Annotated in this window: 56 protein-coding genes (1 of these 56 only partly in view); 40 read left to right on the forward strand and 16 right to left on the reverse strand. The window is 59.3% G+C overall.

Annotated features, from left to right (window positions below; all coding sequences use genetic code 11):
- The first annotated feature begins 256 nt into the window (after positions 1–256).
- The 4 genes from C4N22_RS11810 to C4N22_RS13190 are packed head-to-tail and all read left to right on the forward strand — an operon-like array spanning position 257 to position 3,150.
- Complete coding sequence (locus C4N22_RS11810; protein ID WP_112149116.1) at positions 257–1,120, forward strand: TraX family protein; 864 nt, start codon at positions 257–259, stop codon at positions 1,118–1,120.
- Between the two features lie 4 nt (positions 1,121–1,124).
- Complete coding sequence (locus C4N22_RS11815) at positions 1,125–1,805, forward strand: response regulator transcription factor (RefSeq protein WP_112115992.1); 681 nt, start codon at positions 1,125–1,127, stop codon at positions 1,803–1,805.
- On the forward strand, positions 1,787–2,734 hold the full coding sequence (locus tag C4N22_RS11820; RefSeq protein ID WP_112149117.1) for a histidine kinase dimerization/phospho-acceptor domain-containing protein: 948 nt from the start codon (positions 1,787–1,789) through the stop codon (positions 2,732–2,734). Before C4N22_RS11815 ends, C4N22_RS11820 begins: the two co-directional genes overlap by 19 nt.
- Positions 2,731–3,150, forward strand: a complete 420-nt coding sequence (locus tag C4N22_RS13190) for a hypothetical protein (protein WP_347476113.1) — start codon at positions 2,731–2,733, stop codon at positions 3,148–3,150. The genes C4N22_RS11820 and C4N22_RS13190 overlap by 4 nt, the downstream gene beginning before the upstream one ends.
- A 67-nt stretch (positions 3,151–3,217) precedes the next feature.
- Here the strand turns inward: C4N22_RS13190 and C4N22_RS11830 are convergent, their stop codons facing one another.
- Positions 3,218–4,063 carry a DegV family protein gene (locus C4N22_RS11830; protein ID WP_112115990.1) on the reverse strand — a complete coding sequence of 282 codons (846 nt, stop codon included), beginning with the start codon at positions 4,061–4,063 and terminating at the stop codon, positions 3,218–3,220.
- Between the two features lie 316 nt (positions 4,064–4,379).
- Here C4N22_RS11830 and murC point away from each other — a divergent pair, with 316 nt between their 5' ends.
- On the forward strand, positions 4,380–5,759 hold the full coding sequence (gene murC / locus C4N22_RS11835) for a UDP-N-acetylmuramate--L-alanine ligase (RefSeq protein ID WP_112149118.1): 1,380 nt from the start codon (positions 4,380–4,382) through the stop codon (positions 5,757–5,759).
- Positions 5,760–5,812: 53 nt separating this feature from the next.
- Here the strand turns inward: murC and coaBC are convergent, their stop codons facing one another.
- Positions 5,813–7,009, reverse strand: a complete 1,197-nt coding sequence (gene coaBC, locus C4N22_RS11840; protein WP_112149119.1) for a bifunctional phosphopantothenoylcysteine decarboxylase/phosphopantothenate--cysteine ligase CoaBC — start codon at positions 7,007–7,009, stop codon at positions 5,813–5,815.
- A gap of 150 nt (positions 7,010–7,159) precedes the next feature.
- Here coaBC and C4N22_RS11845 point away from each other — a divergent pair, with 150 nt between their 5' ends.
- The 13 genes from C4N22_RS11845 (at position 7,160) to C4N22_RS11905 (ending at position 19,249) form a co-directional block, all read left to right on the forward strand.
- Positions 7,160–8,038: a type III pantothenate kinase gene (locus C4N22_RS11845; RefSeq protein ID WP_112149120.1), complete on the forward strand. Its 879-nt coding sequence runs from the start codon at positions 7,160–7,162 to the stop codon at positions 8,036–8,038.
- 30 nt (positions 8,039–8,068) lie between these two features.
- Positions 8,069–9,064: a Gfo/Idh/MocA family protein gene (locus C4N22_RS11850; protein ID WP_278320323.1), complete on the forward strand. Its 996-nt coding sequence runs from the start codon at positions 8,069–8,071 to the stop codon at positions 9,062–9,064.
- A gap of 133 nt (positions 9,065–9,197) precedes the next feature.
- Complete coding sequence (locus tag C4N22_RS11855; RefSeq protein ID WP_112149121.1) at positions 9,198–9,800, forward strand: ECF transporter S component; 603 nt, start codon at positions 9,198–9,200, stop codon at positions 9,798–9,800.
- A gap of 308 nt (positions 9,801–10,108) precedes the next feature.
- A complete protein-coding gene (locus C4N22_RS11860) occupies positions 10,109–10,543 on the forward strand; it encodes a hypothetical protein (RefSeq protein ID WP_112149122.1) in 435 nt (144 codons plus the stop codon).
- Between the two features lie 135 nt (positions 10,544–10,678).
- Entirely contained in the window at positions 10,679–11,473 is a 795-nt protein-coding gene (locus C4N22_RS11865; RefSeq protein WP_112149123.1) for an NAD(P)-dependent oxidoreductase, read from the forward strand.
- Complete coding sequence (locus C4N22_RS11870) at positions 11,470–12,096, forward strand: dipicolinate synthase subunit B (RefSeq protein ID WP_112115986.1); 627 nt, start codon at positions 11,470–11,472, stop codon at positions 12,094–12,096. The genes C4N22_RS11865 and C4N22_RS11870 overlap by 4 nt, the downstream gene beginning before the upstream one ends.
- A gap of 256 nt (positions 12,097–12,352) precedes the next feature.
- A complete protein-coding gene (locus C4N22_RS11875) occupies positions 12,353–13,660 on the forward strand; it encodes a D-alanyl-D-alanine carboxypeptidase family protein (RefSeq protein WP_112149124.1) in 1,308 nt (435 codons plus the stop codon).
- A 254-nt stretch (positions 13,661–13,914) separates the two neighbouring features.
- Entirely contained in the window at positions 13,915–14,481 is a 567-nt protein-coding gene (rfbC, locus tag C4N22_RS11880; protein WP_022256325.1) for a dTDP-4-dehydrorhamnose 3,5-epimerase, read from the forward strand.
- Positions 14,482–14,487: 6 nt separating this feature from the next.
- Positions 14,488–15,297 carry an ABC transporter permease gene (locus C4N22_RS11885; protein ID WP_022256326.1) on the forward strand — a complete coding sequence of 270 codons (810 nt, stop codon included), beginning with the start codon at positions 14,488–14,490 and terminating at the stop codon, positions 15,295–15,297.
- A gap of 12 nt (positions 15,298–15,309) precedes the next feature.
- Positions 15,310–16,053: an ABC transporter ATP-binding protein gene (locus tag C4N22_RS11890; RefSeq protein WP_022256327.1), complete on the forward strand. Its 744-nt coding sequence runs from the start codon at positions 15,310–15,312 to the stop codon at positions 16,051–16,053.
- Positions 16,054–16,056: 3 nt separating this feature from the next.
- Positions 16,057–17,934, forward strand: a complete 1,878-nt coding sequence (locus C4N22_RS11895) for a glycosyltransferase family 2 protein (protein ID WP_112149125.1) — start codon at positions 16,057–16,059, stop codon at positions 17,932–17,934.
- A 4-nt stretch (positions 17,935–17,938) separates the two neighbouring features.
- Complete coding sequence (locus C4N22_RS11900; RefSeq protein ID WP_022256329.1) at positions 17,939–18,475, forward strand: DUF5662 family protein; 537 nt, start codon at positions 17,939–17,941, stop codon at positions 18,473–18,475.
- Positions 18,476–18,766: 291 nt separating this feature from the next.
- Complete coding sequence (locus tag C4N22_RS11905) at positions 18,767–19,249, forward strand: hypothetical protein (protein WP_112149126.1); 483 nt, start codon at positions 18,767–18,769, stop codon at positions 19,247–19,249.
- A 74-nt stretch (positions 19,250–19,323) separates the two neighbouring features.
- On the opposite strand, the gene C4N22_RS13160 is transcribed toward C4N22_RS11905, so the two are convergent.
- Positions 19,324–19,449 carry a hypothetical protein gene (locus C4N22_RS13160; RefSeq protein WP_022256331.1) on the reverse strand — a complete coding sequence of 42 codons (126 nt, stop codon included), beginning with the start codon at positions 19,447–19,449 and terminating at the stop codon, positions 19,324–19,326.
- A gap of 321 nt (positions 19,450–19,770) precedes the next feature.
- Here C4N22_RS13160 and C4N22_RS11910 point away from each other — a divergent pair, with 321 nt between their 5' ends.
- The 7 genes from C4N22_RS11910 to C4N22_RS11940 all read left to right on the forward strand — a co-directional run bounded on the left by C4N22_RS11910 (position 19,771) and on the right by C4N22_RS11940 (position 26,211).
- A complete protein-coding gene (locus C4N22_RS11910; protein WP_022256332.1) occupies positions 19,771–21,093 on the forward strand; it encodes an RnfABCDGE type electron transport complex subunit C in 1,323 nt (440 codons plus the stop codon).
- Positions 21,093–22,052 (forward strand): RnfABCDGE type electron transport complex subunit D, encoded by a 960-nt coding sequence (locus C4N22_RS11915; protein WP_022256333.1) that lies wholly within the window; start codon positions 21,093–21,095, stop codon positions 22,050–22,052. The genes C4N22_RS11910 and C4N22_RS11915 overlap by 1 nt, the downstream gene beginning before the upstream one ends.
- Positions 22,049–22,594: an FMN-binding protein gene (locus tag C4N22_RS11920; protein WP_112115980.1), complete on the forward strand. Its 546-nt coding sequence runs from the start codon at positions 22,049–22,051 to the stop codon at positions 22,592–22,594. Before C4N22_RS11915 ends, C4N22_RS11920 begins: the two co-directional genes overlap by 4 nt.
- Before the next feature lie 16 nt (positions 22,595–22,610).
- The gene (gene rsxE, locus C4N22_RS11925; RefSeq protein WP_022256335.1) at positions 22,611–23,276 is read left to right on the forward strand and encodes an electron transport complex subunit RsxE; all 666 of its coding nucleotides are present in this window, start codon (positions 22,611–22,613) and stop codon (positions 23,274–23,276) included.
- A gap of 1 nt (position 23,277) precedes the next feature.
- Positions 23,278–23,910, forward strand: coding sequence for an electron transport complex protein RnfA (locus tag C4N22_RS11930; protein ID WP_022256336.1), 633 nt, complete (start codon positions 23,278–23,280; stop codon positions 23,908–23,910).
- A gap of 16 nt (positions 23,911–23,926) precedes the next feature.
- Positions 23,927–24,838 carry an RnfABCDGE type electron transport complex subunit B gene (locus tag C4N22_RS11935; RefSeq protein WP_022256337.1) on the forward strand — a complete coding sequence of 304 codons (912 nt, stop codon included), beginning with the start codon at positions 23,927–23,929 and terminating at the stop codon, positions 24,836–24,838.
- Positions 24,839–25,059: 221 nt separating this feature from the next.
- Positions 25,060–26,211 carry an MFS transporter gene (locus C4N22_RS11940; protein WP_112149127.1) on the forward strand — a complete coding sequence of 384 codons (1,152 nt, stop codon included), beginning with the start codon at positions 25,060–25,062 and terminating at the stop codon, positions 26,209–26,211.
- Positions 26,212–26,255: 44 nt separating this feature from the next.
- On the opposite strand, the gene C4N22_RS11945 is transcribed toward C4N22_RS11940, so the two are convergent.
- The gene (locus C4N22_RS11945; RefSeq protein ID WP_112149128.1) at positions 26,256–26,879 is read right to left on the reverse strand and encodes an epoxyqueuosine reductase QueH; all 624 of its coding nucleotides are present in this window, start codon (positions 26,877–26,879) and stop codon (positions 26,256–26,258) included.
- Between the two features lie 99 nt (positions 26,880–26,978).
- Between C4N22_RS11945 and C4N22_RS11950 the strand changes: the two genes are divergently transcribed.
- The 3 genes from C4N22_RS11950 to C4N22_RS11960 all read left to right on the forward strand — a co-directional run bounded on the left by C4N22_RS11950 (position 26,979) and on the right by C4N22_RS11960 (position 29,766).
- The gene (locus C4N22_RS11950; RefSeq protein WP_022256820.1) at positions 26,979–27,182 is read left to right on the forward strand and encodes a DUF896 domain-containing protein; all 204 of its coding nucleotides are present in this window, start codon (positions 26,979–26,981) and stop codon (positions 27,180–27,182) included.
- 348 nt (positions 27,183–27,530) lie between these two features.
- Positions 27,531–28,826: an adenylosuccinate synthase gene (locus C4N22_RS11955; RefSeq protein ID WP_112115976.1), complete on the forward strand. Its 1,296-nt coding sequence runs from the start codon at positions 27,531–27,533 to the stop codon at positions 28,824–28,826.
- 40 nt (positions 28,827–28,866) lie between these two features.
- Entirely contained in the window at positions 28,867–29,766 is a 900-nt protein-coding gene (locus C4N22_RS11960; RefSeq protein WP_022256818.1) for a DegV family protein, read from the forward strand.
- 62 nt (positions 29,767–29,828) lie between these two features.
- Here C4N22_RS11960 and C4N22_RS11965 read toward each other — a convergent pair whose 3' ends face one another.
- From C4N22_RS11965 to tig, 3 genes are all read right to left on the reverse strand, one after another.
- A complete protein-coding gene (locus C4N22_RS11965) occupies positions 29,829–31,145 on the reverse strand; it encodes an HlyC/CorC family transporter (protein ID WP_112149129.1) in 1,317 nt (438 codons plus the stop codon).
- Positions 31,146–31,401: 256 nt separating this feature from the next.
- Positions 31,402–34,014 (reverse strand): ATP-dependent chaperone ClpB, encoded by a 2,613-nt coding sequence (clpB, locus tag C4N22_RS11970; protein WP_112149130.1) that lies wholly within the window; start codon positions 34,012–34,014, stop codon positions 31,402–31,404.
- Between the two features lie 239 nt (positions 34,015–34,253).
- Positions 34,254–35,396: a trigger factor gene (gene tig, locus C4N22_RS11975; RefSeq protein WP_242981019.1), complete on the reverse strand. Its 1,143-nt coding sequence runs from the start codon at positions 35,394–35,396 to the stop codon at positions 34,254–34,256.
- 239 nt (positions 35,397–35,635) lie between these two features.
- Here tig and C4N22_RS11980 point away from each other — a divergent pair, with 239 nt between their 5' ends.
- The 4 genes from C4N22_RS11980 to C4N22_RS11995 all read left to right on the forward strand — a co-directional run bounded on the left by C4N22_RS11980 (position 35,636) and on the right by C4N22_RS11995 (position 38,786).
- Complete coding sequence (locus C4N22_RS11980; protein ID WP_112149131.1) at positions 35,636–36,808, forward strand: NAD(P)-dependent malic enzyme; 1,173 nt, start codon at positions 35,636–35,638, stop codon at positions 36,806–36,808.
- A 15-nt stretch (positions 36,809–36,823) separates the two neighbouring features.
- Complete coding sequence (locus tag C4N22_RS11985; RefSeq protein ID WP_112149132.1) at positions 36,824–37,663, forward strand: fumarate hydratase; 840 nt, start codon at positions 36,824–36,826, stop codon at positions 37,661–37,663.
- Entirely contained in the window at positions 37,632–38,237 is a 606-nt protein-coding gene (locus C4N22_RS11990; protein WP_347476114.1) for a Fe-S-containing hydro-lyase, read from the forward strand. The genes C4N22_RS11985 and C4N22_RS11990 overlap by 32 nt, the downstream gene beginning before the upstream one ends.
- Before the next feature lie 156 nt (positions 38,238–38,393).
- Positions 38,394–38,786 carry a metal-dependent transcriptional regulator gene (locus C4N22_RS11995; RefSeq protein ID WP_022256520.1) on the forward strand — a complete coding sequence of 131 codons (393 nt, stop codon included), beginning with the start codon at positions 38,394–38,396 and terminating at the stop codon, positions 38,784–38,786.
- Positions 38,787–38,873: 87 nt separating this feature from the next.
- Here C4N22_RS11995 and C4N22_RS12000 read toward each other — a convergent pair whose 3' ends face one another.
- Together C4N22_RS12000 and C4N22_RS12005 are read right to left on the reverse strand one after the other, a co-directional pair.
- Positions 38,874–39,224 (reverse strand): type II toxin-antitoxin system PemK/MazF family toxin, encoded by a 351-nt coding sequence (locus C4N22_RS12000; RefSeq protein ID WP_022256519.1) that lies wholly within the window; start codon positions 39,222–39,224, stop codon positions 38,874–38,876.
- A gap of 136 nt (positions 39,225–39,360) precedes the next feature.
- A complete protein-coding gene (locus C4N22_RS12005) occupies positions 39,361–39,789 on the reverse strand; it encodes a holo-ACP synthase (protein ID WP_112115970.1) in 429 nt (142 codons plus the stop codon).
- A 151-nt stretch (positions 39,790–39,940) separates the two neighbouring features.
- Here C4N22_RS12005 and C4N22_RS12010 point away from each other — a divergent pair, with 151 nt between their 5' ends.
- Positions 39,941–40,186: an IreB family regulatory phosphoprotein gene (locus C4N22_RS12010; RefSeq protein WP_022256517.1), complete on the forward strand. Its 246-nt coding sequence runs from the start codon at positions 39,941–39,943 to the stop codon at positions 40,184–40,186.
- A 49-nt stretch (positions 40,187–40,235) separates the two neighbouring features.
- Here the strand turns inward: C4N22_RS12010 and C4N22_RS12015 are convergent, their stop codons facing one another.
- Positions 40,236–41,177: a tRNA dihydrouridine synthase gene (locus C4N22_RS12015; RefSeq protein WP_112149134.1), complete on the reverse strand. Its 942-nt coding sequence runs from the start codon at positions 41,175–41,177 to the stop codon at positions 40,236–40,238.
- 206 nt (positions 41,178–41,383) lie between these two features.
- On the reverse strand, positions 41,384–42,316 hold the full coding sequence (gene cysK, locus C4N22_RS12020; RefSeq protein ID WP_112149135.1) for a cysteine synthase A: 933 nt from the start codon (positions 42,314–42,316) through the stop codon (positions 41,384–41,386).
- A gap of 236 nt (positions 42,317–42,552) precedes the next feature.
- Between cysK and C4N22_RS12025 the strand changes: the two genes are divergently transcribed.
- Positions 42,553–42,984 (forward strand): RrF2 family transcriptional regulator, encoded by a 432-nt coding sequence (locus tag C4N22_RS12025; RefSeq protein WP_112149136.1) that lies wholly within the window; start codon positions 42,553–42,555, stop codon positions 42,982–42,984.
- A 73-nt stretch (positions 42,985–43,057) separates the two neighbouring features.
- Here the strand turns inward: C4N22_RS12025 and C4N22_RS12030 are convergent, their stop codons facing one another.
- The 3 genes from C4N22_RS12030 to C4N22_RS12040 all read right to left on the reverse strand — a co-directional run bounded on the left by C4N22_RS12030 (position 43,058) and on the right by C4N22_RS12040 (position 47,140).
- The gene (locus C4N22_RS12030; protein WP_022256513.1) at positions 43,058–43,939 is read right to left on the reverse strand and encodes a galactose mutarotase; all 882 of its coding nucleotides are present in this window, start codon (positions 43,937–43,939) and stop codon (positions 43,058–43,060) included.
- A gap of 107 nt (positions 43,940–44,046) precedes the next feature.
- The gene (locus C4N22_RS12035; protein WP_112149137.1) at positions 44,047–45,537 is read right to left on the reverse strand and encodes a UxaA family hydrolase; all 1,491 of its coding nucleotides are present in this window, start codon (positions 45,535–45,537) and stop codon (positions 44,047–44,049) included.
- Positions 45,538–45,625: 88 nt separating this feature from the next.
- A complete protein-coding gene (locus C4N22_RS12040; RefSeq protein WP_112149138.1) occupies positions 45,626–47,140 on the reverse strand; it encodes a tagaturonate reductase in 1,515 nt (504 codons plus the stop codon).
- A 320-nt stretch (positions 47,141–47,460) separates the two neighbouring features.
- On the opposite strand from C4N22_RS12040, the gene uxaC reads away from it, so the two are divergent.
- Entirely contained in the window at positions 47,461–48,894 is a 1,434-nt protein-coding gene (gene uxaC / locus C4N22_RS12045; protein WP_112115965.1) for a glucuronate isomerase, read from the forward strand.
- A gap of 145 nt (positions 48,895–49,039) precedes the next feature.
- Here uxaC and eno read toward each other — a convergent pair whose 3' ends face one another.
- The gene (gene eno / locus C4N22_RS12050) at positions 49,040–50,338 is read right to left on the reverse strand and encodes a phosphopyruvate hydratase (RefSeq protein ID WP_112115964.1); all 1,299 of its coding nucleotides are present in this window, start codon (positions 50,336–50,338) and stop codon (positions 49,040–49,042) included.
- 413 nt (positions 50,339–50,751) lie between these two features.
- Here eno and C4N22_RS12055 point away from each other — a divergent pair, with 413 nt between their 5' ends.
- From C4N22_RS12055 to C4N22_RS12075, 5 genes are all read left to right on the forward strand, one after another.
- Positions 50,752–51,975 carry an ABC transporter substrate-binding protein gene (locus C4N22_RS12055; protein WP_112149139.1) on the forward strand — a complete coding sequence of 408 codons (1,224 nt, stop codon included), beginning with the start codon at positions 50,752–50,754 and terminating at the stop codon, positions 51,973–51,975.
- 138 nt (positions 51,976–52,113) lie between these two features.
- Positions 52,114–52,992 (forward strand): branched-chain amino acid ABC transporter permease, encoded by an 879-nt coding sequence (locus C4N22_RS12060; RefSeq protein ID WP_022256237.1) that lies wholly within the window; start codon positions 52,114–52,116, stop codon positions 52,990–52,992.
- Between the two features lie 15 nt (positions 52,993–53,007).
- Positions 53,008–54,033, forward strand: a complete 1,026-nt coding sequence (locus C4N22_RS12065; protein ID WP_022256238.1) for a branched-chain amino acid ABC transporter permease — start codon at positions 53,008–53,010, stop codon at positions 54,031–54,033.
- Complete coding sequence (locus C4N22_RS12070) at positions 54,026–54,865, forward strand: ABC transporter ATP-binding protein (RefSeq protein WP_112115962.1); 840 nt, start codon at positions 54,026–54,028, stop codon at positions 54,863–54,865. The genes C4N22_RS12065 and C4N22_RS12070 overlap by 8 nt, the downstream gene beginning before the upstream one ends.
- Positions 54,866–54,868: 3 nt before the next feature.
- Entirely contained in the window at positions 54,869–55,582 is a 714-nt protein-coding gene (locus C4N22_RS12075) for an ABC transporter ATP-binding protein (protein WP_181567010.1), read from the forward strand.
- Positions 55,583–55,759: 177 nt separating this feature from the next.
- On the opposite strand, the gene C4N22_RS12080 is transcribed toward C4N22_RS12075, so the two are convergent.
- Positions 55,760–55,800, reverse strand: partial view of a hypothetical protein gene (locus C4N22_RS12080; RefSeq protein WP_112149140.1) — the end only. The gene runs 1,828 nt beyond the window's last position; 41 of the gene's 1,869 nt are visible here — the last part of the coding sequence; its start codon lies off the right edge, out of view — the gene reads right to left on this strand; it ends in the stop codon at positions 55,760–55,762.

Raw genomic sequence — 55,800 nt, forward strand, 5'->3', positions numbered from 1 at the left:
ACACAGAAGTTAAGCTCACTCGTGCCCAAGATAGTTCGCTGGAAACGGCGCGTGAAAATAGGTAGTCGCCGACTTAACAAAGAGCTCTGAGATGAAAGTCTCAGAGCTTTTTTGTTGCGTTTCGGGGCAGAAAGATGAAAGTCTCAGAGCTTTTTTGTTGCGTTTCGGGGCAGAAAATAGTATCATAAAAGGCAGAACCTTATACTTTCTACAGATTTTCCTGTTACACTGAATGCACAAGGAAAGGAGAGTCTGTATGGACAAATTAACGAAAAAAGGGCTGGACGGTACTCAGCTCAAGACCATTGCACTGGCGCTGATGGTACTGGACCACATTCATTATTTCTTCGAGTTCACCGGCTGCATCCCAACGGTGTTCAGTATGCTGGGGCGGCTCAGTGCGCCGCTGTTTCTGTTCTGCACGGTGGAGGGCTTTGCCCACACCCATGACCGCAAGCGGTATTTTATCCGCATCTGGGCTATCGGCACAGCCATGGCAGCGCTGGAATTCCTTATGATCTACGCCAAGGCCTTCCGGCGCGGGGATGGCTTCTATCCGCTGAATGCCATTTTTCAGGACCTGATGCTGCTGTGCATCGTTTGGCAGGGCATCGACTGGCTGCGGGAGAAAAAGCTCGCAGAGGGCATTGCTGCCATTGCCGCCGTCTTGTGCTGGCCGTTTGCGGTGGTAGTATTTCTGCAGCTCTTCCCGCAGGTGCAGGAGATGCCCATTGCTTCAACGATCGTGGCCTTTGTCATCACCAGCCCGCTGCCCATGTGGACGGCCATCACGGATGGCGGATGGAGTTTTTTGCTGGGCGGTGTGCTGCTGTATGCCCTGCGGGGGCATCGCCGCGTACAGCTGACAGTATGGGCACTGGTGATTTTCCTGTGTGACTTTGTGAGGCTCTTTGGAATGCTTTGCAGACAGGCGGATTTTGTGTGGACGCAGATGTTCACCGACTACTACGAGTGGTTCGGGGTGGCGGCGGTGTTGCTGATGCTGCTGTACAACGGGCAGCGCGGTAGCGGACACAAGCAGCTGTTCTACTGGTTCTACCCCGCCCATGTGTATCTGCTGTATGGGGCATCCTGTCTGGTTTATAACGTGTTGAGGTGATCTTGTGGCGAATATTCTGGCCGTGGATGACAATCTGGAGCTCTGCAAACTGATCCGCACCACTTTGGAGCGGGACGGCCACCGGGTAGAAACGCGGCAGGCGGGCAGAGATCTGACCGAGGCGCTCTGCCGCTGGGCAGACTGTATCCTGCTGGACGTGATGATGCCCGGGGAGGACGGCTTTGCGGTCTGTCGGCGCATCCGCAGCCTGACCGAAGTGCCCATCCTGTTTCTGAGTGCCCGCACCGACGAGGCCGCTGTGCTGGAGGGGCTGGGCATCGGGGCAGACGACTTTTTATCGAAGCCTTTCCGGGTGGCAGAGCTGCGGGCGCGGGTGGCGGCACATCTGCGGCGGCAGAGCCGCACCCCGGCGCACCGGATGGTGCGCGGCGGCGTGGCCTTTGACCTGACCGCCCGGAGCGCGGCGGTGGAGGGGAAGGCACTGCCCTTGACCCGCTCGGAGTATGCCATCTGCGAGTATCTGGCGCTGCACGCCGGGCAAACCTTTACCAAGGAGCAAATTTACGAAGCGGTTTTTGGCATTGACGGCACTGCGGACGACACTGCCGTGACACAGCACATCAAAAATATCCGGGCAAAGCTGCGGGCGGCGGGCGTGCCGGAGCCGGAAAAGCTGCTCAATACTGTATGGGGCGTGGGATACCGATGGAAAAGCGAAGACTGACCTCTCTGCGCAGCGTGCTGCTGCAATATCTGGTGCGCACGGCGCTGGCCTGCCTGCTGGTCGCGGTGGGGTGGCTGCTGGTGCTGATGCTGTGGATCCAGAACGGTGGGCCGTTTCTTCCCGCGAATCAAGCTGCACAGGCCTGTCAAAAAGCCGCACAGGACGTTTTGCCGGGCATGACCGCCGCCACCTTTGACGAGACGCAGCTGGACTCCCTGTGCCGCTACGCTCTGTTTGCCGCGCCGGACAGCAGCGAGGTGCTGGCCACCAACATGGATGCCGGGCACTTGCAGCGGGCAATGGAGAACCGGCAGGGGAAAACCCGCTGGCATCTTGGCTACACGCAGTATTATATGACGTCAAAATTGCAGGATGGAACGGTCTGTCTGCTGCAATTTGACTATGCCGTGCCCTACGCCGACCCTGCGCTGCGGGGTGTGCTGCCGGATATGCAGACCGTGCACTGCATTCTGGGCATTCTGCTGCTCGTGGGGGCGGTGGTGTGGAGCACCCACAGGACCGGGCGCTTCCTGACCCGGGAGACCGAAAAGCTGACCGCCGCAGCACAGGCGGTGGCGCGGAAGGATCTGGACAGCGCGGTATTTTCCGGCGCGAAGGTGCGGGAGTACGAGAGCGCTTTGCAGGCGTTGCAGACCATGGGTGACGCCCTGACCGGCAGCTTACAGAAACAGTGGGCCATGGAGCAGCGGCAGCGGGAGCAGATCATTCAGCTGTCCCACAAGCTGAAAACGCCGCTGACCATCATCGAGGGCAACGCGGAGCTGCTGGCAGAGGATGACGGCCTGACCGCAGAACAGAAAGCGCAGGTGGAGTCTATTTTGCAGGGCGCAGAGCAGACCCGCACCTATCTTGGCAAGATCCGCGCCGAGGTGCAGACCCCGCTGCGGTATAAACGGAATGTGGAATGATGACGAAAGCGGAGGATATTTCTAATCGTCCAACGCGAAAGGGCTGCTGCACAAAACGTGCAGCAGCCCTTTGTTTGTTTTTACTGTTTTGTCAGCTGTTTGTCCAGTCATGCGGCAATGTCCGCGAAAACCTCCAGCTTGTTGGTCTCCACCAGCAGCTCGTGGCGGGCACCGGGGTAGAAGATGCTTTCAATGTTCTGCACACCGGCGTCCTTCAGGCTCTGGATGGCGCGGCGCACGCCCTTGCCCTGCTCGCCCACAGGGTCGGCATCGCCGGAGAGGAAGAGCAGCGGCAGAATGACCGTGCGGTGATGGATGCTTACGGCTTTGTAAAGGGCACCGAAGCCCGAACCAGTGAAAGTGCCTGTGTGGCCGAACGGATGAAACTCTATCAGAAGCTGACCGAAACAAAATAAAAACCGGCCCCACAGTATGGAAACTTTTCCACACGGCGGGGCCGGTCCTGTTTAAAACTTTTCTGCTTTAATTCTTGGTGGCAAACACGATGCCGATGGTGCCCGGGCCGGAGTAGCCGCCAATGGTGGTGCCAATGTCCGTCTCGTAGACCTGCTCAAATTTGCCGTATTTTTTCAGGCCGGCTTTCACGGCCTCCATGCAGCCGGGCTTGGGCTGGCAGGAGGAGATGAACACCATGCTGGTGTCGATGTCGTCACGGCCGTCCAGCTGGTCGGTGATGTACTTGCCCACGCAGATGGGCAGGCTGCCGCGGTACTTTTTCATCACTTTCAGTTCACCGCCCACCACGGCCAAGCTGGGCTTGATGCCCAGAATGTTGGCGCCAAAGGCCAGCACGCCGGAGCAGCGGCCGCTCTTGGCCATATAGTCCAGCTGGTTGAGTACAAAGCTCAGCTGCACCCGCTTGGCGAGGTTCTGCAGCCGCATGGTGATATTGCGGGGCAGCAGGCCATCGGCGGCCCACTTGGCGGCCTGCAAGACCAGATAGCCCTGCCCGGTGCAGATGTTCTGGCTGTCAACAACGGAGACGTTTTCAAACTGCTGGGCGGCCAGGCAGGCGTTCTGGTAGCAGGACGAAAGCTTGGAGCTGACCGAGATGTGAATGACAGCGTCATACTCTTTGGCAAAAGGGTCAAAAAAATCCGCATACTCCACCAGATTGGCGGCGGCGGATTTGGGCATTTTGCCGCCGTTCTGCACATGGGCAAATACATCGGCGGGGCGGATGCTCACACCGTCCAGATAGCTCTCCTCGCCCATGAGAATATGCATGGGCATGAGCGAAATGTTCCACTCCTGCAGCAGCGCCCCGGACAAATCACAGGTGCTGTCAGCGGTGATCTTAATATTCAATGGGGTTCTCCTCTTTTCCGGCCGGGGCGCCGCCGCGGCAAAATAGCAAAATATCTTACCCTAGTATAGCACAGATTGCTCAGGATTGTTAGCTAATGAATGTAAATCTTTTATGAAGTGCCGGAAAAAACAGCCCGGTTTTGCGGTTTCTGTACAGTTATCACAAAAGAATGGCCGATTTTATGGTTCTTTCCGAAAATTCGCTCGGAAGTGTTTATTTTGTCTTCTAAAAATTATATAATATGGTATGTACCCTGAATATTAAGATGGATGCGGTCTGCCTTGCGGCCGTTTTATTTATTGGAGGTTGCCTTTTATGTTCATTACCGATTACAACCAGCACCTGCTGGACAATGTAAAAAAGATCCACTTCATCGGCTGCGGCGGCAGCGGCATGTACCCGCTGATCCAGATCCTGGCCGCCAAGGGCTATGAGATCTCGGGCAGCGATGTGCTGGACGGCAGCATCATCCGCTCGGAGCGGGAGATGGGAGTCAAGGTCTCGCTGGGCCACAGTGCGGACAATGTGATCGGCGTGGATATGGTGGTGTACTCCGCCGCCATTGCAAAGGACAACGTGGAGCTGAACGCCGCTGCCTCCTACGGCATCCCCACCATTGAGCGCAGCGTGCTGCTGGGCTACGTGAGCCGCCTGTACAGGGAGAGCATCTGCGTTTCCGGTACCCACGGCAAGACCACGACCACTTCCATGATCACCACGGCGCTGGAGCTGGCGGGCAGGGATCCCTCCGCGGTCATCGGCGGCAAGCTGCCCCTCATCCACGGCTACGGCAAGGCCGGCAAGGGCGACAACATCGTCATTGAGGCCTGCGAGTTTGCAGAGACGTTCCTCAAGCTGACCCCCTACCTCTCTGTGGTGCTGAACATCGACAATGACCACCTGGATTATTACGGCAGCATGGGCGAGCTGAAGTTCGCGTTCAAACGCTTTGCCCTGATGACCCAGTTCATGATCTTCGCCAACGCGGACGACAAGAACACCATGGACGTCATGTACACGCTGGACCGCCGCGTGCGCACCTTTGGCATTGAGAACGATGGCGATTATCAGGCCATCAACGTGCAGGAATACAAGCCCGGCTTCTTTGAGTTCGACCTCAAGGAGTGGAGCAAGGTCACGGGCCATATCCGTCTGGGAGTGCCGGGCCGCCACAACATCTACAACGCGCTGGCCATGTGCGCCGTCTGCCGCTTTGCGGGCCTGACCGTGGAGCAGTGCGCCGAGGCTGCCGCCAGCTTCAAGGGCGCGGGCCGCCGCTTTGAGGTCTACGGCGAGTGCAACGGCGCGGTGGTTGTGGACGATTACGCACATCACCCCACCGAGCTCCGCGCGACCCTGAACACCGCCAAGGAGCTGGGCTACAAGCGGCTCATCGCCGTCCACCAGCCGTTTACATACAGCCGCACCAAGATGCTGTTCAACGACTTTGTGGATGTGCTCAAGATCCCCGATATCGCGGTCATCACCCCCATTATGGGCAGCCGCGAGCCCAACGACCCCACAATCACCAGCGCGAAGCTGGCGGCACAGATCCCCGGTTCCGTGCTGGTCAACAGCCTGGAAGAGGCTGCCGACTGGGTGAAGCAGAACGCCCGCGAGGGAGATCTGGTCATCACGCTGGGCTGCGGTGATATCTATAAGGCCAGCAAGATGATGGTGGCCGGCAACCAGTAAACGGACATAAAAAAATACGTCTTGCAGACGCAAGGCGTATTTTTTTTTATGTCTCAGTGGCCGCGGCGCTTTAAAATTTCGTCCAGGATGGCGTCTGCCACGTCGGCTTTGCTCATCAGGGGCAGCTCCCGGGTGCCGTCCGGTGTGATGAACGTGACCACGTTGGTGTCCACGCCGAACCCGGCACCGGAGACCTTGAGGTTGTTCGCCACCACCATGTCCAGATTCTTCTTTTTCAGCTTGGCGGCGGAATTCTCTACCATGTCACGGGTCTCCATGGAGAAGCCGCAGAGGAACTGCTTGGTCTTCCGGGGGCCGATGGTGCCCAGAATGTCGGCGGTGCGCTCCACGGGGATGGAGAGGTCGCCGTCCTTTTTCTTGATCTTATCGTCGGCCACGGTGGCGGGGCGGTAATCGGCCACGGCAGCGGCCATCACAAGGATGTCCATGTCCGCAAAGCGGCTGGTGACAGCTTCATACATGTCCTGCGCCGTGGTGATGGGCACGTCCTCGGTGAACTTGACCGGGGGCAGGGCCGTGGGGCCGTGGATGAGGGTGACGTCCGCACCCCGCATGGCGGCGGCGCGGGCCACGGCATAGCCCATCTTGCCGGTGGAATGGTTGGTCAGGTAGCGCACGGGGTCCAGCGGCTCCTGGGTGGGGCCGGCGGTCACAGCAATGTGCAGGCCTGCCAGATCTTTGGGCTTGGCGATGGCGTGCAGGATGTGCTCAATGAGCACATCCTCCTTGGGCAGGCGGCCGCTGCCCACATCCTTGCAGGCCAGCAGGCCGCTCTCGGAGGGGATGACCGCAAAGCCGTAGTGCTCCAGCGTCTTGAGGTTGTCCTGGGTGATGGGATTTTCCAGCATCCCGGTGTTCATGGCCGGGGAGACCAGCTTGGGGCACCTGGCGGCCAGCACCACGGTGGTGAGCATGTCGTCGGCAATGCCGTGGGCCATCTTGGCAATGACATTGGCCGTGGCAGGGGCCACGAGGATGACGTCGGCTTTCTTGGCCAGCGAGATGTGGGTGACTTCAAACTTGAAATCGCGGTCAAAGGTGTCCACCATGCACTTGTGGCCCGTCAGGGTCTCAAAGGTGAGGGGCGTGATGAACTGGGTGGCGTTCCGGGTCATGATGACTTCCACGTCGGCCCCCAGCTTTTTGAGTGCGCTGGCCACGTTTGCCATTTTATAGGCGGCAATGCCGCCGCTGACGCCCAAAAGGACGCATTTTCCGTGCAGATCCATCCAAAAAACCTCCTGTGTTTTGGGATTCCTCTCCTTAGTATAATGCAAAAGTTCCGCCAGCACAACAAAATCTTTGCATGGGCTTGTATCTTGCGGGAAAATGCGGTAAAATAACTTGAATTAAAAACCCTTGCTGAATGAGGTTTCAATATGATTCTTGCCATTGATATAGGCAACACCACCGTCGCCCTGGGGGGCATCAAGGACGGACGTGTATGCTTTGTGGCCCACATGGACACGGTACGCACCCGCACGGCGGCGGAGTACCGTGCCGAAATGGAGAAAGTGTTTTCCCACCGCCGCCACCCGGAGCGGCCCGTCCGGTTTGAGGGGGCCGTGCTGACCAGTGTCGTGCCCCAGATCACGGGGGCGCTGGCCGAGTGCGCCCGCCACTACACGGGCAAAAAGCCCGTCATCGTCTCGCCGGAGATCCGCACCGGGCTGACCATGGGGGTGCCCGACCCCCACGCCGTGGGCAAGGACCGCATTGTGGACGCGGCCTACGCGGCGGCCAATTTCCCGCTGCCGGTGATCACTGTCGATCTGGGCACCGCCACCACCTTTAATGTGGTGGACGAGAACCGGGTGTTCCGGGGCGGCGTTATCTGCCCGGGGCTCTCCACGGGCCTGCGGGCACTGGGGGAGCGCTGCGCCCAGCTGCCGCAGGTGCATCTCTCCTCGCCCAAAAACGCCATCGGCACCAACACCGAGAGCTGTATGCTCTCCGGCTCGGTGCTGGGCACGGCGGTGCTGCTGGACGGCATTGCCGCCCGCATTGAGGAGGAGCTGGGCCGCCCGGCCACGCTGGTGGTCACCGGCGGGCTGGCAAAGTATGTCACCCCCCTCTGCCGCCACCCGCTGACCTATGACCCCGAGCTGCTGCTCAAGGGGCTGGCGCTGCTCTACCAGCTCAACGCGCCCCAGCAGCACCATCACCCCGCCGGAGGCCGCAAGCCTCACGGGCAGAACTTCCGCCGCCATCGGCCATTCCGCCGGGAGCGGCACGAGACGGAGGCCAAGGCGGGCTGACACGAGCAAACAGGATAGGAACTAGGAAGAATGGAACAGAAGATGAAGCTTGGCATCCTGGGCACCGGGATGATCGTCAAGGAGTTTTTGCCCTGGCTGGCCGGGGCGGACTCGCCGTTTCAGGTGCAGGCGCTGTGCAGCACCCAGCGGAGCGCGCCGCTGGCGGCGGAGCTCTGCGCCCGGTACCATGTGCCCCAGTGCACCACCAACTACCTGGAGCTGCTGCAGTGGGTGGATGTGGTCTATCTGGCCGTCCCCAATTTGCAGCACACCCGCTATGCCAAAGTGGCGCTGGAAGCGGGCAAGCATGTCATTGTGGAAAAGCCCATGGCCCCCACGGCGGCCCAGACCGAAGAGCTGGCCGCCCTCTCCCGCCACAAACGGGTCTTCCTCTTTGAGGCGCTGACCACCCAGTATCTGGAAAACTATCATAAGATCCGGGAGCTGCTGCCCCGCATTGGCACGGTGAAGCTGGTGCAGTGCAATTTCAGCCAGTATTCCAGCCGGTACGATGCATTCTGCGCGGGGCAGGTGGCCCCGTCGTTTGATCCCAACTGCGCCGGCGGTGCCCTCATGGATCTGAATGTCTACAACATCAGCTACATCGTGGGCCTGTTCGGGGAACCCAACCGGGTGAACTACGCGGCCAACATCGACCACGGCATTGACACCAGCGGCATCCTGACCATGGATTACAGCGGCTTCAAGGCCGTGAGCATGGCGGCAAAAGACTGCGGGGCCCCGGCCCGGTATGTCATTCAGGGCACCAAGGGCTATCTGCTGCAGAAATCCACGGCCAACTACTGCGGCGGCCTGACGCTGCACCTTAACGACGGCAAAGAGGAACACTACAACCTCAACGGCGGCCGCCCCCGGCTGGCCGCGGAGTTTGAGGCCTTTGCCCGTGCCATTGAGGGCGGCGACCAGGAGCTGTGCAGCCGGATGCTGGATACCTCCATTGCCGTCAGCCGGGTGCTGACCGCCGCCCGCCGCTCGGCAGGCATCCGCTTCCCGTGTGATCAATAAGTTATCTCCCTTTGGAACGTTCCCTGACAAAGCATTCCAAAGTAAAATAGAAAAACGGCCCCGCACCTTTTGCGGGCAGGTTTGCGCCGTATCCGACATCTAGGGCGGAACGGCAGCAGGAGGAAATATTTTTATGAAAAAGAATAACGATCTTCGTACTCTCACCCGGCTGGCACTGCTGGTCGCCATTGAGCTGGTCATGAAAGCCGTCGGCCTGGGCAGCGTGCCCATGGGCCCGCTTTACATGAGCTTCCTGACGCTCCCCATCGCCGTGGGTGCCATCACCATGGGCCCGGCGGCTGGTGCCATCCTGGGCGGCGTGTTCGGCGCGGTGAGCTTCTATGACGCTGTCACCGGCGCTTCGGCCATGACGGGCGCCTTGTTCCAGGTGAGCCCTGTCAACACGTTCATCCTCTGCGTGGGGATGCGTGTGCTGATGGGCCTGTGCGTGGGCCTCGTCTTCAACGGCCTCAAGCGGCTCGACAAGCCCGGCACCTGGAGCTACATCGTTTCCGCCATGTGCGCTCCCGGCCTCAACACCCTGTTCTTTATGGGCTACATCGTGCTGGCATTCTACGGCTGCGATTACATCCAGAACATCGTGGCTGCCAAGGGCGCGGCCAACCCGTTCATGTTCGTGGTGCTGCTGGTCGGCGTGCAGGGTGTGATGGAGTTCCTCGTCTCCGGCATTCTGGGCGGCATCGTGGCCCGTGCGGTGGCAAAGTTCCTGAAGTAATCTCCCGGCGTGCGCACAGTCAGGGACGCCCCGAGAGATCAGATAAAAAACCCAATAAAATCGCAGGCTCCTCCGGCGTTTTGCCGGGGGAGCTTTTTGCGTGTGTCCGTGTGGAAAATGCCTTGGAGGCCCCGGGGCGAAACTGGTCATATCGCTGTTTTCTCACCGTACCGATTGGTAAAAATGATGAAAACGCAGTGAAATCTTGACAATTGCCACAAAAAGGGGTATGCTGAATTTAACATAGCAAACTGCCTGCACAAGGCGGGCCGTTGCTGGGGAACTATCTGATTACGGAGGATACAACAATGAAAGCATTTAAGAAACTGATGGCTGCTGCCCTCGTTTGCGTTATGGCTCTGACCATGCTGACTGGCTGTGCAGTGAGCGACAACCTGGTTGAGAAAGCTCTGGTCAACAAGCTGAACGCTGTCAGCGCTGTCTCTTACAAGCACAAGACCGATCTGGACGACGAGGCCAAGAAGGCTTGGGACGAGAACAAGGATAAGAAGGAAAGCAGCGGCATCATCACTATTAGCAATGTCGTTTACAACTATGTGATCGTCAAGAAGCCCAGCGATGCAACCAAGGAAAACAGCTGGGGCGATAAGGCTAAGAAGGCTGATGGCGTTCTGGCTACCTCTGCGAAGAACAGCGACAAGAAGATTGAGATCGGTGTCAAGGTTGTTGGCGACGATTATGTTGCTATTGTTGCTAAGGCAGCTACTAAGGCAGCAAAGTAATCAATCCACCAAAAATTGCATATTTGCCCCGGAGTAAGCCTTGCGGCCCCGCTCCGGGGCTTTTTGTTTGCGTCCGTCACCCTCCTCCCTACCTGTGCATAGAATGGCGCAGGCTTTGGGGAGGAGGGCTTTTGGATGGAACGACAAAAACGCTTTGCGGTGATCGGCAGCGATGCCCGGCAGCTGGCGGCAGGCCGGGCGCTGGCCCGGGCGGGGTATGCGGTGGAGGGGCCGGAAGAGATCGCGCTGGCAGACTATATCCTGCTGCCGTTGCCGCTGGATGCGGCCCGCACCCCGCTGGCGGAGCTGCTGCGGGCGGCACGCCCCGGGGCGCTGGCGCTGGGCGGGATGCTCTCGGAAGAAGCAAAGGCCATTGCGGCGGAAGCCGGGGTGGAGCTGGTGGATTACTTTGCCCGGGAGGAGCTGGCCATCCGCAACGCCATCCCCACGGCGGAGGGGTGCATCGGCGTTTTGCTGGCCCAGCGCAAACGCACCCTGTGGGGCAGCGCGGTCCTGCTGCTGGGATTTGGCCCTGTGGGGCAGGCGGTTGGCACCCGGCTGGCGGCATTGGGGGCGCATGTGACAGTGGCAGCCCGCCGCCCGGCCCAGCGGGCACAGGCGGAAAGCCTGGGGATGCAGGGGGCAGAGCTGGCCCGGCTGGCCCGGCTGGCTCCGGCCTTTGACACGGTGGTGAATACCATCCCGGCGCAGGTGCTCACGGCCCCGGTGCTGGCCCGGCTGCGGCCCGGGAGCCTGATCGTGGATCTGGCTTCCCGCCCCGGTGGGACGGATTTTGACGCCGCCGCCCGCTGCGGCCACAAGGCCATCCATGCATTGAGCCTGCCCGCTGCCTGCGCGCCGGAAACAGCCGGGGAGATCGTGGCCCGGACGGTGTGCGAGATGCTGCGCGAAAGGGAGGGAGCACGATGAACGAGAAACGACGCTGTGCCTTTGCGGTCTGCGGCAGCTTCTGCACGCTGGAGACCGCGCTGGAACAGGCACAGGAACTGACGGCCCGGGGCTGGGAGCTGCTGCCCGTCATGAGCAATACCGCCGCCCGGTGTGATACCCGGTTTGGCCGGGCCGGGAGCTGGCGGCAGCGGCTGGAAGCCCTGACCGGGCACCCGGTGCTGGACAGTTTGCAGGCCGTGGAGCCTCTGGGGCCCAAAAACATGGCCGAGGCGCTGGTGATCGCCCCCTGCACGGGCAGCACGCTGGCCCGGCTGGCGGCGGGCCTCTCGGACACGCCGGTGACGCTGGCGGCCAAGAGCCTGCTGCGGGTGGGGCGGCCGGTAGTCATCGCCGTCTCTACCAACGACGGGCTGGGGGCCTCGGGAGAAAACATTGCCCGGCTGTACCAGCGCAAGCACTATTACTTTGTGCCCTACGGCCAGGATGACCCGCAGGCAAAGCCGCAGAGCCTGAAAGCCCGGTTCGCCCTGCTGCCCGCCGCACTGGACGCGGCGCTGGAGGGGCGGCAGCTGCAGCCCGTTCTTTGCCCCGCCGCCGGGCACGGAATGTCTTTTCAGCAAGGGAAAAGTGTGGTATACTGAACAAGATAATGTATGATAGCGTCCTAGCCCTCTCAGGCCGCTTCGCGTCCAGCTCTCCCAAAGGGAGAGCCATTGGCAAAGAGATGTACTTTGCGTGGACTGCCAAGGCCTCCCACTTTGGGAAAGATTCTCCCCGGTGCGGGGAGAAATGTCACCGTAGATGACAAAGTGGGGAACAGGTGGCATTGCGAAGCAATGACGGAGAGGGCAAGCCCGTGAAAAGGATTATCTAAATCACCAATGGAGAAATGACCAGATGAAAAAACAGATCGCCGTGCTTTGCACGGTGCTGCTCTGGGTCTGCGCGGTGTTTGCACCCATGGCGCGGGCCGCGGGCCCGGCGCTGTCGGCCACGGAGGCGTACTGCATCATCGACGCGGACACCGGCCTTGTGCTGGCCCAGCAGAATATGGACGAAGAGCTGCACCCGGCGTCCATCACCAAGGTGATGACGCTGGGCCTTGCCTGTGAGAAAGCCCAGGGCCAGTGGGACGGTGTGAGCCTGGAAGTGACCCACGAGGATGTCTATTCCCTCGCGGGGACGGATTCCAGCCACATTGCCCTGCAGGAGGGGGAGCATGTGCCCCTGACGGATGCCCTCTATGCCACCATGATGGCCAGCGCCAACGATGGCGCCAACCTGCTGTCCGAATATTTCGGGGATGGCACCATTGCGGGCGGCGTGGCGGCCATGAACGCCCAGGTGGCGGAACTGGGCCTCAAGCACACCCACTTTGCCAACCCCCACGGCATCAGCGATACCGACCACTATACCAGCTGCTATGATATGGCGCAGATCCTGCGCTGGGCCCTGACCCAGCCGGGGTTTGAGACGCTGTTTACCCGCAACGAGATGTATCCCATGAAGCCCACGGACATCCAGCCCAAAGAGCGGTATTTCCACCAGCAGGACAAAATGCGGGTGGGTTCCAGCCGGTATTACATCCCGGCCATTCAAGGCTCCAAGATCGGCTACACCAACATTGCCCGCTACAGCTATGTCTGCCTGGCGGAGCAGAACGGTGTCCGGCTCATCTGCGTCACCATGCAGAGCAACATCAAGACCGACAAGTACAACGATGTCCGCACCCTGCTGGATTACGCCTTTGCCCACTACACAAACTATACCGACATCCCGGCCCAGGGCCTGACCCGGGAGCTGACGGTGGCGGGAGGCGGTGCCCCGCTGGGCATGGTCACGGTGACCGACCCCGGCACCCGGCTGCTGTTGGCTGACGGCCTGACGGCAGGGGATGTGTCCGTGACGCTGGAGCTGCCGGAACAGTATGTCTTGGGCACCAGCCCGGCGGTGTACGCCGTGTATACCGTCAACGGGCAGGACAAGCAGGAGTCCGCCAGCGTCCGGGTGCCGGCCACGATTACGGGACTGGAGGAGCTATTGGAGCGGAGCACCGGTGTCCAGCTGGGCAGCGGCACCCGCAGCCCCGGCAAGACCGCGGGCCTGCTCATCGGCATCTCGCTGGGGTGCACGGTGCTGGCGGCGGGAGTTGCATTTGTTGTGGTAAGGCTCCGCTCGAAAGCGAAGAAAAAATCGAGGCACTGACCCTCTTTGCCAAGGGCTCCCCTACAAGGGGAGCTGTCGCGTAAGCGACTGAGAGGTTGTATGACATCCGGGACAAGGCGGTGCTCTGTCCAACCTCTCCGTCATTGCTTCGCAATGCCACCTCTCCTAGTAGGAGAGGCTTTGGCAATCCACGCAACGTCTTTTCTAACACTGCGCAAAAGCCATTCCGGCTTTTCCAAATAAAAAACAAAATGTCAAAAACAATAACGAAAAAACAGAGAGGAAAATGAAAAATGGGTAAATTTACGTTTACGGAAACTGAGATCCCCGGTGTTGTGGTCATTGAGCCCCAGGTGTTTGGCGATGACCGCGGTTATTTTATGGAGACCTACCAGAAAGACCAGTTTGCTGCTGCCGGGATTGATAAGGAGTTTGTGCAGGACAACCAGAGCCGCTCTACCCGCGGCGTGCTGCGCGGCCTGCATTTCCAGAAGAACCACACCCAGGGCAAGCTGGTCCGCGTGACCAAGGGCGAAGTGTACGACGTGGCCGTGGACTGCCGCCCCCACAGCGCGACCTTTGGCAAGTGGGTGGGCGTGACCCTGAGTGAGGAGAACAAGAAGATGTTCTATATCCCGGAGGGCTTTGCCCACGGCTTCCTCGTGCTGAGCGACGTGGCGGAGTTCTGCTATAAGTGCACCGATGTCTACGACCCCACCAGCGAGGGCGGCATCCCCTACGACGACCCCACCGTCAACGTGCAGTGGCCGGACTGCGGCTGCGAGCACAAGACCAGCGCGAAGGACAAGCTGCATGAGTCCTTTGCCTCCCAGAAGTTTGAATTCTTTGAAAAGTGGTGATCGCCCGTGGCAAAAATCAAGGGAATGTTCAACGGCTTCTGGCGCTACCGCTATCTGCTGTGGAATCTGGTCAGCCGTGATTTTAAGCTCAAGTACCGCCGCAGCGTGCTGGGCGTGGTGTGGAGCGTGCTCAACCCGCTGCTCATGTGCCTGGTGTACTGGGCCGTGTTCAGCAGCCTGATGGATATGCGCGGCAGCGGCATCGACAACTTCCCCGTTTTCCTGATGTGCGGCCAGCTGCTCTTCAACTTCTTCAACGAGGCCACCTCCTCCAGCATGTCCAGCGTGCTGTCGGCGGCCCCGCTGCTCAAAAAGGTGTATATCCCAAAGTATATCTTCCCGCTGGAAAAATGCTGCTTTGCCATGGTCAACTGCGTGTTCAGCTTTGTGGCGCTGGCACTGGTTATGGTGTTTACGGGCAGCCCCCTCCACTGGACCATTCTGGAGGTGCTTTACCCGCTGGTGACGCTCTTCTTCTTCAGCCTGGGCGTGGGCCTGTTCCTGGCGGCGGCCACCGTCTTCTTCCGGGATATCATGCACATCTGGAGCGTGTTCATCACGGCGCTGCTCTACTTCTCCGCCATCTTCTATGACCCCACCCAGATGACGTTCTCCATCGGCGGGTTCAATATGCAGCAGATCATCAAGCTCAACCCCATGTACTGGTATATCACGGGCTTCCGCCGCACCCTGATGTGGGGCATCCCACTGGATTTCAACATGCTGGCGGTGTGCGGCGTGTGCGCGCTGCTTTCCATGCTGGTGGGCGTGCAGATGTTCCGCAAAACGCAGGACCGCTTTGTGCTGCACATTTAAGGAGGGGAGAAAATGGAACCAATTATTAAAGTGGACAATGTTTCCATGTGCTTCAACCTCTCCACCGAAAAGCACGAGAGCCTGAAAGAGTATCTTCTGGCCATGGTGCAGGGGCGGCTGCAGTACGATGAATTTTATGCCCTGAAAGACGTCAGCCTGGACATCATGCCCGGCGATTTTTACGGCTTGGTGGGCCTGAACGGCTCGGGCAAATCCACCCTGCTCAAGACCATTGCCGGCGTGTACAAGCCCAGCAAGGGCAAAGTGACGGTCAACGGCACCATTGCCCCCCTCATTGAGCTGGGCGCGGGCTTTGATATGGACCTGACCGCCCGGGAGAACATCTACCTCAACGGTACGGTGCTGGGCTTCTCGCCCAAGTATCTGGACGAAAAGTTTGATGAGATTGTGGAGTTCAGCGAGCTGCAGAACTTTCTGGATGTGCCGCTCAAGAACTACTCCTCCGGCATGGTGGCCCGCATCGGCTTTGCCATTGCCACCATCACCAAACCCGACATCCTGATCGCGGACGAGGTGCTCTCGGTGGGCGATTTCCTCTTCCAGCAGAAATGCGAGAAGCGGATGAAAGAGCTGATGGCCGGCGGCACCACCGTCATTCTGGTGTCCCACTCCATTGAGCAGATCGAGCGGATGTGCAGCAAGGTGGCATGGCTGAGCCACGGCCACCTCAAGATGAACGGCGATACCATGACGGTCTGCAACGCGTACAAGGCCGTCCAGCGCGGCGAGGCATAAGGGATGAATTTGCGACTGAAACGCGCCAAAGAGCTGGCGGGCTATGCTGTCCAGCTGACCCGGGACGAGGGCCTTGGCACCATGATGGCTCGGGGGGCGGGCTTTGTCAAGCGCCGGTTCTTCGGCAAAAAAGCCCGCTACCTGCCCGCCAAAAAGGTACTGGAAGCCCAGCGGGCCGAGATGGCCGGAAAAACGCTCGAGGACTGCGGGCTTCCGACCATTTCCGTCCTCACCCCGCTGTATAATACCCCGGAAAATTACCTGCGGGAGTTTCTGGATTCGTTCGTGGACCAGACCGCCCCCAACGGGGAGCTCTGCCTTGCCGATGCTTCCGATGCCGCTCACAGCCGTGTCGGGGAGATCGTGCGGGAATATCAGGCAAAGAATCAACATATCGTATACAAAAAGATCGAAAACAAGGGCATTGCAGCCAATACCAACGCTGCTGCCGCCCTTGCCAGCGGGGAATATCTTGCTCTGGCTGACCACGACGACATCCTGGCTCCCCACGCCCTGTACGCCATGGGCAGGGCCATCCTGGACCTGAGGGCGCAGGGCAAACCGGACGGTTTTGTCTACAGCGACGAAGCTCTTTTCAACAAGAGCATCCAGCGGCCGCTGGTGGCCCACTTCAAGCCGGACTACGCGCCGGACTACCTGCTCTGCTGCAACTATATCTGCCATTTGGCCGTGTTCCGGCGGGCCTTATATGAGGAAGTGGGCGGCGAGCGCCCGGAGTGCGACGGCAGCCAGGACCACGATCTCTTCCTCCGCCTGATCGAAAAAGTGGGCGGCGCGGCCCATCTGCCCCAGGTGCTCTACTACTGGCGGGTCCATGCGGGCTCCACCTCCGGCGGCACCGACGCCAAGCCCTATGTGGCCAAGGCGGCCAAAAAGGCGTTGGCCGACCACCTGACCCGCACGGGCCGGGTGGGCACCGTCACCGATGGATTGTTCCCCAGCACCTACCGCGTCTTGTGGAAAATTGAGGGCGACCCGAAAGTCAGCATCCTCATCCCCAACAAGGACCACACCGACGACCTGGAAAAGTGCCTGCACAGCATCTGGAGCAAGACGGAGTGGGACAATTACGAGGTCATCGTCATTGAGAACAACTCCACTGACCCGGCCACCTTTGCCTACTATGAAGAAGCACGGAAGCGGTACGATGGCCTGAAAGTGGTCACCTACCCGGAAAAGGGCTTCAACTTCTCTGGCATCAACAACTTTGGCCGGAAAGCGGCCAGCGGGGACTACCTGCTGCTGCTGAACAACGACGTGGAGGTGCGCAACGGCGACTGGCTCACCGAGCTGCTGCGCCAATGTGCCCACCCCGGCGGGGCGGCCATCTGCGGTGCCATGCTCTACTACCCGGACGAGACGCTCCAGCACGCGGGCGTGGTCACGGGGCTGGGCGGCTACGCGGGCCACAGCCACAAGTACAAGCAGGCGGGCGGCAGCGGCTATCTGTTCCGCGCCGCCACGGTGCAGGACTTCTCCGCCGTGACCGGTGCCTGCCTGCTGGTAAAAGCCAGTGTCTGGGACGAAGTCGGCGGGCTGGACGAAAAGTTCGCCGTGGCGTTCAACGATGTGGACTTCTGCCTGCGGGTGCGGGATGCGGGTTACCGCGTTGCCTGGACGCCCTACGCCCGGCTGACCCATTATGAGAGTAAGAGCCGCGGCGGCGACGAGAAAGACCCGGCCAAGGCGGCCCGCTTTGCCTCGGAGCAGCAGCGGCTGTATGCCATCCACGGCAAAGAGAAGATTCTGGACGACCCCTACTACAACCCCAGCCTCACCCGTGACCGGGAAGATTTCTCGGAGAGCGATGACCTGCGGAAGCTGAAAGAGGGGAGCCTGACCGTACGGTGGAGGGAGTGAGACCATGAACATCAAGGGGCATTTTGAGACCATTACCCGGCATAAGCTGCTGGTGATGAAATACTGCTTCGCCTGCGGGCTCTATGAGCAGGGCCTTGCCCACGACTTGAGCAAGTACAGCCCCACCGAGTTCATCCCGGGGTGCATCTACTATCAGGGCGACCACAGCCCCAACGAGGCGGAGCGGGAGGCCAGGGGCTACACCTCGGCCTGGCTCCACCACAAGGGCCGCAACAAGCATCATCTGGAATACTGGATCGACTACAGCACCACCAAGACCGGCCTGACCGGGATGAAGATCCCTCTCCGGTACGTCTGCGAGATGGTCTGCGACCGGGTGGCCGCCAGCCAGATCTATCTGGGCGACAAGTACACCGATGCCGCCGCCTGGAACTACTACGAGCACAGCAAGGACCACTACCTGCTCCACCCGGAGACCCGGGCCCTGCTGGAAAAGCTGCTCAAGATGGTGCGGGACATCGGACAGGAGCGGACCTTTGCGTATATGAAGTACCTGCTGGGGTGCGAAAAGGACTATTAAACCTCTCAGTCTCGCATTCGCTCGACAGCTCCCCTGTCAGGGGAGCCTTTGGCAAATAGAAAAAGCTTCAATCGACTGCCAAGGCCTCCCCTGCTAGGGGAGGTGGCATCGCGCCAGCGATGACGGAGAGGTTTTCAAAAAGTTTCACCAAAATTTGTGCACACTCCCCATTGACAGGGACGGGGTGCACCGGTATCCTTAAAGTGGCTTGGAAGCTCTCGGAGCTTTGTGAAAAAGAAAAACAACGGAACCGAATCAGGCTTTTTTAACTTTGTTTTAAGGAGGACAGAAATGATGAAACTGTTCAAAAAACTGCTGGCCGTCGCCATGGTGGCCGTGCTGGCACTGACGGTGCTGACCGGCTGCGATACAGGGACAACTGACCCGGATGCTGTTTACCCCGATGATGAGACAGAAAGTGTTGTTTATGCACTGAACAATGGTGCGGCAGCGGCAAATCAGCCCCAGTTGACCTACAGTGTGAAGTACAGCAAGATTACAAAGGAACTGCTGGATAATTACCTAGATAACTACGGCAATATCTCGAAGTACAATGAAGAATATAAACGTATCACCGATGAGCTGGATAAGAACGTAAAAATCATCGTTGACGTGATTCCTAGTACAAACCCGGCGAAAAAGAGCGGCTTTAAATACACGGAGCTGTATAAAGTGACCAACTATCACCTTGCGGAAAAAGTTGGCGTGGCGTTCAAGGATTCTTCCTCTGGCACCCGCTATTTGCTCATCTGCACGTTTGATGTGGAAGAGTAAGATCTAAAATCGCAAATCAAAAAGCCCCGGGACGGCAGATGCCGCTCCGGGGCTTTTGCTGTGTGTGTTGTGGGTTACTGCTCGTTGGTGTAGATCTGGATATAGCGCGGGGCGCTCTTGTCCTGTACGAACAGCAGAGCACCCGTCAGAGCGACGGCTAAGAACGTGAAAATGGCGAGCAGCGCTTTCAGAAATTTCATCGTTTCAGATCCTCCTTGGTGGATGAGTGGCGGAGCGGGGGACGTTCCGCGGGATGGTTTCCTTTAGTATAGCATATTCCGCACCGAAAGGCAAACTTGGCGATTCTTGTGGGTTTGTACCGAAAAAATCGGAGGTTAGCCATAACTAATCGTCAAAAACATCAAAGAAAATTAAGGAATTCGCATTATTTTGGGGGGAGTTATCGTTGACTTCCGACGCCAAAATGATACAATAGGTGTGTTAAGCAGCTGCTGTCCCTGTACCAGTGCGCCTGCATGGGCGTGGGGATGGCAATTCAAGCAGAATGGGGGATTTATTCCATGTTGAACAAGCTGAAACGTGCGGCGCTTGGCGCGCATACGCCGCATGACAAGGCAACCGCTGCAAGCAAGCCTGTCCCGATGCCTCTGCCCGCGCAGGTACGCATCCTCATGAGCCAGCACATTGGTGCTCCGGCAAAGGCTCTGGTAAAAAAGGGTGACGAAGTGTTTGTGGGCACCAAGATCGGTGAGGCAGGCGGCTTTGTCTCTGCCAATATCCACTCCAGTGTCTCCGGCACCGTTGCTGCCGTGGAGCCGTACCGCCTGAGCAATGGCCGTATGTGCGACTCGGTGGTCATCAAGACGGATGGCAAGCAGACTGTTGACCCGGCCGTCCAGGCACCGGAAGTGACCGATAAGGCCAGCTTCCTGGCTGCTGTGCGGGAGTGCGGTCTGGTTGGTCTGGGCGGCGCTGGCTTCCCGACCGACGTCAAGCTGCAGCCCAAAGACCCGGTGGACACCCTGCTGATCAACGCTTCCGAGTGCGAAGTGTGGCTGACCAGTGATACCCAGGAGATGTTGCTGTGTGCCGACGATATCATCCGCGGCATCCAGGCTGTCCTGAAGTATGTCGGCATCCCGAAGTGCGTCATCGGCATTGAGAACAACAAGCCTGAGTGCATCGACCTGCTGTGCCAGAAGACCAAGGACACGCCCGAGATCGAAGTCAAGCCTCTGCCCAGTGTCTATGGCACCGGTGCGGAGCTGATCCTGATCGAGAAGTGCCTGGGCCGCGAGGTGCCGCACGGCGGCCTGCCCGCGGCTGCTGGTGCCATCGTCATGAACGTGACCAGTGTGTCCAGCCTGGGCAAGTATCTGGCTACCGGTATGCCGGTGGTCAGCCGCTGCATCACCGTGGACGGCGATGCCTGCGCAAACCCGCAGAACCTGATCGTTCCGGTTGGTACTTCTTATGAAGACGTGCTGAACGCCGCCGGCCTCAAGCCCGGCGTGACGCTGGGCAAGGTGGTTGCCGGCGGTGCCATGATGGGCCCCGCTGTCAAGGACCTGAGCTACCCCACCACCAAGACCACTTCCGGCCTCATCATGCTGAGCGACGTGGCCGCACAGCCCCCGCAGGTCAACCCCTGCATCCGCTGCGGCCGCTGCGTGGAGTACTGCCCCATGGGTCTGGAGCCCGTGGAGGTCAACCAGGCTTACGCTGCCCGTGATGTCCAGACGCTGGGCAAGCTGCATGTGGATTACTGCTTCAACTGCGGTTCCTGCACGTTTGTCTGCCCGGCCAAGCGCCCCTGCACCCAGATGATGGGCCTGGCAAAGGCATTCTACCTTGGTGAAATCAAAAAAGGAGGCAATAAGTAATGGATACGAAGCTTATTGTTTCGGCCTCCCCGCACCTGCGCTCCGAGGAGACGACCACCGGCCTGATGGCCAACGTGATCGTCGCTCTGGTGCCCTGCGTGGTGGCCTCTGCGATCATTTTTGGTCTGCGTGCTCTGCTGGTCACGGCCGTGTCCGTGGTTGCCAGCGTGGCCTTTGAGTGGCTGTACTGCAAGCTGCTCAAGAAGCCCAATCCCGTGGGCGATCTGTCCGCTGTGGTCACGGGCATCATCCTTGCCCTGAACGTCCCCGTGGGGATGCCCATTGGCGAGCTCATCGTGGGCGATTTCGTCGCCATCATCGTGGTCAAGCAGCTGTTCGGCGGCATCGGCATGAACTTTGCCAACCCCGCTCTGGTGGGCCGTATCTTCCTGTTCATCAGCTTTGCCGGCGAGATGAACACCTGGGTCTACCCGGATGCAGCCGTGGATCAGCTCTCCAGCGCTACCCCGCTGAAAGTGGCTGACCCCTCCAAGCTGAGCCTGCTGGATCTGTTCATGGGCGTGCACGGCGGTGTTCTGGGCGAGACCTGCGCTCTGGCCATCGTGCTGGGCCTGATCTACCTGGTGGCCACCAAGACCATTAGCGCTGCCATCCCCGCTTCTTACATCGGCAGCATGTTCATTTTCTACCTGATCTCTACCCGCAGCCTGCACGGCGCGCTGGTCGGCGTTCTGTCCGGCGGCCTGCTGTTTGGTGCTGTGTACATGGCAACCGACTACGTTACCAGCCCGTTCACCCTCAAGGGCAAGCTGGTCTATGGCGTGGCGCTGGGCATTGTCACCTTTGCGATCCGTGAGTGGGGCAGCTACGCCGAGGGCGTGTCTTTCGCGCTGCTGTTCATGAACCTGTGGGTCCCGTACATCAATGACCTGACCCGTCAGACTCCGTATGGCTATATCAAACCCGCAAAACCTGCAAAGGAGGCTGCTGGCAAATGAATAAGACTACTTGGGAGAGCACGGTAAAGCCCATTGTTGTGCTGAGCGTGATCTCGTTGGTCGTCAGCCTGCTGCTGGCGGTCGTTAACTCCATGACCGCTCCGGTCATCGCGGAAAACGAGCGTGCAACCACCCTGGCTGCTTACGTTGACGTGATGCCCTCTGTTTCCGACGCAAGCACCCTGGAAGAGATGAGCGGCTACACCACCGCAAACGTCTCCGGTGCTGTCAAGGCTGAGGATGGCAGCATGGCCATCAAGGCCGGCGAGTCCGGTTTCGACGGCGGCGTCCTGACCGTTATCATGGGCTTTGATGCCGAAGGCAAGGTCACCGGTATCTGGGTGGATGCTTCCACGCAGACCAGCGGCATTGGCTCCAACGTGGCCAAGGCCGACTATCTGGCTCAGTTCAACGGCATGGACGGTACCCAGAATATCGTCATGAACCAGGACTTTGACGCCTACAGCGGCGCTACCATTTCGTCCACGGCTCTGTTTGCAGCCATCAACGACTGCATCAGCTGCTACAATGAGCTGGCATAAAGGAGGTTGGTAAGAAATGGCATCTGAAAAGAATTCCAAGGTAAGCATCCTTACCAACGGTATCATCAAAGAAAACCCCGTTCTGCGTCTGGTTCTGGGCACCTGCTCCTGCCTGGCTGTTACCACGGCAGTTTCCAGCGCGCTGGGCATGGGTGCAGCTTTCACGTTCGTGCTGGTCTGCGCCAATATCCTGATCTCGCTGCTGCGCAACGTGATCCCCGCAAAAGTCCATCTGCCCTGCTACATCGTCATCATCGCAGGCTTCGTGACCATCGTCCAGATGTTCATGCACGCCTACATGGTCAGCCTGTACAATGCACTGGGCGTCTTCCTGCCCCTGATCGTTGTCAACTGCATCATCCTGGGCCGTGCCGAGATGTTCGCCTGCAAGAACAATGTGGTCGATTCCGCACTGGACGGCATTGGCATGGGCATCGGCTACACCCTGACCGTCGTGCTGATGGCTACGTTCCGTGAGGTTCTGGGCAGCGGCACCTGGCTGGGCTTCCAGATCCTGCCCGAGTCTTTCGCCAAGATCAGCATTATGACCCAGGCTCCCGGCGCGTTCTTCTGCTACGGCGTCCTGATGGCCGGCTGTGTCTGGCTGGAGGGCAAGCTGGATGCACGGATCGAGCGCAAGAGCTGCTGTGACATCGACAACCTGAAGAAGGAGGCGGAATAAGATGCTCGTCAAACTCGCTGCAATCTTCTTCAGCATGATCCTTGTCAACAACTACGTGCTGGTGAAGTTCTATGGTATCTGCCCGTTCCTGGGCGTTTCCAAGAAGCTGGACTCCGCCGTTGGTATGTCCGGCGCTGTTATCTTCGTCATGTTCATGGCTACCGCCGTGACGTTCCCCATCCAGATCTTCGTTCTGGACCCGGCTGGCCTGAGCTACCTGCAGACCATCGTCTTCATCCTGGTCATCGCGGTTCTGGTCCAGTTCATTGAGATCTTCCTCAAGAAGTACATTGTGGCCCTGTACAACTCCCTGGGCGTTTACCTGCCCCTGATCACCACCAACTGCTGCGTGCTGGCTGTCACCATTCTGGTCGTCGGCGATTACGGCGCGGATGTGGAGAGCCTGGGCTTTGGCATCGCTTACATCGAGGCCCTGATCTGCGCCATCGGTGCAGGCGTCGGCTTCATGCTGGCCATGGTCATGTTCAGCGGCGTGCGCAAGCGCGTGGAAGCCTGCGATCCCCCGGCTCCCTTTAAGGGCCTGCCCATCACCCTGCTGGCTGCCGCAATCACCAGCCTGTCTTTCATGGGTTTCGGCGGCCTCGTCGAGAACCTGTTTAATGTGACGCTGTAAGGGAGGAGACAGAACTATGAATATTGCATCGGCTGTTATCCTCTGTACCATCGTGGGCGCCGTTGGCGCGATCATTCTGGTCGCGGCGGCCAAGTTCATGGCGGTTGAGGAAGATCCTCGTATTGAAGAAGTTGCCGCCTGCCTGGCAGGCGCAAACTGCGGCGGCTGCGGTTACGCAGGCTGCTCTGATTACGCAAAGGCTGTCGTCATGGACGGCGTTGCCTGCGACAAGTGCGCACCCGGCGGCCCCAAGGCTGCTGCTGCCATTGCCAAGATCATGGGCGGCGAGGCAAGCGCTGTGGAGAAAAAGGCTGTGGTCCAGTGCCAGGGCAACTCCGAGCACTGCAAGCCCGCTTATGATTACACCGGCATCCAGACCTGCGCGGCTGCCGCCAACCTGTACGGCGGCCCCAAGACCTGCACGTTCGCCTGCATCGGCCTGGGCGACTGCACCAAGGTCTGTAAGTTTGACGCCATCCACATTGTGGACGGCGTGGCCAAGGTGGATAAGGACAAGTGCACCGGCTGCGGTGCCTGCGCCAACATCTGCCCCAAGCATGTTATTATGATCGACGCTGGCGGCCCCCGCAAGCCTGTGGTCATGTGCTCCAACCAGGATAAGGGCCCTGTGGCCATGAAAGCCTGCACGACCTCCTGCATTGCCTGCGGCATGTGCGAGCGTACCTGCAAGTTTGATGCCATCCACGTTGTGGACGGTGTGGCCCGTGTGGATTATGACAAGTGCAAGGGCTGCGGTATGTGTGCCCAGAAGTGCCCGAAGAAGATCATCCTCTTCCCGCTGAAGGACAATCCGTATCCCCCGGAGCCCAAGAAGCCCGCTGCACCCGCGGCAAAACCCGCCGCTGCTCCTGCAGCAGCTCCCGCTCCCAAGGCTGAGGAGAAGCCCGCTGCTGAAAAGGCAGAATAAGCAAACCAGAAAAAAGAGGGACGAACCCTGTAGGGTTCGCCCCTCTTTTTTGCGCCTGTTTTGGCGGGGTGCGTTCCGCGTGGGATCTCTCTTCAACGAGTCGCGTCCTGCGGCAAATTTCCTGCAGGAACACCTATCAATTCAAAAAGCGGATTGCATTTGCCCAAAACTGTGGTTAAATAAAAAAAGAGTAACAAAAACAGGACGAGGAGCAAACGGCCATGGAACAGCAACCCCAAAACACCCGCCTGCGCAATGCGGGCTTCCTCACATTCTTTTTCAGCGGGATCTGCGCCATTTCCAGCGGTGTGGTGGTCAGCCTGTTGCAGGAGAAATACGGCTTTGCCTATGGCATGACGGGCACTCTGCTCTCCCTGATGAGCATTGGCAACCTGCTGGCGGGTTTCCTGACCGGCGTGCTGCCCGGGGTGCTGGGCTTCAAGCCCAGTGTCCTGCTGCTGACCACGGGCTATGCGCTGGGCTATGGGATGATGGGCCTCTCCGGCGCGGAGCTGCTGTTGAGTGTCTCGTTCTTCCTGGTGGGCATCGCCAAGGGCAGCGTCATGAACGCCTGCACCATTCTGGTCAGCGGCAACTCCGCCGACCGCACCCGGGGCATGAACCTGATGCACAGCTGCTACGCCTGCGGCGCGCTGCTCTGCCCGTTCCTCATTGCAGCGGCGGGCCGGGTGAGCACCGGGCTGGCCCTGCTGGTGCTGGCGGCGCTGGGCGTCATCGTCTGGCTCATCTATCTCACCACCCCCATGGGCGGGCAGGGGAGCACCAAAAGCAAAACCGGCAAGGAGAAGATCGACTGGAGTTTTCTGCACTCTGTGCAGTTCTGGCTGCTGACAGGCCTGCTCTTCTGCCAGAACGCGGCCGAGCAGAGCGTCACGGGCTGGATGGTCACCTACTTCAAGGGCAGCGGCATCATTACCGGTGCGCTGGCGGCCTATACCGTCACGGTCATGTGGGGTGCCACTCTGGTGGCCCGGCTCCTCATCGCGTTTGTCTTCCCGTTCAAACAGCCCCGCAAGGCCATGGTGGTCATGGGAGTGGGCTGCACCATCTTTTATTTCTGCCTCATGCAGGCCCACACGCAGGGGGCAGCCATCCTGCTGCTGTTCGCCTTTGCCTTTGCCATGGCGGGCATGAACCCAACGGCTGTGGCCAGCGCCGGTAAGATGACCAGCGTGACCAGCATGGGCATCATGCTCCCGGCGGCGTCCAGCGGCGCCATCCTCATGCCCTGGATCATTGGCCGGGTGGCAGAGCGCGCGGGCCTCGCCGTGGGCATGGCCTGTAACATCGTGCCCTGCATCGGCCTTGTCATCTTTGCCATTCTGGTGGCACGGATGCCGGAAGAAAACTAAGGCGGCAAAACAAAAACGTCCATCCGTCAGGGTGGACGTTTTTGTTATAGCCCGCGGGCCCGGGCGCTGAACTCACACCCGCAGTAATCCTGCCGGTAGAGGCCGTATTCCTCCGAGAGCTGCAAACTGCGCAGGTAGCCGTTGTGCTTTTTGAAATCCGAGGGCAGGTGCTTTACACCGAACTCTTCTTCCAGCTGCTGGCCGATCTCGTTGATCCGCTTGGCGTCCTTATGGGGGCTGATGGAGAGGGTGGTGGTGAACCAGTCGAACCCGTGCTCGGCGGCATACTGGGCCGCCCGGCGCATCCGCAGCCGGTAACAGACGGTGCACCGGCTGCCCCGCTCGGGCTCCTGTTCCAGCCCCTGCACGGCGGTGTAGAACTCCTGCGGGTCGTAGTGGTCTTCCACCACCGTTACCCCCAGCGGGTGGGCGGCGGCCACGAACTTTTTCAGCTCCTCGCCCCGGCGGTAGTATTCCTCCGCGGGCCAGGTGTTGGGGTTATAGTAGAGGACAGTGATCTCAAAATACTGGCACAGCTGTTCCAGCACGGCGCTGGAGCAGGGCCCGCAGCAGGCGTGGAGCAGAAGCTTTGGCCGGGCGGGGGCCAATGTTTTCAACACTTCGTCCATCTGCTGTGCAAAATTCAACTGCTTTGACATGGGTTTCATCCTTTGGTATACTGGATTAAACCTCTCCGTCACCCAGCAAAGCGCCTGAGAGGCTATGCTAATTATATCACACTTTCCGATAAAATACAGGAGTACACCATGACGAATGAGAAAATTGCCCGCATCAACGAGCTGGCACACAAAAGCAAGACCACGGGCCTGACGGAGGCCGAAAAAGCCGAGCAGCAGGCCCTGCGCCGGGAGTACCTGGACGACATCAAGGCCAGCCTCCGTGCCCAGCTGAACAACACCTCCATCCAGGAGCCGGACGGCACCATCCATAAGCTGGCAAAGAAAGATTGATTTCCGCTATTTGGCTCCCCTGATAGGAATGACTCCCTCCGGCCGGAGGGAGATGTCGCGCTAGCGACAAAGGGAGGACGGCTGGACGCGCCAGAGCGCGGCCTGAGAGGTTGAATTTCTGATAAAATCAGGTACTACCCAGACAAAAGGGGGTGCAGAGAGGGAAAAGTCGTACAAAAGCGGTTTTCCCTCTTTTTTCGGTTGCGCAATCGTGCTATAATATACTTGAGCTGTTGCGGTCTGCCGGGCGCAGGCGGCGCGGCCAAATGTTGTTTCCAAGGTGGCGTATCCCGGGCAAGGTGCACGGAAAAGGCTGTCTTTTGAAAAATTACAAAGAGGTCATTTATTATGCTTACTGCAATTACGGGTATCAACTGGGGCGATGAGGGCAAGGGCCGCATGGTCGACCTGATCAGCCAGGAGTACGACATTGTCGCGCGCTATCAGGGCGGCAACAACGCCGGCCATACCGTGAAGAACGAGCGCGGTAAATTTGTGCTGAATCTGCTGCCTTCCGGCATTCTCCGCCCCAACGTCGTCTGCGTTATGGGCAACGGCATGGTCATCGACCCGCACCATCTGGCGGGCGAGATCGAGAACCTGCGCAAGCAGGGTGTCGAGATCAGCCCCGCCAACCTGAAGATCTCCGACCGTGCGACCATCACAATGCCCTACCATGTGGAGCAGGATGGTCTGGAAGAGGCACGCCTGTCCAAGACCGGCGCGCAGTTCGGCTCCACCAAGCGCGGCATTGCTTACGCTTACGGCGATAAGTACATGAAGAAGACCCTCCGCATGGGCGACCTGCTCCATCTGGACGACTCTGTCAAGAAGCGCCTGGTTACCATGGTGGATTCCAAGAACCTGGTGATGGAGGGCAGCTACAACGCCGCTCCCATCAGCGTGGATGAGATGTGGGCATGGCTAGAGCAGTATGCAGCCATCTTCAAGGATTATATCTGCGATGTGGGCCAGTACCTGGCTGATGCAGACGCCGCCGGCAAGAAAGTGCTGTTTGAAGCACAGCTGGGCGCTCTGCGTGACATCGACTTCGGCATCTACCCCTACACCACCTCCTCCAACGTCATCGGCGCTTACGCACCCATCGGTGCCGGCATCCCGGGCCACAAGCTGAACAACTCCATCGGCGTGATGAAAGCTTACTCCTCCTGCGTCGGCGACGGCCCCTTTACCGCGGAGCTGGCGATGACCGAGGAAGAGAAGCACGCCCTGCGTGAGGCTGGCCACGAGTATGGCGCTGCCACCGGCCGTCCCCGCCGCGTGGGCCCCATCGACCTGGTGGCAAGCCGCTACGGCGTCTTCTGCCAGGGCTGCGATGAAGTGGCTCTGACCCTGCTGGACGTGCTGGACTACATGGAGAAGATCCCCATGGTCACCGCTTACAAGCTGAGCGATGGTACTACCACCACCCGTTTCCCCATGGGCGAGGCACTGGATACCGCACAGCCCGTGGTGGAGTATCTGCCCGGCTGGCACTGCGATATCACCGCAGCCCGCAAGTGGGAGGACCTGCCCCAGGAGGCCCGTGACTATGTGGAGCGCCTGGAAAAGGCTGTGGGCTGCAAGATCACCTATATCTCGGTCGGCGCGGAGCGTGAGGCTTATATCCACCACGTGGTCTGAGCCACTGGGCGTTTATCCGGAACAAAGGAAGCGTGCGTTTATGTTTGATATCATTACCGACAGTGCCTGTGACTGGACCCCGGAAAAGGCAAAGCAGTACAATGTAGAAGTTGTGCCGTTCTATGTCTCGCTGGATGGCGAGCATTACCGCAAGGAGGGCAAGGAGATCGCGGTGCGGGATTTCTACCAGTTTATGGTAGATAACCCCTCCGCTTACCCCAAGACCAGCCTGCCCTCGCTGGAGGACTTTGAGCAGATCTTCCGCCGCCAGGCCGAAGCAGGCCGCCCCACCCTCTGCCTGTGCTTTACCAGCAAGATGAGCGGCTGTGTGGGCAGCGCCCGCAACGCCCGGGAGCTGGTGCTGGAGGATTACCCCGATGCAAAGATCGAGGTGATGGACTCCACGGCGGCCACCGTGACGGAATCGGAAATGGTGGAAAACGCGGTGGCCATGCGGGACGCAGGCTGCACGCTGGAAGAGGCTGTGGTCTGGCTGAGCGCCGAGCGCGTCACCAACCAGATCTTCTTCACCGTGGGCAACCTGGATTATCTCATCAAGGGCGGCCGCATCGGCAAGGTGACGGGCCGCGCGGCCAATATCCTGGGCATCAAGCCCATGATCCTCTTCAAAGAGGGCGAGATCTTCTCCGGCGGCATGGCACGCGGCCGCCAGAAGAGCTTTGAAAAGGCGCTGGAGCAGCTGATGGCTTATCTCGACAGCAACAACGCGAACCCGGACGACTACTGTGTCACCGTGGGTTATGGCTACGATGAGGAAGAGGGCAAGCGGCTCTGGATGCAGACCCGCGCCGCCCTGCTGGCCAGGTACCCGGGCAGCGCCTGTGAGGTAGAGCTGCTGCAGATCGGCTGCACCATCGCGGTGCACACCGGCCCTTATGCACTGGGCATGGGCGTTATGCGCCGTTGGAAAAAGCAGTAACCGTTTCCAACGCAATAGAACACAAAACCCCTGAGACGCAGCCGCGTCTCAGGGGTTTTTGCTTAATTGTGGTTTTGCAGGTGGCGGGAGGGTAACCATTTTTCCCGGTCATGGTCGTCCTCTTTTTCCGCCGGGGCGGGGATGGGGGTGAACCGCACCTCGGTCACGCGGCGCTTGGCCGTGCGGGTGACCACGCCGTTGAAATTGTCCAGCGTGAAATGGTCGCCCACCTTGGGCAGGTGGCAGGTCTTTTCCTGCACCAGACCGTTGACGGTGTTGGAATCAATGTCCTCGTCCTCGGGCAGGCCCAGCGTCTCGTAGAGGTCATCCACGCTGGCAGAGCCGGACACCAGCCAGCTGCCGTCCGACTGCTGGCGGAAGTCCTCGGTCACCTCGTCGTGCTCATCCCAGATCTCGCCCACCAGCTCCTCGAGGATGTCTTCCAGGGTGATGATGCCCTCGGTGCCGCCGTACTCGTCCACGACGACCGCCATGTGGTGGTGCTGCTCCCGCAGGGTGCGCAGCAGCTGGGAGATCTGGGTGGAACCCGTGGTATACAGGGTGGGTGCGATGAGGTCTTCCACGGTGGTGGCTTTTTTGAGCCGGGCCAGGTAGAAGTCCTTTTCATGTACCACGCCAATGATGTTGTCGATGGTATCATGATAGACGGGCAGGCGGGAATAACCGGATTCCGCAAAGGTCTGGGCCAGCTCTTCCAGCGAGATGTTGTCCTCCACGGCCACCACGTCCACGCGGGGGGTCAGAATCTCTTCCACCTCCACGTCGTCGAACTCAATGGCGCTGCGGATGAGCTGGCTCTCGCGGTCGGTCAACTCGCCGTCGTTTTCGGCCTCGCTCACCATGGTCATGAGCTCACCCTCGGTGATGGTATCTTCCTCACGGCTGTGGATGAACTTGCCCAGCAGCTTTTTCCACTGGGTAAACAGCCAGGTCAGCGGGGTAAAGAGGAGCATCAGCAGGTTGAGCACCGGGGACACTGCCGTGGCAATGGTCTCCGGCATCTCCTTGGCCAGGCTCTTGGGCGTTACCTCGCCAAAGATCAGCACCACGATGGTGAGCACGATGGTGGAGACTGTCGCGCCCCGCTCCTGCCCCAGCATCTGGGTAAACAGGATGGTGCCGATGGAAGCGGCGGCAATGTTGACGATATTGTTGCCGATGAGGATGGTGGAGAGCAGCTTGTCGTATTTTTCCGACATGGCCAGCACCCGGGCGGCGGACGTGTCGCCGTCCTCCGCGCGGCTTTTCAGACGGATCTGGTTCAGGGAAGAGAATGCGGTCTCGGAGGCGGAGAAAAAGGCGGAGAATGCCACCAGGATCACCAGCGCCACCAAGAGCGTAATACTGCCATCGTCCATAATAAAGGGAAATCACACTCAACTTTCTGTTTGATATTTTCTGGCCCAAACGGGCACGCAGCGGATGACGGGGCAGTTTCCCCGCCGGCGGCGGGAAAACTGCTTCCAGGCTGCTGATACTAAAAATGTGCTTCCCACCGTGACTGTTTCGCGATGAAAAGCACATGTTCAAAGACTATAATATCATATTCAGTCCCCCGGTGCAAGCGTTACCACCTGTCCGTGGGAACAAAACGGGTAAAATCTAAGGGGAATTTCAGCGTAGCGTCAGGGCATTGCCGTCATAATCCACCGTCAGGGTAGCGCCCTCGGCGTAGCTGCCCCGGATGATGGCCTTGGCGATGAGGGTCTCCACCCGGCTCTGGATGAACCGCTTGATGGGCCGCGCGCCATAGACGCTGTCGTAGGCGGAATCAATGATGAAGTCCTTGGCGGCGGTGGTCACGTCCAGCTTGAGGTGCTTGCCCTCATCCATGCGGCGGCGCAGGTCGTCCAGCTGCAGGTCCACGATGCTCCGCATCTCGTCCTTGGTCAGGCTCTTGTAGTAGACGATCTCGTCCAGACGGTTGAGGAACTCGGGGCGGAACTTGCTCTTGAGCAGGGCGTCGATCTGATGCTTTGCCTCGTCGCTCAGCTCGTTGGAGCCGTTGGCGCGGCGCTGCTCCAGATCGTTCAGGATGATGTCGCTGCCCAGGTTGGAGGTCAGGATGATGACCGTGTTCTTGAAGTCCACGGTACGGCCCTGGCTGTCGGTGATGCGGCCATCGTCCAGCACCTGCAGCAGGATGTTGAAGACGTCGGGGTGGGCTTTTTCCACCTCATCAAACAGCACCACGCTGTAGGGTTTGCGGCGGACGGCCTCGGTCAGCTGGCCGCCCTCTTCATAACCGACGTATCCCGGAGGCGCGCCGATCAGGCGGCTGACGCTGAACTTCTCCATATATTCGGTCATGTCGATCCGCACCATGTTGCGTTCATCATCAAACAGGGCCTGTGCCAGCGCCTTGGCCAGCTCGGTCTTGCCCACGCCGGTGGGGCCCAGGAACAGAAAGCTGCCGATGGGGCGGTTGGGGTTGGCGATGCCGGCGCGGCTGCGCAGGATGGCCTCGCTCACCTTGGTCACGGCCTCATTCTGGCCGATGACCCGTTTGTGGAGCACATCGTCCAGATGCAGCAGCTTCTCGCGCTCGCCCTCCACCAGCTTCTCCACGGGGATGCCGGTCCAGCGGGCCACGATGCGGGCGATCTCCTCGTCGGTCACGCGGTCGCGCAGCAGGCTGTCCTCTTTCTTCTCGTTGGCCAGCTTCTCTTCGGCTTCCAGCTGTTTCTGCAGCCCGGGCAGCTTGCCGTATTTCAGCTCGGCGGCCTTGTTCAGGTCGTACTCACGCTGGGCTTTCTCAATGGCGGCATTGGTCTGCTCGATCTGCTCGCGCAGGGTCTGCACTTTGCCGATGGCGTTCTTCTCGTTCTCCCACTTTGCTTTCATGCTGCGGAACTGATCCTGCAGCTCGGCCAGCTCTTTTTCCAGCTCTTTCAGGCGGCTCTGGCTCAGGGCATCCGTCTCCTTTTTCAGGCTGACCTGCTCGATCTGCAGCTGGGTGATGCGGTGGGCCAGATCATCCATCTCGCTGGGCATACTGTCCATCTCGGTCTTGATCATGGCGCAGGCCTCATCCACCAGGTCAATGGCCTTATCGGGGAGGAAGCGGTCGGTGATATAGCGGTCAGAGAGGGTAGCAGCGGCGATCAGGGCGTTATCGCTGATCTTGACGCCGTGGAACACTTCGTACCGCTCTTTCAGGCCGCGCAGGATGGAGATGGTGTCTTCCACCGTGGGCTCATCCACCTGCACCGGCTGGAAACGGCGCTCCAGAGCGGGGTCTTTCTCGATATACTGGCGGTACTCGTCCAGCGTGGTGGCACCAATGCAGTGCAGCTCGCCGCGGGCCAGCATGGGCTTGAGCAGGTTGCCCGCGTCCATGGCACCATCGGTCTTGCCGGCACCCACGATGGTGTGCAGCTCATCAATGAAGAGGATGATCTTGCCCTCACTCTTCTTGACTTCGTTCAGCACGCTCTTCAGGCGCTCCTCAAATTCGCCGCGGTATTTTGCACCGGCCACCAGAGCGCCCATGTCCAGGCTGAACACGGTGCGGTCTTTCAGGTTCTCGGGCACATCGCCGCGGACGATCCGCTCGGCCAGACCCTCTGCAATGGCGGTCTTGCCGACGCCCGGCTCACCGATGAGGCAGGGGTTGTTTTTCGTCTTACGGGACAGGATGCGGATGACGTTCCGGATCTCCTGGTCACGGCCGATGACAGGGTCCAGCTTCTGCTTGCGGGCCAGATCCACCAGGTCCTGGCCGTACTTCTGCAGGGCGTTGTAGGTGTCCTCGGGGTTGTCGTTGGTGACACGCTGGTTGCCGCGCACGGCGGTCAGCTGCTGCAGGAACTTATCCTTGGTGATGCTGAACGCGCGGAACAGATCGGAACAGTTCTGGGTTGGCTCATCCAGCAGGCCGAGGAACACATGCTCGACGCTGACGTAATCGTCTTTCATGGCCTTGGCTTCCCGGGCGGCGGCGCTCAGGACCTTATCCGTTGCCTGCGAGATATAGACCTTGTCGGGGTCACGGCCGGAGCCGGACACCCGGGGCATGGCAGAGAGCTTTTCAGCCACAGCGGCGGAGAAGCTGCCCGCGTCCACATTCAGCTTCTGGAGCAGCTGCGGGATCAGGCCCTGCTCCTGGGTGGCCAGTGCATGGAGCAGGTGCTCCGGCTCCATGGCGTTGTGCTGGTACTCCACCGCCAGCTGCTGGGCAGCCTGCAGTGCTTCCAGTGTCTTCTGGGTATATTGATTGGTATTCATAGAATCGACCTCCATTCATACCGGAAGTTGGTTTTTAAATGAGATTTATCAAACAAGATTGAACTTTGCTAATTCTGCATTAGCACTCTATCTGTTTGACTGCTAAAAATATACTCCAAACAACCCACTTTGTCAATAGGGCGGAAGAAGCTGAGCGGAGAATTCACAAAAAGTTTGCAAATAAAAACACTCTCCCGGCAGCGGGAGAGTGCGGAATGCTGGAAAAGAACGCGGGAAAATTATTTTACCTGCGCGCCGGTAGTCAGGGCGTCGGTCACGGTATCCATCAGGGCGATCATGGTGCAGTAGTTGGCGCCATAGGCCTCGGTGTAAGCCGAGTAGGTGTCGATCTGCTCCTGGGTGGGGGCCAGATCCATGGCCTCGGCCACAGCCTGGTAGAGCAGGGCCTCTTTTGCGTAGGACGCAATGCTGTTGGCCATGGCGGCCAGCATGGCATCGGCACTGTCATAGCCCAGCATGGACTGGACGAACGTGTCCAGATCGTAGCCATAGTACTGGGCCATCTTATAATAATAGTTGAGGCACTGGGTCACCTGGTAATCGGTCACGGCCTTGGGCACCTCGCGGAACGTGGCGTTGTCCATCAGGTAATCCATGACGGCGGTGTTGAGGTTGGAGGTGTAGAGCTGCTGCTGGCAGAACGCCCGCAGGGCCTCCACACTGTGCAGGTCATCGCTGGTGCCGTAGTTCTCGTCCACCCAGGCGTCGGTCAGCTCGGGCAGGACCTCCTCCTCAATGGAGTTCAGGGTGACAGAGAAGACCGCCTGCTTGCCGCTGAGCACCAGCGCGTTGCCGTCGGCATCGGTGGAGTCGCGGTAGCCGTCCGGGAACGTGACGGTCACGTCAAAGGTCTCGCCGGGCTTGTGGCCAACGATCTGGTCCTCAAAGCCGTCGATGAAAGAGCCGCTGCCCAGCGTCAGGCTGTAGCCCGTGTAGGTGCCGCCGGTAAAGGCCACGCCGTCCACGGTGCCGGCGTAATCAATGTTGACGGTGTCGCCGTTGGCCGCGGCACGGTCGGTCACGTCCTGGGTGGTGGAGTTCTGGCTGAGCAGGCTGTCGATCTGGGCCTGCACGTCCTCGCTGGTGGGCTCTACGTCGGCACGCTGGACCGGGATGGAAGCGTAATCCTCCGGCAGGGTGACATAATCCAGTGCCCGGATGCCCTCCCAGTAGCCGTTTTCATCCAGACCATCGCTGTAAGTGAAGTTCTGGTAATCGTAATCCGCCGCGGAGCCCAGAACACTGCTGGCGGCCTCGCTGGAAGCGGAAGAAGAGCTGTCGGACTTGCTGCAGCCTGCCGCGCCCAGAGCCAGAGCTCCGGCGCAGACCAGACAGAGCGCCTTGGTGATGCTACGTTTCAAAAGAATACCTCCTGTTGGAATGCCGGGGAGCCCCGGCGGTGCGCAAATCAAACATGCTCTATTATAAGGGGTAAAAATGAAAAAGAAAAGTTTTTTGCAAAATTTCCACAAATAAACGTTCGACTTTGTCGGACTTTTGCGGGAACCCGGGCGGAAAACTGGGAAAAGCGGTGGAAATGCCCACCGGGTTTTGTTATTATAAAAAGCAGGAGCTAATACAAAAACAGGAGGAACGCCCCATGGATTACAACAAAGCTGCTCTCGAAATGCACGAGAGCCATCACGGGAAAGTCGGCATCGTCAGCAAGGTGGAAGTGAAGACCCGCGACGACCTTTCCACGGCCTACACCCCCGGCGTGGCAGAGCCCTGCCGCAAGATCAAGGAGAACCCGGAGGACGTGTACAAGTACACCTTCAAGAGCAACATGGTGGCAGTCGTCTCCAACGGCACCGCTGTGCTGGGCCTGGGCGACATCGGCCCCGAGGCCGGTCTGCCGGTCATGGAGGGCAAGGCCGTGCTCTTTAAGGAATTTGGCGGGGTGGACGCATTCCCCATCTGCATCGACGCCCACGACGCGGCCAGCGTCATTGCGGCCTGCAAGGCCATTGCGCCCACGTTCGGCGGCATCAATCTGGAGGATATCAAGAGCCCCGAGTGCTTTGAGATCGAGGAGACACTGGAAAAAGAGCTGGATATCCCGGTCTTCCACGATGACCAGCACGGCACCGCCATTGTCGTGACCGCCGCCCTCATCAACGCCCTCCGTGTGGTGGGCAAGAAGATGGAGGATGTGCATATCGTCCTGAACGGCCCCGGCGCGGCCGGCACGGCCATCATCAAGATGCTGATGACCGCCGGTGCAAAGGACATCATTGCAGTGGATCAGTTCGGCACCCTGTACAAGGGCTGCAACAGCGCGGAGGCCCACAAGAACTGGCTGGGCGAGGTGACCAACCCCCGTCAGATCAAGGGCGGCCTGAAAGAGGCGCTGGCCGGGGCCGATGTTTTCATCGGCGTGTCCAAGCCCGGCATCCTGACCACCGAGCTGTGCAGGACCATGAATCAGGATGCGATCGTCTTTGCCATGGCCAACCCCACGCCCGAGATCATGCCCGACGAGGCCAAGGCGGGCGGTGTCCGCGTGATGGCCACCGGCCGCAGCGATTTCCCCAACCAGGTCAATAACGTGCTCTGCTTCCCGGGTCTGTTCAAGGGTGCCCTGAGCGTCCGTGCCCGGGACATCAACAACGAGATGAAGCTGGCCGCCGCTTACGCCATCGCCGACCTCATCACCGACGCAGACCGCAGCGAGGAGAACATCATCCCCGGTGCCTTTGACCCCCGCGTGGCCGAGGCTGTGGCCAACGCCGTGGCAAAGGCTGCCCGGGAAACGGGCGTCGCCCGCCTGTAAGAGGGAGGCGTTGAGATGAGAACCATTTCGGCACAGGCCATCACCGATACCGTGGCCCGGCTCTGCATCGAGGCCAACACCCGCCTGCCCAAAGATGTGGAGGCAGCGCTGGCCAAAGCCCGGGCAGAAGAGCCCTGGCCGCTGGCGAAAAACACCCTCGACCTGCTCTGGTCCAACCTCTCCGCCGCCAAAGAAGAGAACCTGCCCATCTGCCAGGACACCGGCATGGCCTGCGTCTTTGTGGAGCTGGGCACCGATGTTCACATTGACGGGCATTTTGAGGAGGCCATCCACGAGGGCGTCCGCCGGGGCTATACCGACGGCTACCTGCGCAAAAGCATCGTGGCCGACCCGCTCCGCCGCGGCAACACCGGCGATAACACCCCGGCGGCCATCACCGTGCATCTGGTGGACGGTGACGGCTGCACCATCACGGTGGCCCCCAAGGGATTTGGCAGCGAGAATATGAGCCGCATCCAGATGCTCAAGCCCGCCGATGGTGTGGAGGGCTTTCGAAAGTTCGTGCTGGACACCGTGCGGCAGGCAGGTTCCAACCCCTGCCCGCCCATCGTGCTGGGCATTGGCGTGGGCGGCAGCTTTGATAAGGTGGCGTATCTGGCCAAGAAAGCCCTCCTCCGCCCGCTGGATGTCCCCAACCCGGACCCCTATTACGCGGCATTGGAGCAGGAGCTGCTGGCGGCCATCAACGAGCTGGGCATCGGGCCTCAGGGCTTTGGCGGCAAGACCACCTGCCTGGGCCTTGCCATTGAGCAGATGCCCACCCATGTGGCGGGCCTCCCCGTAGCCGTCAATGTCTCCTGCCATGTCACCCGGCGGGCCAGTGCACAGCTGTAAGGAGGAAACGACCATGCAATACAAACTCACAACTCCCTGCACGGCGGAAGATCTGGCTCCTCTCAAAGCAGGCGACACCGTGCTGCTGTCCGGTGTGGTGTATACCGCCCGTGACCAGGCCCACAAGCGGATGCTGGAGGCACTGGACAAGGGCGAGAAGCTCCCCTTTGATCTGGAGGGCAGTGCCATTTATTATGTTGGCCCCACCCCGGAGCGCCCGGGCGAGATCATTGGCTCGGCAGGGCCCACCACCAGCGGCCGGATGGACGCCATGAGCCCCCGTCTGCTGGACCTGGGCAACAAAATCATGATCGGCAAGGGCAAGCGGGACGCGGCGGTCAAGGAAGCGGTCGTCCGCAACGGGGCAGTCTATCTGGCGGCGCTGGGCGGAGCCGGTGCCCTGATGGCCCAGAGTGTCAAAACGCTGGAAGTCATCGCCTGGCCGGACCTCGGCTGTGAGGCTGTCCGCCGCCTGACCGTGGAGGAGATGCCCCTGACGGTGATTCTGGATGCCCACGGCGGAGACTTATATTTATCTGGGCCAGAAGCTTACCGGGAAGCACAGGTGAAATAACACAAAATCGAAGAATGATTTTAGTTTGTTTATACAAACCTACTGGGAACGGCTTGCAACATCCTGCCGAATGTGATATCCTATTATATACTAACCGGGCTGTTATGCCCGGCGAACAAATTCCCTGCGGGGAAAAGGCAGGAGGCCGAACAAACCATGCAGATCCACCAATCCGCGGAAGATTACCTTGAAACTATCCTGATGCTGACCCAGCGGATGGGCCGGGTGCGCTCCATTGACGTGGTCAATGAGCTGGGCTATACCAAAGCCAGCGTCAGCATTGCCATGAAAAAACTGCGGGAAAACGGCTATATCGCGGTGGACGGCGAGGGCAACCTGACCCTGCTGGATCCGGGCCGTGAGATCGCGGAACGCATTTACAGCCGCCACCGTCTGCTGACCCACTTCTTTATGCAGCTGGGCGTGGACGAGAAGATCGCTGCCGAGGACGCCTGCAAGGCAGAGCATATCCTCAGCGAGGAAACGCTGGCCAAGATCCGCGAGCAAGCGCTGCTCCACGATGCAGAGGAATCCGCCAAGAACGGGTAAACAGAAGATCTTCCACAAAACAACAAATGCCGCCCTCATCCAGACCGGATGGGAGCGGCATTTTTGTGCCTTTTTCGTCTGTTGTTTTTAATAGGAATCCAGCCCCAGGCTGACATCCAGTGCCTGATTGACCCGCCGCTGGTCCTCCGGGGTGATCTGCCCGGCCCGCTCCCGCAGGCGGTGTTTGTCCAGCGTGCGGATCTGCTCCAGCAGCACCACGCTGTCCTTGGCAAGGCCTGTGTCCTCTGCCCGGATATTGATGTGGGTGGGCAGGCGGGCTTTGTCCAGCCGGGATGTAATGGCGGCCGCAATGACGGTGGGGCTGTGGCGGTTGCCGATCTCGTTTTGCACGATGAGCACCGGGCGGATGCCGCCCTGCTCTGAGCCGACCACGGGCGAGAGGTCGGCGTAGAAAACTTCTCCTCTGTGTACCTCCATGGAATCTCCCTCCTTGCAGTTGGGGAGGCAGCGCCGCTATGTGGTGCGCAGGCCTCCCTGCTGCCCTTAGTATGGGCGGGGGAGAGGGCCGCTATGCACGCGGCGCGGTTTATTCCATTGTATGCACCAGGTGCGGTCAGGTTTCCGGGGGCAGCTGTTCCAGCGTGCAGAACGCCAGTGCCATGCCGCCGTCGTGGCTGAGAGAGAGCTTTGCGGTCAGGCGGCGCGCCGCCACCCACTCCGCCGTTTTGCCGGAGAAACGATAGTTCGGGGCCCCGGAGGGCAGGCGGACGGCTTCGATCTCACACAGGGAGAACGGCGCGGCAAGCCCTGTGCCTGCCGCCTTGAGGAATGCCTCTTTGGCGGCAAAATCAGCCGCCGCACTGGCAGCCTTATGGGCGGAAGCCCGCCCGGCGGGCCAGGGCTCCGCCTCTGCACCAAGGCCCAGCGCGGCCTGCTCTGCCGGGCCGAACACCCGCCGAACAAAGGCCGGGCCATGGGCCCCGGAGAGGCTTTTTTCCATCCGGGCGACCTCACACAGGTCGCACCCAATGCCATACAGCATAAAACGCTCCTTTCGGTGGAAAACCACCCGCCAAATTGCATGGAATTGTCAGAAAATTTTGAGCAAAATGTGCAAATACGGCCCCGGAATCTTGAAGTTTTGCCGCATTTCGTGTACAATAAATCATAGTTTATCGAAGGGGGTGTCTTGCGTGGGTGACGCAACTGCTATTTTCTCGATCCACGATCAAAAGGACGATGAGATCCACGAAGTCGTGCAGCAGGTGTACGACGCACTGAAAGAAAAAGGGTATAACCCGGTCAACCAGCTGGTGGGCTATATCCTCTCCGAAGATCCGACTTACATTACGACGTACAAGGGCGCGCGTTCGCTGATCCGCAAGGTGGACCGCGATGACCTGCTGCAGGCACTGCTGCGCAGCTATCTGAACGTCTGAGCTTCCATCTGTCCTTTCAAGTCCGCTGTCTGTATGGCAGCGGACTTTTTTAAATAAGCGGCAAAGTAAAAATCTGATTCACGACCGTCTCATACTCCCAGGGCTCCCGCAGCTTTTTCAGCTGCTTTTCCAACTTTTCAGAGTCGGCAAAGCAGTGGACGAGATAGAACCAGTGGCCTTTCATCCGGCTGATGGCACACCCGGCGCTGCCGAAGAGCTCGGTATAGCCGTGGTAGAGGTCGTCCAGATAGCCCCGCAGCTCGGCTTTGGTGGCAGCAGGGCCGCCCAGTGCCTTGCGGAAGAGAGCCGGGTCTGCAATGATGCCCCGGCCGATCATGATGCCGGAAAGGGTGGGAAATTCCGCTTCCAGCCCATGGAGCTGCCCTGTGGTGGTGATATCACCGTTGTAGCAGACCGGCGGCTTGCACTGGGGCAGGGCGGCGGCAAAGGCCTCCTGGTCAGCCTGCCCGCGGTAGAGCTGGCGCATGACACGGGGGTGAATGGTCAGTTCAGAGATAGGGTAGCGGTTGTAGATGGTAAGGATGGCCGCAAATTCCTCCGGTTTCTCCACGCCCAGCCGGGTCTTGACCGAGATGGGGCCCTCTGCATGAGAGAAAACAGCCTCCAGAAAGGCGTCCAGTTTGGCCGGGTCCCGCAGCATTCCGGAACCCTTGCCCTTGGCGGTAACCGTTCCGGCGGGGCAGCCGAAGTTCAGATTGACCTCGGTATAGCCCAGCTTCCGCAGCTCGCCGATCATCCAGGCAGCCAGCTCGCCATCCTTGGCCAGCAGCTGCGGGATAACGGGCACGCCGGGGTTGGCCTCCGGGGCCAGTTCCGCCATCTTCTTTTTGATGAGAACGCGGTTTTCCGGCGGGGACAAAAAGGGCGCGTAATAGCGGGCCGGGCCTCCTGCCCAGCCGAACCATTTCTGGTGGGCCTGCCGCCACACCCGGTCGGTGAGCCCCTCCATGGGGGCAACGTAGTAGTTCATGTCATACGCTCCAATTGGATTGTAAATGGACTGTTTCTCATAGCGATAAAGACAAGAAAAAATGACCGCCTCAAAGTTCCCCAACCCAGAGCGGTCATTTTTCTTGACTTTGTAATGGTAAGGAGCTAGCCGTTTGCGAACCAGCGCCTTTTCTAATGTTATTATACGACAGCTCTCACATTTTTGTCAAGGGTGAGAGCTTTTTCTTATTCCGCAAACAGCGGGGTGGAGAGGTAACGGTCGCCGGTATCGGGCAGCAGGACCACAATGTTCTTGCCCTTGTTCTCCGGGCGCTTTGCCAGCTCGATGGCAGCCCAGACGGCTGCACCGGAGGAGATGCCCACCAGCACGCCCTCTTTGTGGCCGATGAGGCGGCCCGTTGCAAAGGCGTCCTCGTTGGTCACGGCGATGATTTCATCGTAGACCTTGGTGTCCAGCACAGCGGGGACAAAGCCTGCGCCGATGCCCTGGATCTTGTGTGCACCGGCAGTGCCCTTGCTCAGGACAGGGGAGGAGGCGGGCTCCACAGCCACGACCTTGACATTCGGGTTCTGGCTCTTCAGGTACTGGCCAACACCGGTCACAGTGCCACCGGTGCCGACGCCTGCCACAAAGAGATCGACCTTGCCGTCGGTGTCATCCCAGATCTCGGGGCCGGTGGTGGCAACATGAGCCTTGGGGTTGGCGGGGTTGACGAACTGGCCGGGGATGAATGCGTTGGGAATCTCCTTTGCCAGCTCATCGGCCTTGGCAATGGCACCTTTCATGCCCTTGGCACCCTCGCTCAGGACCAGCTCCGCGCCATAGGCTTTCATCAGCTGGCGGCGCTCCACGCTCATAGTCTCAGGCATGACAATGATGATGCGGTAGCCCTTGGCAGCCGCCACGGCAGCCAGGCCGATGCCGGTGTTGCCGGAGGTGGGCTCAATGATGACGGAACCCGGTTTGAGCTTGCCGGAAGCCTCGGCGTCGTCGATCATGGCCTTGGCAATGCGGTCCTTGACGGAACCGGCCGGGTTGAAATACTCCAGTTTGGCCAGGATCTTGGCAGGCAGGTTTTCCTGTGCTTCAATGTGGGTCAGCTCCAGCAGCGGAGTGTGGCCGATCAGCTGATCCGCGGAAGTATAAATCTTGCTCATAATACTTTGTCCTCCCTATGTGGGCGCTTGGCCCTGCTGTTCCGGGGCGGCCCCGGCTGTTCACACAACTCTATAAACCAATATGGTTTGTGGGTTTGATAGCATTATACGCTTGTGCCCTGCCCTTGTCAATGGAAAAATGCGAAAAAATCGGATTGAAAAGTTACAAACCCTGTTGTATAATAGGTTTAAAATCAAAAACGGTAAATCACTTTGCAATCAAAGGAGAAAAACGGATGATTGTTTCAACCAAAGGGCGTTATGCGCTGCGTGTGATGATCGATCTGGCCGAACACCAGTCAGATAAATATGTCCCCCTGAAAGAAGTAGCCGCCCGGCAGGAGATCTCGGAGAAATATCTGGAGAACATCCTCAAGGTGCTGGTGCAGAACGGGTTTCTGGAGGGCCTGCGCGGCAAGGGCGGCGGCTACCGCCTGACCCGCAGCCCGGAGCAGTACACGGTGGAGGAGATCCTGAACCTGACGGAGGGCAATCTGGCAACGGTGAGCTGCCTGACTCCCGGAGCACCCACCTGCCATCGGATGGCCGAATGCCGCACCTATAACATGTGGAAAGGCCTGGACGAAATGATCTCGGATTACTTCCGCAAGATCACCCTCGCAGACCTGGCAGCCCCGGAAGAAGCCGGAAACGATTATGTGATTTAAATAAAAAATCTCCCGCGGATGCCTGTGCACACCGCGGGAGATTTTTTGTTCAGATGTTCAGGAAAGCGGATTTTCAGACTTTCTCAATGGTGATGCTCCACTCGCTGGTCATGGCCTCATCAGGCTCCAGCACCTCGTGCTTGCCCTCTTCGTTGACGCTGTTGGCCCAGCCGTTCCAGGGCTCCATGCAGACGAAGCTCTCGGCATCCTGCTGCCAGAGCACGCCGTTGGTGAAAGTCTCGTCGGCGTCCACAGTCACCTTGTGGCCGTTGCCCTTGTCGGTAAAGCTCATGGGGAACTCCACGCCGGTCAGCAGGCGGATGGAGTTGTCGGCACCCTCCTTGCGGGTCAGGGTGATCTTCTCCGGGGCAGCGGGCTGCTCGCCCTTGGCGTTCTCAGAGCAGGTAGCGCACTGGATGTTGAAGTCCACGTTCTCCAGGGCAGAGGCGTTGAAGTAGGGGTGGTAGCCAAAGCTGAACGGCATCGGCTTGTCGCCCTCGTTGATGACGGTCATGCTGATGGTGGCCTTGCTGCCCTCCAGATTGTAGTTCACCAGCAGGGTGAAATCAAACGGGTAGAGGAACTTGGTCAGCGGGGTGGACTCCAGCACAAGGCTCACGCCGTCCGGGCCGACGCTCTCCACTTCCCAGGCGCAGAGGTCTGCAAAGCCGTGGCACTCCATAGGGTAGGCCTTGCCGTCAAAGAGATGCACGCCGTTGTCCGGGTTGCCGCAGCTGGGGAAGAGCACGGGCACGCCAAAGCGGGGGCGGTTGCACTCGCTGAAGTTGGGGCGGCGGGTCCAGATGTACTCCTCGCCGTCCAGCGTGAAGCCGGTGATCATGCCGCCGCGCTCGGGGGTGATGGTCAGGGCCGTCTTGGCGGCGGGGTCGGTGATGACGTACTGCTCGTAGCAGGCACCGTTCTCCGTGACGTACTGGGTAGTGATCTGATTCATAAAGTTTGTCCTCCTGTTTTTTTGCCCGCGTTCCGCGGGTCGAAATTAAGAATCAATGCACAAAAAGGCCGCCGTGCACCACAGGGCACACAGCAGCCTCTGATCCATTACAGAACAACGCCGTCCTTGAAGATGGAGATCTCGCGGAAGCCGTGCTTTTCGGCCTTGGTCTGCTCACCGCTGGCAACGCGGATGACCAGATCCAGCAGGTCGTGCGCGGCCTCGTCGATGGTCTTCTCTCCATCCGCGATGACACCGGTGTTGAAGTCGATCCAGCCGGACTTCTTCTGGGCCAGCGGGGTGTTGGTGGAGATCTTCAGGGTGGGGGCCGGGGCCGAGAACGGCGTGCCGCGGCCGGTGGAGAAGAGGATGAGGTGCGCGCCGGCTGCTGTCATGGCCGTGGCGGAGACCAGGTCATTGCCGGGGCCGTAGAGCATATTCAGGCCCTTGGTCACCACGGGGTCGCCGTAGCCGATGACGTCCATGATGGGGGCGGTGCCGCCTTTCTGGACACAGCCGCAGCTCTTGTCCTCCAGGGTGGTGATGCCGCCCTGCTTGTTGCCCGGGGAGGGGTTGTCGTAAACCACCTCGTTGTGGCTGATGAAGTACTCCTTGAAGCCGTTGATCATCTTCTCAGCCTTGACGAAGACGTCGTGGTTGATGCAGCGATCCATCAGGAAGCCCTCGGCACCGAACATCTCGGGCACCTCGGTCAGGACGGTGGAACCGCCGCGCTGGCCCATCATATCGGAGAAGCGGCCGATGGTGGGGTTGGCGGTGATGCCGGACAGGCCATCCGAGCCGCCGCACTTCATGCCGACCACCAGCTCACTGACGGGAATGGGTTCGCGCTGGAACTGACCGGCATAAGCAGCCAGCTCCTTGAGGATCTCGCGGGCCGCGGTGAACTCGTCGTCCACGTCCTGGCAGGTCAGGAACTTGACCCGGTCGTGGTCGTACTCGCCCAGCTCTTCCACGAACTGGTCATGCTGGAGGTTCTCACAGCCCAGATGCAGCACCAGAACGGCAGCGGCATTGGGGTGGCGGACCAGAGCCGCCAGCAGCTTGCGGGTCTGTGCATGATCATGGCCGGTCTGGCTGCAGCCAAACGGATGGGTAAAGGTATACAGGCCCTCGATGCTGCCGGTGACCAGATCCTGGTTGTCGGCCACCATCTTCTTGGCGATATCGTTGACACAGCCGACGGTGGGAATGATCCAGATCTCGTTGCGGATGGCGGCGCGGCCATCCTTGCGGCGGAAGCCCATAAAGGTCTCCGGAGCCGCCTTGGGCAGGGGAGCCAGATCGGGGGCGGGATTGTAGCTGTACTCCACCTCACCGGAAAGGTTGGTGTGGACATTGTGGGTGTGCATCCAGGTGCCCGGCTCGGCATCGGCGGTGGCATGGCCGATGGGGAAGCCGTATTTGATGACGTTCTCGCCGTTCTTGATGGGCTTCACGGCCATTTTATGGCCCTGGGGAATATCCTCCAGCGCGGTGACGGAAAGGCCGTCTACCTCCACCAGAGTGCCCTTGGCGATGGGATGCAGCGCGACAACGACGTTGTCGATGGGGCTGATGTGAATTGCCTGCGGCATAGTTTCTCTCCTTGTACTCTCAAAAGCACAAAAGGGCTGCTGCCCAAAGCAGCAGCCCTTTGATGTGCGGGGAAAATATTCTGTCGAATTACAGGCAGCTCTTGTAAGCAGCCTCAGCGCCCTGAGAGCGGATCAGCTCCAGATCAGCCAGGACAGCGGCCTCGAGGCCCTCGATCTTGGTCAGATCCTGATCCCACATCTGGGTGTTGGACAGGACAGCGTGCACCAGCTGAGCGGCGGTGTCGTCCTTGTGTGCATAGTAGAAGTCCAGAGCCCATGCGTCATCCTGGATCTTATAGGTGTTGCCGGCCGGGCGCTTGCAGATCAGGCCGTCGGCGGCGCGCTCCTGGATGTCGTTGGAATAGAATGCGATATAGGCTGCCAGAGACATGGTCAGGCACTTGGGCAGCTGCTTCTGCTCCTCGATATAAGCCAGGAAAGAGGGCATGTTGCGGGCTTTCCACTTGGAGGTGGAGTTCAGGGAAATGCTCATCAGCTCGTGGTTGACGAACGGGTTGTTGAAGCGGTCTTCCACAGCGGAAGCAAAATCTTCCAGGTCTTTCTTGTCCAGAGGCAGGGTGGGGATGATCTCCTCGTGCAGCATCTTGTTCATGAAGCCGCGGACGGTATCGTTGTGCATGCAGTCACGGACGATATCAAAGCCAGCCAGGTAAGCGCCCAGAACAAAACCGGTGTGGGCACCGTTCAGGATGCGGACCTTGCGCTTCTTATAAGGAGTGACATCGGGCACGACCATGACGTTGACGCCGGCTTTCTTGAACGGGAGCTTGTCCTCCAGGCCCGCGGGGCCCTCGATGACCCAGACGCCGAACACTTCGCCGACATCCAGCACCTGATCGTGGTAGCCGTTGGCCTCTTCCAGGGCAGCCAGTTCTTTCGGGTCACGAATGCGGCCCGGGACGATGCGGTCCACCAGAGTGGAGCAGAACGTGTTGGCGTTGTTCATCCAGTCGAGGAAAGCAGCGTCCAGGTTCCAGTCCTTGGCGTAGTTGTTGCAGCACTTCTTCAGCTCTTTGCCGTTGTTGTCGATCAGCTCGCAGGAGAGGATGACCAGGCCCTTGTCGGCAGCGCCGTTGTATGCCTTGTAGCGCTCATACAGCACGCGGGTCAGCTTTGCGGGGAAGCTGTTGGGGGGCACCTGATCGAACTCGCTGTCGCCCTGGGTGTAAGCGATGCCGGCCTCGGTGGTGTTGGAGACGATGATCTCCAGATCCTCGGAGCGAGCCAGCTCCAGCACCTCAGCCCACTTGCCATCCTGATAAGGGCAGACACAGTCGGACACGCAGGAGATCACGCGCTTGGCGTCCACTTTCTGGCCTTTCTCACTGCCGCGCAGGTACAGGGTGTACAGGCCCTCCTGCTCGTTGATCCAGTCAGCCATCTGGGGGAAGTTGGCAATGGGCTGCACCAGCTTGACCTTGCCGTTGAAGCCGGCTTTCTCGTTGGCGATATCAATAAAGTAATCCACGAACGCGCGGAGGAAGTTGCCCTCACCGAACTGCATCACCTTGACCGGGGCATCCTTGAGGACGTAGCCGTTGTAACCAGTCTCTGCCAAAACCTTGTAATTCAAAGTTTCCATTTTGCTGTTCTCCTTTTTATGTTGCTTTGCTCAAAACCGGAGCCGCCACGGTGCGGCCCCCGACTACCCCTATTTTATGCTGTTGTATACAAATAAGTCAAGGGGGTAAGGATGGGTTTTTGCCCCAAAATAGGCCATTTTCATAAATTCCAGCGGTTTTCACAAGGAATGCTTTAAAAATTCGTCAAATTTTCAGTTGTATACATGCGTGATTTTCGGTATACTAAGGATGTATCCGCTCCCACTGGGATCCTGTGGGGGCAGGAAAGCACATTTTTTGTATGATTTCACCTTGAATACAAGAAAAGGAGAACTCGATCATGAAAGCATTTATGGATAAGGAGTTCATGCTCCAGAACCCCACCGCTCAGCACCTGTACCATACTTATGCTGAGGATATGCCCATCTGCGATTACCACTGCCATATCCCTCCCCGCGAGATCTATGAGAACCGCCGCTTTGAGAATATCACTCAGGTGTGGCTGGGCGGCCGCAACCCGGACGGCAGCTACTTTGGCGACCATTATAAGTGGCGCGTGATGCGCTCCAGTGGCGTGCCTGAGGAGTACATTACCGGCGATAAGCCCGACCGCGAGCGCTTCCAGAAGTTTGCAGAGGCTCTGCCCATGGCCATCGGCAACCCGATGTACCACTGGTGTAACCTGGAGCTGCACCGCTTCTTCGGCTATGACGGCGTGCTGAACGGCGACACCGCTGAGGAAGTGTGGAACCTGTGCAACGACAAGCTGCAGCACGACCCCAAGCTGACCGTCCGCGGCCTGATCGAGCAGAGCAACGTGGCATTCATCGGCACCACCGATGACCCCATCGACAGCCTGGAGTGGCACAAGAAGATCAAGGAAGACCCCACCATCAAGTTCACCGTGGCTCCGTCTTTCCGTCCTGACAAGGCCCTCAACATCCAGAAGCCCGGCTTTGCAGAGTACATGGCGCAGCTGGCTGCTGTTGTGGGCAAGGAGAAGCTGGCCTGCATCAACTGCGTGACCGACGCTCTGACCAAGCGCATTGAGTTCTTCGTGGAGATGGGCTGCCGCGCTTCTGACCACGGCCTGGACTATGTGCCTTACCGTGAAGCTTCCAAGGAAGAGGTCAACGCCATCTACCAGAAAGTCATGGCTGGCGAGGCCTGCACGGCCGAAGAGGCTGAGAAGTACCAGACCTACATCCTCATCCACCTGGGCAAGCAGTATCACCGCCTGAACGTTGCCATGCAGATCCACTACAACTGCCTGCGCGGCGTCAACCGCAAGATGAACGCTCTGCTGGGACCCGACACCGGCTTTGATATGATCAACACCGCAAGCTGCGGCGGCCAGATCGCTTCTCTGCTGAGCGCTCTGAACGACACCGACGAGTGCCCCAAGACCATCATCTACAGCCTGAACCCGTACGACAACGAGCAGATCGGCACCATTCTGGGCTGCTTCCAGAACGATGAGATCCCCGGCAAGATCCAGCACGGTTCCGGCTGGTGGTTCAACGACCAGAAGATCGGCATGGAGAACCAGATGAAGAGCCTGGCAAACCTGGGCCTGCTGGGCAACTTTGTTGGGATGCTGACCGACAGCCGCAGCTTCCTGAGCTACACCCGCCACGACTACTTCCGCCGCATCCTGTGCAACCTGATCGGCGAGTGGGTCGAGAACGGCGAGTATCCCAACGACGAGAAGGCTCTGGAGAAGATCGTCAAGGGCATCTGCTTCGACAACGCAAAGCGTTACTTCGCTCTGTAAGCTTTGCGGGAAGCGTTTCCTGTTCAGTACCTGAATGCATAAAAACACCCGGCACCGTGAACTGCGGTGCCGGGTGTTTTTTTGCCAGGGGGTTGGATTTATGGGTTTCACTGGGAAAGAAAGGAAAAAATGAATGGCTTGTGTTTCAGCGCTTGACGTTGAACGCGCCCATGCCGGGGTAAACAGCGCTGGCACCCAGGTGCTCTTCAATGCGGAGCAGCTGGTTGTACTTGGCCACGCGCTCGGTGCGGCTGGGAGCGCCGGTCTTGATCTGGCAGGTGTTCAGAGCCACGGCCAGGTCTGCAATGGTGGTATCCTCGGTCTCGCCGGAGCGGTGAGAGCTGATGGCGGTGTAACCAGCCTTGTGTGCCATCTTGATGGCCTCCAGCGTCTCGGAAACGGAGCCGATCTGGTTCAGCTTGATGAGGATGGCGTTGCCGGCACCCAGCTGGATGCCCTTGGCCAGACGCTCGGTGTTGGTGACGAACAGGTCGTCGCCCACCAGCTGGACCTTGCCGCCCAGCTCGCGGGTCATCTCCTGCCAGCCCTCCCAGTCCTCTTCATCCAGGCCGTCCTCGATGGAGATGATGGGGTACTTCTCAACCAGTTTTTTCCAGTGTGCGATCAGCTCGCTGGAAGTGTACTCGGTGCCAGCCTTGGGCAGCTTGTAGAAGCCCTTGCCCTTGGGGCTCTTCCACTCGGAGGAAGCGGCGTCCATGGCCAGCATGAAGTCCTTGCCGGGCAGATAGCCGGCTTTCTCAATGGCGGCCAGAATGGTCTCGATGGTCTCCTCATCGCTGGACAGGTTGGGCGCAAAGCCGCCCTCATCGCCGACGGAGGTAGCCAGACCCTTGGCTTTCAGGATGGAAGCCAGAGCATGGAAGACCTCAGCGCACCAGCGCAGGCCCTCTTTAAAGGAGGGAGCACCCACGGGCATGATCATGAACTCCTGAGTATCCACGGTGTTGGTGGCGTGCGCGCCGCCGTTCAGAATGTTCATCATGGGGACGGGCAGGCGGTTGCCGTTCACGCCGCCCAGGAAGCGGTACAGGGGCATGTCCAGCGAGGCGGCGGCAGCGCGGCAGGCTGCAATGGAAACAGCCAGGATGGCGTTTGCGCCCAGGTTGGATTTATCCTTGGTGCCGTCGGCTTTCAGCATGGCGGCGTCCACCGCGTAGATGTCGGAAGCGTCCAGGCCCACCACGGCGTCCGCAATGACGGTATTGATGTTCTCCACAGCCTTGGTCACGCCCTTGCCCAGGTAGCGGCTCTTGTCGCCGTCGCGGAGCTCCAGCGCCTCAAACTCGCCGGTGGAAGCACCGGACGGGGCGCAGCCGCGTGCAACAGTGCCGTCGGCCAGAGTGATCTCAGCCTCAACGGTGGGGTTTCCGCGGGAGTCCAGGATCTCGCGGCCGATGACGGATTCAATTTCCAGATAGTTCATAAGAGTTGCCCTCCTGAATACGTTCTCAGCATTATTGGATAGTATACGCTAACTAACCGCCTTTATCCTATCACGTTTCCGGCCTGTATGCAAGGGGCTGAGAAGATGTTAGTTGATAGAAACTTAACGAGCCTGCGGGAGCTGTGTAACTTTTTTGTTATGGGTGAAGCGCTTTCATTTCGTGCTTGTACGAGATGAATAACTTGAAAAAGTAAACAAAAACAATGCATTCGTTTTGTTTAAAATAGAAGAAAATGCCCGAAAATGCCCCAAAAACTATGGACGGTTTGTGAATTGCACACTCTGCGGCGAGGGTCTATAATAAGCCTATCGAGGCAGAGGAGCTTTGAGGGAAGCCACTCTGCTTCATACTTTTACACGAAAAACTTCCAATCCAAGGAGGATATACGATTATGAAAAAGATGATCTCTCGCCGTAGCTTTCTGGCTGCCGCTGGTGTTTCCGCTGCTGCTTTGGCCCTGACCGCCTGCGGCGGCTCTTCCAGCAGCACCGCTGCTTCCACCGCTGCAAGCACTGCTGGCTCCACTGCCGCTGCTTCCGGTGATACCATCAAGGTTGGCGTTATGGGCCCCATGACCGGCGATGTTTCCGTTTACGGTCTGGCTGTTACCAACGGCGCGAACCTGTATCTGGATCAGGTCAACGCCAACGGCGGCATCAATGGCAAGATGATCGAGTCCATCACCATGGACGAGCAGGGCGACGCGACTCAGGCTGTCCAGTGCTTCACCAAGATGGTGGATGAGGGGATCGTTGGTCTGATCGGCGACGTGACCACCACCCCGACTCTGGCCGTTGCCGCTGAGAGCCAGGACTACAACATGCCCATGGTCACTGCTTCCGCTACCGCTGAGGCTGTTACCTACGATGCTGAGACCGACACCGTGTATGAGAATGTCTTCCGTGCCACCTTTACCGACCCGTTCCAGGGCATCAAGATGGCGGACTACGCTTACCAGAAGCTGGGCTACACCAAGGCAGCCGTCATCTACAAGAAAGGCGCTGACTACAACGAGGGCCTGGCTGAGAACTTCGTCAACGAGTTCGAGGCTCTGGGCGGCACCATCGTCGATGAGGAGAGCTACTCCGACGGCGACGTGGATTACAAGACGCAGCTGACCACCATTCTGGGCAAGGGCCCCGAGACCGTCTTCTGCCCCAACTACTATCAGGAAGTGGGCCAGATCCTGTCTCAGGCCGAGAGCGTCGGCCTGACCGTTCCGTTCCTGGGCGGCGACGGCTGGGACGGCCTGGAGGGCTACGCCACCAACGACCAGCTGAAGGATACCTACTTCTGCGCCAACTACGCAAAGGGCTCCAACCCCGACTTTGAGAACGCGTACAAGGAGAAGTACGGCGAGGACTACCCCAACGGCTTCTCTCCTCTGGGCTACGATGCGGCCGTTACCCTGTGCTACGGCATTCAGGCTGCTGAGGACGCTGGTCTGGAAGCAGGCACCGATGAGTACAAGCAGGCTGTGATTGATGGCATCAAGAATGGCACCATCGAGGGCATCACCGGTACCTTTACCTTTGATGAGCACAACAACCCCGTCAAGAGCACCGCGATCCTGACCTATGTCGATGGCGCGCCGGTTCTGAAAGAGATGTTCTAAGCTGCTTCGGGCCGCGGCCCGGAAAGCTGCAAAGTTTTCAATGATCCACTTGCGGAGACCGTCGGTAGAGGTTTGCTTCGACCGTCTCCGCATTTTTGTATTATTTCTATCCGGATCAAGAAAGGAAGGAATCAAACCATGACAGTGTTTTTTAGTCAGCTGATCAACGGTCTTTCCCTGGGCAGCATCTATGCACTGATCGCACTGGGCTACAGCATGGTGTACGGCATCATCCTGCTGCTGAACTTTGCCCATGGCGATGTCATTATGGTGGGCGCTTACATGTCCTGGTTCGTCATGAACCAGCTGGGCCTCGGCCCTGTCACCGCCGTGTGCGCCACCATCGTCACCTGCACGCTGCTGGGCGTCGTGATCGAGAAAGTTGCCTACACCCCGCTGCGCGGCGCACCCCGCATCTCGCTGCTGATCACCGCCATCGGCGTCTCCTTTTTCCTGGAGTACACCGCGGAACTGATCATGGGCTCCGGCGCAAAGGTCATCCCGTCTTACTATGCCGCCAAGACCTTTATGATCGGCAAGGTGCCGCTGGGCCTGACCTCCATCATCACGCTGGTGGTCACCGTGCTGTCCATGCTGGTCCTGACGTTCCTGGTCCAGAAGACCAAGCTTGGCAAGGCCATGCGTGCCGTCTCTGAGGATATGGATGCTGCCCGCCTCATGGGCATCAACGTCAACAGCACCATCTCGTTCACGTTTGCCGTCGGCTCCGCACTGGCCGGCATCGGTGCGGTGCTGTACTGCTGCTCCTACCCGCAGGCTACTCCCACCATGGGTTCCATGCTGGGCCTGAAAGCATTCGTCGCCGCCGTGTTGGGCGGCATCGGCTCCATCCCTGGCGCCATGATCGGTGGTATCGCCATCGGCCTGTGTGAATGCTTCGTCTCCGCCATCGGCCTCTCTGCCTGGAAAGACGCCGTCACGTTTGCCATCCTGATCGTTGTGCTGCTGGTCAAGCCCACCGGCTTCCTCGGCCGTCAGGTGCAGGAAAAGGTGTAAGGAGGGAATAGAAAGATGAATAAGAATCGCAAAACCCTCAAAATGCCCGTGCGTTACCTCATGAACGCCGTGCTGGTGGTGCTCTTGTTCCTGGCCCTCTCCTACATGACCGGGAACATGCTCTCTACCTACCAGAACAAAGTGCTGATGACCGTGGGCATCAACATCATTCTGGCCGTGTCCCTGAACGTTGCCACCGGTTACCTGGGCCAGCTGCCGCTGGGCCATGCCGGTTTTATGGCCGTGGGTGCTTACACCTGCGCCCTGTTCACCAAGTACTGCCCGCTGCCCGGCCCCGTCTCCTTTGTGCTGGGCCTGGTGCTGGCCTGCGTGATGGCTGGCCTGTTCGGTGTCCTCATCGGCATCCCGGCTCTGCGCCTGACCGGCGACTATCTGGCGATCCTGACACTGGGCTTTGGTGAGATCATCCGCATCACCCTGAACAACATCGACGATGTGCTGGGATTCAAGCTGTTCTACGGTGCCAAGGGCCTGAAAAACATCCCCAAGTACTCCAATTTCACGAATGTCTTCCTCTGCGTGGTCATCACCTGCTTCCTCATCCATGCGATGATGAAGTCCCGCCATGGCCGTGCGGTCCTCGCCATCCGCGATAACGAGATCGCCGCTGAGAGCTGCGGCATCCAGACCACCTATTACAAGGTCATGGCCTTTGCGTTCTCCGCCGCTTTTGCAGGCCTGGCGGGCGGCCTGTACGCCTGCTATCTGGGCGTTCTGGACCCCTCCACGTTCGGCTTTATGAAATCCATCGAGATCCTGGTCATGGTGGTTCTGGGCGGCATGGGCTCCATGCTGGGCTCCATCCTCTCCGCTACCGTGCTGACCATCCTGCCCGAGGCGACCCGCAGCTTTGAGAGCTACCGCATGGTGGTCTACTCTTTGGTGCTGATCCTCATGATGATCTTCCGTCCGGGCGGCCTGCTGGGCAGCTACGATTTCTCCATGAGCCGCGTTGTGGAGAAAGCAATGAACGGCGAGCTGTTCCGCAAGAAAGAAAAGGAGGGTGCAGACCATGAGTGAGTTTCAGACCAAGTTACACAGTGTGCCCTCCGGCGGCTTCCTGACCGACCGCGATAAGGACAAAAAACCCATTCTGGACGTCCGTGAGCTGGGCATCGATTTTGGCGGCCTGACCGCCGTGGACGGCTTCAACCTGATGATCGGCCGCAACGAGATCACCGGCCTGATCGGCCCCAACGGCGCGGGCAAGACCACCGTTTTCAACCTGCTCACCAACGTTTACCAGCCCACCCGCGGCTCCATCCTGATCGATGGAATGCCCACGGCCGGCAAAAAGACCTATCAGGTCAACCGGATGGGCGTGGCCCGCACGTTCCAGAACATCCGCCTGTTCAAAGAGCTGTCGGTCATCGACAACATCAAGGTGGGCCTGCATGAGTCCATGAAGTACGATCTGGCTTCCTCCCTCATCCGCCTGCCCAACTACTGGAAAGAGGAAAAACACTGCACCGAGCGTGCCTTTGAGCTGCTGGATATCTTCCACATGGCAGACCTGGCCGATACCCTGGCCGGCAGCCTGCCCTACGGCGCGCAGCGCCGGTTGGAGATCATGCGTGCACTGGCTACCAGCCCGAAGCTGCTGCTGCTGGATGAGCCCGCTGCCGGTATGAACCCCTCTGAGACGGCCGAGCTGACCGAGACCATCCGCCGCATCCGCGACGAGTTCAACATTGCCGTGCTGCTGATCGAGCACGACATGAGCCTGGTTATGGGCATCTGCGAGGGCATCGCCGTGCTGAACTTTGGCCGCGTCATCGCCAAGGGCACCCCGGACGAGATCCGCAACAACCCGCAGGTCATTGAGGCCTACCTGGGCAAAAAGGAGGGCTGAACAATGGCACAGACGATGCTGAAAGTAGACAATATCAATGTGTATTACGGCAACATCCACGCCGTGAAGAACGTCTCGTTCGAGGTCAACGAGGGCGAGATCGTCACCCTGATCGGTGCCAACGGTGCAGGAAAATCCACCACCCTGAAGACCATCTCCGGTCTGCTGCACCCCAAAACGGGTGATGTGCTGTACAAGGGCAAGAGCATCAAGGGCGTCCGCGCGCACAAGATCGTGGAGCAGGGCCTGGCCCATGTGCCGGAAGGCCGCCATGTGTTCCTGCACATGACCGTGGAGGAAAACCTGGATATGGGCGGCTATACGCAGCCCGCCTCCACCATCGGCCCCAACAAAGAGAAAGTCTTTGAGCTGTTCCCCCGCCTGAAAGAGCGCCGGAAGCAGCTGGCCGGTACCATGTCCGGCGGCGAGCAGCAGATGCTGGCCATGGGCCGCGCCCTGATGAGCAATGCCTCCATGCTGATGCTGGACGAGCCCTCCATGGGTCTTTCGCCCCTGCTGGTGCAGGAGATCTTCGATATCATCCAGAACATCCACAAGGAGGGCATGACCATCCTGCTGGTGGAGCAGAACGCACAGATGGCTCTTTCCGTGGCCGACCGTGCCTATGTTCTGGAGACGGGCCGTGTCGTCATGGACGGCACCGGTGCCGAGCTGCTGACCAACGAGCGGGTCCGCAGCGCATACCTGGGCGGCTGAGACGCCCCGCTGGATAGCACAAGCTGCAAAAATTCCCCCAGCGCGTCCGCGCTGAGGGAATTTTTCAGGCAGGATAGTTTATTACCAAACAATCTGTTTCAAACCTTTGGGAGGAATCAAAAAACGCCTCGTGCACTGCACGGGGCGTTTTTGCATGTTGAGAAAGATTGGGGAAAATCAGAACTGGAACAGAGCGATAAACTTTTTCCAGAGCCGGA

Source organism: Faecalibacterium prausnitzii (assembly GCF_003287495.1).
Lineage (GTDB): Bacteria > Bacillota > Clostridia > Oscillospirales > Ruminococcaceae > Faecalibacterium > Faecalibacterium prausnitzii_I.

Excerpts from the sequence above, each read along its gene's own strand:
- rsxE (WP_022256335.1), top strand. The coding sequence starts at position 22,611 with ATGGCATCTGAAAAGAATTCCAAGGTAAGCATCCTTACCAACGGTATC.
- eno (WP_112115964.1), bottom strand. The coding sequence starts at position 50,338 with ATGAACTATCTGGAAATTGAATCCGTCATCGGCCGCGAGATCCTGGAC.
- C4N22_RS12065 (WP_022256238.1), top strand. The coding sequence starts at position 53,008 with ATGAATAAGAATCGCAAAACCCTCAAAATGCCCGTGCGTTACCTCATG.
- C4N22_RS12000 (WP_022256519.1), bottom strand. The coding sequence starts at position 39,224 with ATGGAGGTACACAGAGGAGAAGTTTTCTACGCCGACCTCTCGCCCGTG.
- clpB (WP_112149130.1), bottom strand. The coding sequence starts at position 34,014 with ATGAATACCAATCAATATACCCAGAAGACACTGGAAGCACTGCAGGCT.
- C4N22_RS11810 (WP_112149116.1), top strand. The coding sequence starts at position 257 with ATGGACAAATTAACGAAAAAAGGGCTGGACGGTACTCAGCTCAAGACC.
- C4N22_RS11890 (WP_022256327.1), top strand. The coding sequence starts at position 15,310 with ATGGAACCAATTATTAAAGTGGACAATGTTTCCATGTGCTTCAACCTC.
- C4N22_RS11920 (WP_112115980.1), top strand. The coding sequence starts at position 22,049 with ATGAATAAGACTACTTGGGAGAGCACGGTAAAGCCCATTGTTGTGCTG.
- C4N22_RS11990 (WP_347476114.1), top strand. The coding sequence starts at position 37,632 with ATGTCACCCGGCGGGCCAGTGCACAGCTGTAAGGAGGAAACGACCATG.
- C4N22_RS12030 (WP_022256513.1), bottom strand. The coding sequence starts at position 43,939 with ATGAATCAGATCACTACCCAGTACGTCACGGAGAACGGTGCCTGCTAC.
- C4N22_RS11940 (WP_112149127.1), top strand. The coding sequence starts at position 25,060 with ATGGAACAGCAACCCCAAAACACCCGCCTGCGCAATGCGGGCTTCCTC.
- C4N22_RS11915 (WP_022256333.1), top strand. The coding sequence starts at position 21,093 with ATGGATACGAAGCTTATTGTTTCGGCCTCCCCGCACCTGCGCTCCGAG.
- C4N22_RS11900 (WP_022256329.1), top strand. The coding sequence starts at position 17,939 with ATGAACATCAAGGGGCATTTTGAGACCATTACCCGGCATAAGCTGCTG.
- uxaC (WP_112115965.1), top strand. The coding sequence starts at position 47,461 with ATGAAAGCATTTATGGATAAGGAGTTCATGCTCCAGAACCCCACCGCT.
- C4N22_RS11865 (WP_112149123.1), top strand. The coding sequence starts at position 10,679 with ATGGAACGACAAAAACGCTTTGCGGTGATCGGCAGCGATGCCCGGCAG.
- C4N22_RS11820 (WP_112149117.1), top strand. The coding sequence starts at position 1,787 with ATGGAAAAGCGAAGACTGACCTCTCTGCGCAGCGTGCTGCTGCAATAT.
- coaBC (WP_112149119.1), bottom strand. The coding sequence starts at position 7,009 with ATGGATCTGCACGGAAAATGCGTCCTTTTGGGCGTCAGCGGCGGCATT.
- C4N22_RS12040 (WP_112149138.1), bottom strand. The coding sequence starts at position 47,140 with ATGGAAACTTTGAATTACAAGGTTTTGGCAGAGACTGGTTACAACGGC.
- C4N22_RS13160 (WP_022256331.1), bottom strand. The coding sequence starts at position 19,449 with ATGAAATTTCTGAAAGCGCTGCTCGCCATTTTCACGTTCTTAGCCGTC.
- C4N22_RS11860 (WP_112149122.1), top strand. The coding sequence starts at position 10,109 with ATGAAAGCATTTAAGAAACTGATGGCTGCTGCCCTCGTTTGCGTTATG.
- C4N22_RS11905 (WP_112149126.1), top strand. The coding sequence starts at position 18,767 with ATGATGAAACTGTTCAAAAAACTGCTGGCCGTCGCCATGGTGGCCGTG.
- murC (WP_112149118.1), top strand. The coding sequence starts at position 4,380 with ATGTTCATTACCGATTACAACCAGCACCTGCTGGACAATGTAAAAAAG.
- C4N22_RS11960 (WP_022256818.1), top strand. The coding sequence starts at position 28,867 with ATGTTTGATATCATTACCGACAGTGCCTGTGACTGGACCCCGGAAAAG.
- C4N22_RS11875 (WP_112149124.1), top strand. The coding sequence starts at position 12,353 with ATGAAAAAACAGATCGCCGTGCTTTGCACGGTGCTGCTCTGGGTCTGC.
- C4N22_RS12055 (WP_112149139.1), top strand. The coding sequence starts at position 50,752 with ATGAAAAAGATGATCTCTCGCCGTAGCTTTCTGGCTGCCGCTGGTGTT.
- C4N22_RS11945 (WP_112149128.1), bottom strand. The coding sequence starts at position 26,879 with ATGAAACCCATGTCAAAGCAGTTGAATTTTGCACAGCAGATGGACGAA.
- C4N22_RS11995 (WP_022256520.1), top strand. The coding sequence starts at position 38,394 with ATGCAGATCCACCAATCCGCGGAAGATTACCTTGAAACTATCCTGATG.
- C4N22_RS11965 (WP_112149129.1), bottom strand. The coding sequence starts at position 31,145 with ATGGACGATGGCAGTATTACGCTCTTGGTGGCGCTGGTGATCCTGGTG.
- C4N22_RS11985 (WP_112149132.1), top strand. The coding sequence starts at position 36,824 with ATGAGAACCATTTCGGCACAGGCCATCACCGATACCGTGGCCCGGCTC.
- C4N22_RS12070 (WP_112115962.1), top strand. The coding sequence starts at position 54,026 with ATGAGTGAGTTTCAGACCAAGTTACACAGTGTGCCCTCCGGCGGCTTC.
- C4N22_RS11955 (WP_112115976.1), top strand. The coding sequence starts at position 27,531 with ATGCTTACTGCAATTACGGGTATCAACTGGGGCGATGAGGGCAAGGGC.
- C4N22_RS11910 (WP_022256332.1), top strand. The coding sequence starts at position 19,771 with ATGTTGAACAAGCTGAAACGTGCGGCGCTTGGCGCGCATACGCCGCAT.
- C4N22_RS11850 (WP_278320323.1), top strand. The coding sequence starts at position 8,069 with ATGGAACAGAAGATGAAGCTTGGCATCCTGGGCACCGGGATGATCGTC.
- C4N22_RS11845 (WP_112149120.1), top strand. The coding sequence starts at position 7,160 with ATGATTCTTGCCATTGATATAGGCAACACCACCGTCGCCCTGGGGGGC.
- C4N22_RS11870 (WP_112115986.1), top strand. The coding sequence starts at position 11,470 with ATGAACGAGAAACGACGCTGTGCCTTTGCGGTCTGCGGCAGCTTCTGC.
- C4N22_RS11950 (WP_022256820.1), top strand. The coding sequence starts at position 26,979 with ATGACGAATGAGAAAATTGCCCGCATCAACGAGCTGGCACACAAAAGC.
- C4N22_RS13190 (WP_347476113.1), top strand. The coding sequence starts at position 2,731 with ATGATGACGAAAGCGGAGGATATTTCTAATCGTCCAACGCGAAAGGGC.
- C4N22_RS12075 (WP_181567010.1), top strand. The coding sequence starts at position 54,869 with ATGGCACAGACGATGCTGAAAGTAGACAATATCAATGTGTATTACGGC.
- C4N22_RS11895 (WP_112149125.1), top strand. The coding sequence starts at position 16,057 with ATGAATTTGCGACTGAAACGCGCCAAAGAGCTGGCGGGCTATGCTGTC.
- C4N22_RS12035 (WP_112149137.1), bottom strand. The coding sequence starts at position 45,537 with ATGCCGCAGGCAATTCACATCAGCCCCATCGACAACGTCGTTGTCGCG.
- C4N22_RS11930 (WP_022256336.1), top strand. The coding sequence starts at position 23,278 with ATGCTCGTCAAACTCGCTGCAATCTTCTTCAGCATGATCCTTGTCAAC.
- cysK (WP_112149135.1), bottom strand. The coding sequence starts at position 42,316 with ATGAGCAAGATTTATACTTCCGCGGATCAGCTGATCGGCCACACTCCG.
- C4N22_RS12005 (WP_112115970.1), bottom strand. The coding sequence starts at position 39,789 with ATGCTGTATGGCATTGGGTGCGACCTGTGTGAGGTCGCCCGGATGGAA.
- C4N22_RS11935 (WP_022256337.1), top strand. The coding sequence starts at position 23,927 with ATGAATATTGCATCGGCTGTTATCCTCTGTACCATCGTGGGCGCCGTT.
- C4N22_RS12015 (WP_112149134.1), bottom strand. The coding sequence starts at position 41,177 with ATGAACTACTACGTTGCCCCCATGGAGGGGCTCACCGACCGGGTGTGG.
- C4N22_RS12025 (WP_112149136.1), top strand. The coding sequence starts at position 42,553 with ATGATTGTTTCAACCAAAGGGCGTTATGCGCTGCGTGTGATGATCGAT.
- C4N22_RS11980 (WP_112149131.1), top strand. The coding sequence starts at position 35,636 with ATGGATTACAACAAAGCTGCTCTCGAAATGCACGAGAGCCATCACGGG.
- C4N22_RS11855 (WP_112149121.1), top strand. The coding sequence starts at position 9,198 with ATGAAAAAGAATAACGATCTTCGTACTCTCACCCGGCTGGCACTGCTG.
- C4N22_RS12060 (WP_022256237.1), top strand. The coding sequence starts at position 52,114 with ATGACAGTGTTTTTTAGTCAGCTGATCAACGGTCTTTCCCTGGGCAGC.
- rfbC (WP_022256325.1), top strand. The coding sequence starts at position 13,915 with ATGGGTAAATTTACGTTTACGGAAACTGAGATCCCCGGTGTTGTGGTC.